The organism is Nocardia sp. GP40, assembly GCF_050434125.1.
GTDB lineage: Bacteria > Actinomycetota > Actinomycetes > Mycobacteriales > Mycobacteriaceae > Nocardia > Nocardia albiluteola.
On the sequence record NZ_JBNPVW010000003.1, the window covers coordinates 114,952 to 172,622 of the forward strand.

The following is a 57,671-nucleotide window of genomic DNA, read 5'->3' on the forward strand; positions in this document are numbered from 1 at the left end:
GAACGGCGAACTGCTCGCCGAGGGTGAGCGTTTCGCCGATCACCCGCAGCTGGTAACCGCCGACATCGACCTGCGCCGGTTGGCCGCGGACCGGCTGCGGATGACCAGCTTCGCCGACACCGTGCACGATCATCGCGAGCGGCTGGCGGGCATGCGGCGGATCGAGGCCGAGCTGCCGGTGCCCACCCGCCCGGTCGAATTGCGCAGGCACATCCCCCGATTCCCCTACGTGCCCGCGAATCCCGCGGTGCGCAACGAGCGCTGCGCCGAGGTGCACCACATTCAGGTTGCCGGCCTGACCACCCGGCTGGCGGCGATCGGATCCGAGCGGGTGGTGATCGGGGTCTCGGGCGGGCTCGACTCGACGCTGGCGCTGATCGTCGCGGTCAAGACGATGGACCGGCTGGGGCTGCCCCGGGCGAATGTGCTCGCCTACACGATGCCCGGATTCGCGACCGGCACACGAACATCGACCGATGCGCATCGGCTGATGCGGGCCCTGGGCGTCTCGGCGCACGAGATCGACATTCGCCCCTCGGCCACCCAGATGCTGCACGACCTCGAACACCCTGCCGCGCAGGGGATTCCGCAGTACGACGTCACCTACGAGAATGTGCAGGCCGGCGAGCGTACCTCGCATCTGTTCCGGCTGGCCAACCGGCACCGGGCGATCGTGCTGGGCACCGGCGATCTGAGCGAGCTCGCGCTGGGCTGGTGCACCTTCGGCGTGGGCGATCACATGTCGCACTACAGCGTCAACGCGTCGGTGCCCAAGACGCTCATCAAGTACCTCATCGCCTGGACCGTGGACACGGGTGATCTCGGCCCCGAGGCGGACGAGGTGCTGCGCTCGATCCTCGACACCGAGATCTCACCGGAGCTGGTTCCCTTCGATTTCGGTGACGCACAGGACGATTCGACTCAACCCGGGCAGAGCTCGGAGGCGGTCGTGGGTCCGTACGAGCTACAGGACTTCCACCTGTACTACCTGCTGCGCTTCGGCTATCTCCCCAGCCGCATCGCCTACCTGGCCCGGCACGCCTGGTCCGACCGCACCCGCGGGCCGTGGCCGGATCTGATCCCGGCCGCCGACCGCCACGAATACGACCTGCCCGCGATCAAGCACTGGCTCGCGGAATTCCTGCGCCGGTTCGTCCAGACGAGCCAGTTCAAGCGCTCGACCCTGCCCAACGCGCCGAAGGTGGGTTCGGGCGGTTCGCTCTCGCCGCGCGGCGACTGGCGCGCGCCCAGCGACGCCGTCGCCACGGCCTGGCTCGACGAACTCGAACGGAACGTGCCCTGAGCGTGACGAGCTATCCCGCCGCCCCGACGGCGGGCAGCTCGGGCAGCGGGCGCTCGTAGAGCCAGCGGTCCCACAGCGGCCGCAGCGAGACGGCGCTGTAATGTCCCGCCAGGTCGGCGAATTCCTCGGCGGTGACCGTCGAGTGCCGGTACCGCGAGGTCCAATCCCGCAGCAGCGCAAAGAAACCCGTGTCGCCCAGGGTCAGGCGCAGGCTGTGCAGGGTCAGCGCGCCGCGCTTGTAGACCCGGTCGTCGAACATGAGCGCCGGCCCGGGATCGCCCACCACGATGTCCTGGGGCGCCCGCGACAGGTTCTGCCGCGCGGCACGCGCGAGCTGATCCGCGCTGGGCCCGCCACCGGCCTGGGACCAGATCCATTCGGCGTAGCAGGCGAAACCCTCGTGCAGCCAGATGTCGCGCCACTGCTGCACGGTCAGGCTGTTGCCGAACCACTGGTGGGCCAGCTCGTGCGCGACCAGGCGTTCGGCACCCCGGCGCCCGTCGCAGTGATTCGCGCCGAAGATCGAGATGCCCTGCGCCTCGATCGGTATCTCGAGATCGTCGTCGGTGACAACCACCGTGTACGCCCCGAACGGATAGGGCCCGAAGCGATTCCGGAACTCCGCCATCATCTCCGGCTGGCGGGCGAAATCGTGGTCGAAATTCGCGCGCAGCCGCGACGGCAGGATCGCGTGCATCGGCACGTCCTCGTGCACCGAGCCGACCCGGTACTTGTGGTACGGACCGATCTGGATCGTCGCCAGATAGCTGGACATCGGCTCGGTCTGGTCGTACACCCAGGTCGTCTGACTGGCCTTGGTCTGCCTGCGCACCAGCGTGCCGTTGGCCACGGCATAGTACGGCGAGTCGGTGGTGATCGAAATCCGGTAGCTGGCCTTGGAACTGGGGTGATCGTCGCACGGGAACCAGGAGGCCGCGCCGTTGGGCTGACTGGCCACCAGCGCGCCCTCGGTCAGCTCCTCCCAGCCGACCTCGCCCCACGGGCCGCGCACCGGCAGCGGGGTGCCCGCATACTGCACGACGATCGACAGGACGCCCCCGACCGGAATCTTCTGCGCCGGTGTGACAGTGAGCTTGCCGCTCTGATGGGTGTACTTCGCGGCCTTGGCCCCGTTCACGAATACCTTGGACACGCCGAGGGCCTGGGACAGGTCCAGCGCGTAGCGGGGCTGCACGGCGGTCGTCACCGCGGTGATCGAGGCACGGCCGCTGAGCCGGTTACTGGCCACCTTGTAGACCAGTTCCAGCTCGTACCGGGAAATCCGGTAGCCACGATTTCCGTTCTGCGGCAGATACTCATCGATGGGTGGAAGGTAGAACTTGTCCGCCATCATCAGCGCCCTCGACGATCCTGCCACGGCGCGCCATCAGCACTGCCCCTGCCGGTCCTGCCCTCCCGACTCGTCCACGGCGCGCCATCAGCACTGCCCCTGCCGGTCCTGCCCTCCCGACTCGTCCACGGCGCGCCATCAGCACTGCCCCTGCCCGTCCTGCCCTCCCGACTCGTCCACGGCGCGCCATCAGCACCGCCCCTGCCGGTCCTGCCCTCCCGACTCGTCCACGGCGCGCCATCAGCACCGCCCCTGCCGGTCCTGCCCTCCCGACTCGTCCACGGCGCGCCATCAGCACTGCCCCTGCCGGTCCTGCGCTCCCGACTCGGCCACGGCGCGATCGGATTGCCCTGCCAGCGTGTCGAATCCGGCACCGTATCGCCGCGCATCACCAGCGAGGCCGGGCCGACCGTCGCGCCCGCACCGATCCGTGCGGCGGGCAGCGCGACGCAATGCGGGCCCAGCGTCGCGCCCGCCTCGAGTGTCACCGTGTCCATGGACATGATCCGATCATGAAACAGATGTGTTTGCACGACGCATCCACGTTCCACGGTCGCACCGTCGCCGAGCGTCACCAGATCGGCCTCGGGCAGCCAATACGATTCGCACCACACCCCGCGCCCGATCGAGGCGCCCAGCCCGCGCAGCCAGATGTTCATCACCGCGGTGCCGGTGGCCGCGCGCGCGAACCACGGCGCCGCAACGGTTTCCACGAAGGCGTCCGAGACCTCGTTGCGCCAGACGAACGAGCTCCACAGCGGGCGATCGACCGTCTCGATCCGGCCGACGATCACCCACTTCGCCGCCACCGCGAGCGCGCCCGCCAAGGCGCCGGCGGCCAGCAGCACCAGACCCGAAATCAGTGCGGCACACCAGTAGCCGATCCGGGACGCGGTCCAGGCCAGCGCGAACAGCACCCCGAGGCCGATCCCGAAGGTCACCATCACCGGAATCAGCCGGCATGTCTCGACGACGGCGCGGGCCACCTTCAGCCGCAGCGGCGGATCGAAGGTCCGCGTGGTGTCCGAGCCACCGGCCGTGCGCCGCAACCGCACCGGCGGGCTGCCCAGCCACGACGAACCCGCCTTGGCCTTCTCCGGGGCGGCCGAGAGCACCGCCACCAGGCCGTTCTTCGGCACGCGGCGGCCGGGCGCGGTCATGCCGGAGTTGCCCAGGAAGGCGCGCTTGCCGACCTTCGCCCGGCCGATGCGCATCCAGCCACCACCGAGTTCGTAACTGGCGATCATGGTGTCGTCGGCCAGGAACGCGCCATCGGCGACGGTGGTGAATTTCGGGATCAGCAGGACCGTCGACGCCTCCACGCCGCGCCCGATATCGGCGCCCAGCAGCCGCAGCCAGACCGGGGTCAGCAGGCTGGCATACAGCGGGAACAGGAAGGTTCGCGCGGAGTCCATCAGCCGTTCGGTGGCCCACACCTGCCAGCCGACCCGGCTGCGGACCGGATGATACCCCTCGGACAGGCCGATGCTCAGCAGCCGGACGGCCACGACCGTCACCACCGCGAACACTCCGAGGCTGACCAGCGTGGCGACCGGCAGCAGCGCGAACGCGTGGCCCAGGGCGCCCGCGGTGGTGCGATCATCGCGAATCCACCAGACCAGCAGGGCGCCGCCGGATGCCAGGCCCAGGATCGGCAGGGCGGCCAGCGCCATCGACGTCAGGCCGAACGCCACCACCCAGTGCGCGGCCCGGGCCGGCGTGCGCGGGGGCCACGGGTACTCGGCCTTGCCGACCTTGACCGCGGGCGAACCGGCCCACTCCTGCCCGGCCTTCACCCTGCCGAACACCGCGGAACCGGCCGCGACGACGGCGTTCTTGCCGACCACCGCGCCGGGCAGCAGCGTCGAGCGCGCGCCGATGACCGCTCCCGCACCCACGCGGATGGCACCGATGTGCACTAGGTCGCCGTCGATCCAGTGCCCGGCCAGATCCACCTCCGGCTCGATGCTGCAGCCGTCGCCCAGCTCCAGCATGCCGGTCACCGGCGGCAGCGTGTGCAGATCCACGCCCCGGCCGATCCGGGCACCCAGGGCGCGCGCGAACGGCACCATCCACGGCGCGCCGGACAGATTCTCCGCGCCGCTGGCCTCGGCCAGGCGCACCGCCGCCCACAGCCGCAGATGCACCGCGCCGCCGCGGGGATAGCTGCCGGGCCGCACGCCCCGCAACAGCACCCGCGCACCCGCGACACAGATCGCCATCCGGCCGATCGGCGTGATGAACAGGACGAATCCGGCCAGCAGCCACCACCAGGACAGCTCCGGCAGCCACCGCAGCGCGTGGGATCGGGCCGCGATGTTCGACACGATGCCCAGCCAGGTGAGCCACTGCAGGCCGGTCAGGGTGGTCAGCGGGACCCCGGCCAGTATCTGCGCCCACTGGGCCAGGCGCGGTGTGGGTTTCACGGTGCGGGTCTCCACGACGGCCGCCGGCGCCGCGGCGTCGAGCCACTCGGCCAGTGCGCCCAGACGCGGATGGTCGTAGAGGTCCGCGACTGTCACCTCAGGGAAGCGTTCGCGCAGCGCGGTCACCAGCTGCGCCGCGGACAGTGAGCCGCCGCCCAGATCGAAGAAGTCCGCGTCGAGTCCCGAGACCTCCGCGCCGAGGATCGAATTCCACAGTCCGGCGAGCCAGTACGCGGTGCCGTCGAGATCGGCGGCCGCATCCGTGTCCGGGGACCTGCCCGGCAGCGGCCAGGGCAGCGCGTTACGGTCCACCTTGCCCGAGGTCCGCGTGGGTAGCTCGTCCAGCACCGCCAGGCGCGGTACCAGCGCGGCGGGAAGCTGATCGGCCAGCAGGGCGCGCGCCTTGACCGGATCGAAGTCGGGGTCCGCGCTGGCGACGTAACCGACCAGAATCTTGTTGCCCGCCTGCGTGGTTCGCACCGCGACTGCGGCCCCGCTGACGCCGGGCAGATTCTGCAGCGCGGTATCGATCTCGCCGAGTTCGATGCGCCGACCGCCGATCTTGACCTGATCGTCGGCGCGGCCCAGGAAGATCAGCCCGGCGGCCTCGTTGCGGACCAGGTCGCCGCTGCGGTAGGCCCGCGCCCAGCCGAGAGTCGGCATGGGCGCATACTTTTCGGCATCCTTCGCCGCATCCAGGTAGCGGGCGAGGCCGACGCCGCCGATGACGAGCTCTCCGGATTCGCCCTCCCCCACCGGCTTTCCGGCCGGGTCGACGACGGCCAGATCCCAGCCGTCCAGGGGCAGCCCGATCCGCACCGGCCCCCGGCCGGTCAGCAGCGCGGCACAGGCCACGACGGTGGCCTCGGTGGGCCCGTAGGTGTTCCACACCTCCCTGCCCCCCGCACCCGCGAGCCGCTCGGCCAGGTCCGGCGGGACGGCCTCGCCCCCGAATATCAACAGCCGCACCGCATCCAGCGCCTCGGCGGGCCACATCGCGGCCAGGGTCGGCACGGTCGAGACGATGCTGATCTCGCGGCGCACCAGCCACGGTCCCAGGTCCATGCCGCTGCGCACCAGCGCCCGCGGCGCGGGAACCAGGCAGGCGCCGTGCCGCCACGCCAGCCACATCTCCTCGCACGAAGCATCGAAGGCCACCGACAGCCCGGCCAGCACCCGGTCGCCGGGGCCGATCGGATTGTTCCGCAGGAACATCCGCGCCTCGGCGTCGACGAAGGCGGCCGCGTTGCGATGGGTGACGGCAACCCCCTTCGGCGTGCCAGTCGAGCCGGAGGTGAAGATGATCCACGCATCGTCGGCGGGGGTGGGGGACGTTCCGTCGTCCGGGCGGGCGGCACTCGCGGCCGGTTCCGTGACGGGGTGCGCGGCCACCGGGTCTGCTCCGGTACCTGTTCCCGAGGCAGCACCGTCGGGGACGGCTTCCGCAGAGCCACGAGTGGGAGTAGTCGCGGCGAGACCGCGTATTCCGGCAACGGATTCGAGGCTCGCGGCAGCGGACTCAGGTCCCGCAGCGGCAGATTCGGGCCGCGCAACAGGGGATTCCGGCCCCGCAGCGGCGGACTCGAGCCGCGCGGCGGCGGACTCCAGCCGCGCAACAGCGGATTCGAGCCGCGCGACCGCCGAGTCGGAGCCCGCAGTGGCCGACTCGGACTTCCCGGTAATGGACTCCAACCGGGCAACGGCGGACGCGGATGTCACCGTGGCGGCGGTCGAGTTGGATGATCCGGCCGGGTTCGCGGCCTTGGCCGGGCCACGAGTGGTTGCGACGATTCCGGCGGCGGTCGCGATGGCGCCGACCCGTGCCTCGCCGAATACCAGCTGTGCGCGCTCGTCGGGGTCGTCGGCGTCCACCGGGACGTAGGCGGCACCGGCGAACAGCACGGCCAGGATCGTCACGTACAGCTCGGCGGTGCCGGACGGGATTCGCACGCCGACCCGGTCGCCGGGGCGCACGCCGGCCTCGCGCAGGCGGTCCACCGTGTCGTCGATCTCGGCGAGCAACTCGGCATAGGTCAGGACGTCGGAGCCGTCGTCGAGGGCGGGCGCATCGGGATGAGACCGCGCGGTCTCGGTCAGGATATCGACCAGCGTGCGCGCCGGGGCGGCATCGGCCGATCGCAGCAGCGGGGAGGCTTGCGGGTCACGCGCACGCGAGAACTCCGGCCCCGAGGCCGCCGACTGAAGCGTCACCAACCCTCCACCTTTCCGAATCGTCCCCCGCATGGCGCCATCCGTTGTCTCACGTCGGGGTTACCGGCGGGCAAACGCGACACTGCCGTTTGTCTCGCCCGCCGCCGGATCTCCGCCGCTCCGCGGAGGCGAACCGGGCGATCCGCCGACGCCATTCTCCCAGTTCCCTGCAACGACAGTGGCACAGGGGCGCCGGGGTGAGCGGGACCACTCGCCGCGGGGCGCGCCGCGCACCCCCGGGAACCGGACGTAGCAGTAGCTCCGCGATCACCCGCAAGACAGAGACGCACGGGTCCGCCGGGATGCCACCACGGCTCCACCACAACGGCTTGCGAAGTGCGGCCTGGACGTCACATCGACGCGGTGGCGGTGAGCCCCGACCGGGCAGCACGCACCGCCACGATTTACCGAGCCCCGCGCCTCGCCATCACGTCGGTACGAAGGTGCGACGCCACTACAGCGGTCTGCGTAGTGCGGCCTGGACGTCGCATCGACGCCGTAGCGGTGGGCCTCGGCCAGCCGGCACGCACCGCCACGATCTACCGAGTCGCGCGCCGCCCCATCGCGTCGGTACGAAGATGCGACGCCACTACAGCGGTTTGCGTAGTGCGGCCATGAACATGGCGTCCGTACCGTGCCGGTGCGGCCACAGCTGCGCGCCGGGACCCGCGCCGATGTCGGTGACGCCCGGAAGCAGCTCGCGGGTGTCGAGCTGCTCGGCCCCGGTGCGGCGGACCGCATCCGATACCACCGCAACGGTTTCCGGGAGATGCGGCGAGCAGGTCGAGTACAGGACGACGCCGCCCGGTCGCAGCAGATCCCATGCGGCGGTGAGCAATTCCCGCTGCAGCGTGGTCAGCTCACGCACATCGGCCGGGGTGCGCCGCCAGCGCGCCTCCGGGCGGCGGCGCAGCGCGCCCAGGCCCGTGCAGGGCGCGTCCACCAGGATGCGGTCGTAGCCGGGCGCGAGACCACTGTCGCGGCCGTCGGCGACATGCACGGTCACCGGCAGGTCGCGGGTCGCGGTACGCACCAGCTCCGCCCGGTGCTCGGCGGGTTCGACCGCGTCCACCCGGTATCCGTCGATGTCGGCCAGCGCGCCGAGCAGCGCGGCCTTACCGCCGGGGCCCGCGCACAGATCGAGCCAGCGACCGGCATCGGGACCGAGCAACTCCGCGCGGGTCAGCGCCAGCGCGACGAGCTGACTGCCCTCGTCCTGCACCCCCGCCAGCCCCTCGCGCACCGGTTCCAGGGCGCCCGGATCGCCGCCGTCCAGGTACACCGCGTAGGGCGACCAGCGGCCCTCCTCGCCGCCGGTGACCAGCGCCAGTTCCTCGGCGGTGATCGCGCCCGGCCGGGCCACCAGGTGCACCGCGGGCCGCTCGTCGTCGGCGGCCAGCAGCTCACGCAGCTCCCCGGCCTCGGCGCCCAGCGCATCGGCGAAGGCCTGCGCGATCCAGACCGGGTGCGCGAATTCGAAGGCCATGTGCCCCAAGGGATCCCGCGGTGCCAACTGCCGCACCCACTCGTCCGGTTCGCGCTCGGCCGCCCGGCGCAGCACCGCATTCACGAAACCGGCCCTGCCGGAACCGATTTCCGAGCGCGCCAGATCCACCGAGGTGTTCACCGCGGCGTGCGCCCCAACCCGGGTGCGCAGCAACTGGTACACCCCCAACCGCAGCACATCGAGCAGCGGCCCGTCGATCTCGTCGATCGACCGCCCCGCGCACGCCGCGATCACCGCGTCCAGCAGCCCCAGCGACCGGCATGCCCCATAGGCCAGTTCGGTCGCGAACGCCGCATCCCGCCCCGACACCTTCCGCTCCCGAAGCAGTGCGGGCAGAACCAGATTCGCATACGCATCGCGCTCCCGCACCGCCCGCAACACATCCCGCGCCACCTCCCGCGGCGCATCCACACTCGCGTTCCGCCCACCCCGCGCCCGGCCGCCCCGGCCAGTCTGCGACCGACCCGAATCGCCCTCGCGCACACCGCTTCGCGCGTCCCGCTGCCGTCCGGCGCCGCCGCGGTCACCCGAGGACCGGTTTCCGCTCGTCGTCCGGTCCGAATCGGCACGACGACCGGCGGCTCGGGCCCCACCACGCCCGGCGGACGAAGTCCGATCGCGATCCCCGCCGGCCGCATCACTGTTCCCGGACCCAGGCCTGCCGCCACGTCCGCGCGATCCGGGAGATCGCGCCGAATCATCCTGGCGCGCACCGCTATTACCTCGGCTCACGCGCGAGCCGCGACCGGTGCCACGGTCATCCGAACGGTCGTTGCCGGAGCCCGCTGGTCGTTCGCGACGCTGCCTGCGGTCCTCGCTGTTGGCTTGTTCCCGTGCCCAACCGCCGTCGACGTCCTTATCACGACGCCCACCGCCCGACGGACGGTCCGGGGCGCGACGCGCGCCCGCGGACGCGCCGGATCCGCCCTTGTGCGTTCGGCCCCGGTCGTCCGGGGCGTCGTCCGAATCCCGCCGCGAGCGGGTCATCCGAGCACCATGCCCGGTTCCAGGCGGGCGCCGCGGGCCCAGTCCAGGGCCGGCATCATGCGCTTACCCGGGGGCTGCACCTGGTCCAGGCGGACCGCGGTGGTGGTGGTGCCGACGTAGACGCCGGACTTGCGGACCTCGACGACGCGCGGGGGCAGCGCTTCCTCGACCAGCTCCACCGGGCCGAGCTTGAGGCGTTTGCCGTCGAGCTCGGTCCAGGCACCGGGGGCGGGGGTGACCGCGCGAATGCGGCGGCTCACCGCCAGCGCCGGCTGATCCCAGCGCACGTGACCGGCCTCCACGTCCACCTTCGGCGCGTACGAGGCACCCTCGGCCGACTGTGGCACGGCCTCCAGCACGCCGTCCTCGATGCCGTCCATGGTCGATTCCAGCAGGCGCGCACCGGATTCCGCGAGCCGCCCGAGCAGCTCGCCGGCGGTGTCGGTGACGGCGATCCGCTCGGTCACCACGCCGAACACCGGCCCGGTGTCCAAGCCCTTCTCGATCCGGAAGGTGGCCGCCCCGGTGATCTCGTCCCCGGACAGCACCGCGGCCTGCACGGGTGCGGCCCCGCGCCAGGCCGGGAGCAGCGAGAAGTGCAGGTTCACCCAGCCGTGCCGGGGAATGTCGAGCACCGCCTGCGGCAGCAGCGCACCGTAGGCGACCACCGGGCAGCAGTCCGGCGCCAGCTCGGTAAGAGCGGCAATGAATTCGGGCTCCGACGGCTTGCGCGGCGTGAGCACCGGGATGCCGTGCTCGTCGGCCAGCAGGCCGATCGGCGACCTGGTCACCTTGCGGCCGCGCCCGGCGACGGCGTCCGGACGGGTCACCACCGCGACCACCTCGTGGCGGGACGATTCGAGCAGCCGCCGCAGCGACGGCACGGCAGGCTCGGGGGTCCCGGCGAAGACGAGGCGCATCAGTCCTCCCATCCCACCGCTGCGCCCTCGCGGACCGGCGCCGCGCCGCGCGCGTTCACCACGTCCGCGGCGGACATGACGGTCCGGCCGGAGCGGAACCAATCCGATTCCCGCACCTCGCGCATGGCCTGCTTGCGGGTGGCGGAATCCAGCCGCTGCAGGTAGAGCACGCCGTCGAGATGATCGGTCTCGTGCTGCACGCACCGCGCCAGCAGCCCCTCGGCCTCGAATTCCACCGGCTTGCCGTCCAGGTCGACGCCCCGCGCCACCACGCGCTGCGCCCGCGTGACGTCGTAGCGCAGGCCGGGAATGGACAGGCAGCCCTCGACCCCCGTCTGCTCCTCCTCGCCGACGACCTCGTAGGACGGGTTGATCAGATGTCCGGCCCGCGCCGTGCCCGCGCGCGACGCCTCCACCGTGTCGTAGACGAAGACCCGCAGGCCGACCCCGATCTGCGGGCCCGCCATGCCCACGCCCCCGCTGGCCTTCATCGTGTCGGTCAGATCGGTCACCAGCTGACGTAGCTCACGGTCGAAGCTTCTGGCCTCATCCGCGCGCGCACGGAGTACGGGGTCGCCGAACAGGCGAACGGGCTGGACGGTCACGGCAAACTCCCCGGGGATTTCGGATACGGTCGCCCCATTTTACGGATCCCTCCGAATCGGACCGCGCGCAATCCCCGAGGCCCCTACCGGCGGGTGTCGATCAGGAGTGCGCCCCCAGCACGACGTCGGGGATCCCCTCGCCCAGCGGCACCTCTCGGCACTCGGCCGGGCGCGCGCCCCGGGGGTCGAGCACATTGCGCAGCAGCTGCTGCACATACGGGTCGTAGACCATGTGGAAATGCCCCGTCAGGTCGGCCGGGCACAAGTCCTGCAGGACCAGATTGCGCGCCCCGGGACCGCGCAGGGCGATATTGGAAAAAGGCTGGATCACCTCGTCGACGCGGCTGCCGATGGTGGTGTAGTCCACCCCGGACACGGTGTCGCCGCCGGCGTTGAGTTCGCGCATGAACGGCGCGCCCTGCGCCTGTTCGACCGCGGCCAGCGAGGTGAAGTCCCGGTAGAACGGCCACAGCCCGGGCAGTGTGTCGGCCAGCGGCACCAGCCCGAACATCACCCCGCCGTAGGTCGGTGAGGCCAGGCCCACCCAGTTGCGCACCTTCCGCGCACCGCCGAGCTTGTTGATGTAGTACCTGGTCACGTTGGCTCCCTGGGAGAATCCGACGAGATCCACCCGGCGGGCCCCGGTCGCGGCCAGCACCCGGCGGACGAAGACGCCGATCTGCCGCGAGGAGGTCCGCAGCTCCTCGGTGCCGAACGAGGTCGCACCCGGCTTTCCGCCGTAATTCAGCGCGAAGACGCAAAATCCGGCCCGCGCCAGCTGGGGGCCGATGGCCGACCAGTCCGAATAGGCCGTGGAGTCGGTTCCGTGCGCCAGAATCACCGGACGCGGATGCTCGGCACTCGGGCGGCACCCGAAGTCGTTGGCGCCGGCGGGGGCCGCGTTGGGATGAAGTTTCTGATATCGACTCGCCCCGAGATGTTCGGGCTGCGGCGGACCCGGTTGCGTGGGGATGACCGCGCTGGGATATCCGGACGGCTGGGCGGAGGCCGGGGCGCCGACGCCCAGCGTCAGCGTCCCGGCCAGCACCGCGGCCGCGACCCACGGCCGCGCGCACCACCGCCACCCCGCGCGAGGGTCGACCGATCCCCGCCGACCGGGCCGGGCCGGGCCCCACGCTCGGCTTCCCTGCTGTGAACGACCCCGAACCGCACGGGCCCCGCGTTGTCCCATTTCATGATCATTGCGTACCCGCTCGGGAAAACCGTGCCACGGCACCGCATCTCATGATCAGGAATCCGTTGTTCACTTCTCGCCGGACTCGTCATCGGCCAGGATGCGGTACAGCGACCGGCGTGCCTCGGTGAGCACCTCGGCAGCCTTCGCCGCCTGCTCGGCAGTGCCCGCACGGGCCACCTGTGCGACCGCACCCATCAGCTGACCGACCAGCTCACGCAGGTCCAGGGCCTGATCCCCGACGCCGTCACGAACCTCCTGCCAGGGATCGCCGAGCTCCTCTCGGTGCGCCTGCACGTATTCGACGCCCGCCTCGGCGAGCTTGGCGGTCTTGCGTCCGGACACCTTCTCGATGAGCACCAGCTCCTCGTCCTCGAGCTGCGACAGGGCCGGATAGATCGAGCCCGGGCTGGGCCGCCAGACGTCGCCGCTGCGCTCGCGGATCTGCTGAATCAGCTCGTAGCCGTGCATCGGCCGCTCCTGCAGCAGCAACAGGATCGCCGCGCGCACATCGCCGCGGCGACCGCGACCGCCCCGGCCGCGACCGCGGGCGAAACCGCGACCGAAGCCGGGACCGAATTCCCCGCCGAACGGCCCGAATTCGGGACCGAATCCGTGCCCGTGCGGGTGACGACGGAGCTGTTCGCGACCACCCGGGCCGAACGCCCGCCACTGATCGCCGTGTCGCGGGCCGCGACGGCGGCCCCGCATATCCATATTGTCCATGCTTTCCATGGTCGGCCTCCTCAGGCTTGTTCTTACGATTACGCTATCGACGATATATCGACAATCCATCGCAGACAAGTATGAAGTGGGCCACAAACCGACCGTTCGGCTCAGGCGGAGGGCACCCAGTTGCCGTGGAATCCGGTGGGCACACGATGCGGTAGCGCGATGCTCGCGACCGTCTCGAGGGTTCCGGCGTCGAGAATCGCCAGCTCGCTGCGATCGGTGGGTGCGTCGTAGACGAAGCCCATCAGGACGCCCTCGTCCTCGGCAGCATCCGGCGAGCTGGGCTCGAAGACGAACTCCCCCAGCTCTTTTCCCGCCCCGAACGAGCGCACGGCAGTGGTTCCCGCGTGCAGATCGTGCTTGAACAGCTGCGCCCTGCCCGCCAGATTGTCCGCCACCGCGGGCGCATAGCCGTAGCGATGCCGCCTGCCGACCAGCCGTTCGTCCACCCGCGGGAACTCCTGGGCGCGATCGTCGATGCGGGACTCGCGGACCTTGTCCGCGGCGAGGTCGACCTCCCAGCGATCCAGCGTGGCCGGGCCCGAGGGGCCGCGATGGCCGGGCTCGAACATCGTGGGGTACCGCACCACATCGAGCACGATGACGCCGTTGTCCTCGTAGGCGTTCATCGGATGGAAGACGTAGCAGGGTTCGATGTCGAACCAGCGCACGTCCGCATTGCCGCCCGCGCGGGGCATGACCCCGATCCGCGCGGGGTACTTCGGATTCCACGTGTAGGGCATCCGCCGGTCGCGGCTCGGCGTGGCGTCTGGGCGCACCGGCGGGCTGGGAATCTTGACGCGGCCGATCAACGCCGAAAGCATCAGCCGCGCGGGCAGCCGCAGGGCGCTCGGCACCGACCGCGGCACTGCCATCTCCGCGATCATGCCGCCGTCCAGCGTGACCGGCAGGTCGTAGAGCACCACATAGTTCTCGGTCAGCGAGAAGTCGTGCATCATCGGCGAGCCGGTGACCGCGATGTCGACGGTATGCCGGGCCCGGCCGTCGACGCCGATGACCGAGTACTGCACGCTGCGGGCGCGACCGAACGAATAGGACACCGCATGCAGCTCGCCGGTGACGGGATCGCGCTTGGGATGTGCGGTGTAGCCCCCGGTGAGGGTCCCGTCGAAATCGCAGACGTCGACGGTGTCGAGCTCGTCGGTTAGTTCGTAGGCCGGCCCGCCGCCCTCGACGATCGCCAGCGTGCGCCCGGCGTGGCCGATGACATTCGTGTTGGCGCCGGCGCCCATGCCCGCGGCCGCCCGGGCGGGAGGCTCCTCGCCGAGCGCGCGGGCCGTCCGCGGGCCGCGGACCCAGCGATTGCGGTACCACTCGGCCTTCCCGTCACGGATGCGCACGCCGTGCACCATGCCGTCGCCCAGGAACCAGTGGTAGAGCTCCGGATCCAGCGCACCGACCGGATTCGGGCCGTTGCGCAGATACCGGCCGTCGAGATGGTCCGGGATCGTGCCGGTCACCGCCAGATCGGTGAGTGTGTACTCCTGCTGGAGCGGTGCGAAGCCGCCCTCGAGATAGCGATTGCCCATTGGAGGCTCCCGTTGTGAAATAACGTGGTTATGGATGTAGCATAACCTCGTTATGGAGGTGAGGCAAGCGTGAGTTCTCGTTCCCGCCAATCGAATCGGCGGACCGGCGCCGAGATGCGCACCCAGCTGATCGAGGCGGGCATCCGGCTACTCGAGGAGGTCGGCCCCGAGGCGCTGCAGGCCCGGCGGGTCGCCGCGGAGGTCGGCGCCTCGAGCATGACCGTCTACACCCATTTCGAGGGCATGCCCGGACTACTCGCGGCGATCGTCAACGAGGCCTTCGTGCGCTTCGGCGCGGCCCTGGCCGGTGTCGCGCCGACCGAGGATCCCGTCGCCGACTTCCTCGCCATGGGCGCGGCCTACCGGAGCTATGCCCTGGCCAGCCCGCAGCGCTACCGGCTGATGTTCGGGCTCACCGCGCTGTACGCCGAGGCCGCCCATGACATCACCGCCGAATCGCTCGACGGCGGACCCGGACCAGGGGCATTCGCACAGCTCGTCGCCGTCGTACAGCGCATGATCGATGCCGGGTGCATCCGCGCGGATCCAGCACGCGCGGTGGCCGCGCGCATCTGGGGGCTCATCCACGGCGTCATCCTGCTCGAGCTCACCGGAAATCTGGGTGCGCAGGGCGAGGCCGTGAATACGGTGCTCGGGCCCGCCATCGTGGACCTCTTGGCCGGGATGGGGGCCACCCGCGAACAGCTCGACGCGGCCGTGGCGCGGGTGCAGGCCGACCTCGCGATCGAATCGGACTCGGCGGCAACCGGATCCGGCGCGGTGACCGAATCGAGCTAGCGCGATGAGATCAGGATCGATCCGAATTCGCCTCTGCCGCCAGTGAGTCGATCCAGCGCTCCAACCGGCGGCCCTCGGCGGCCATCAGCTCCGGATCCCGGAAAGTGTTGGTAAGCAAGGAGATTCCCTGGTACGCCGCAACCAGCGCGACGGCGAGCTCGGCGGCGTCGGCGCGGCCCATGGCGGTGAACTGCGTCTGCGCCCAATCGATCAGGCCGCGCATCACCTGCGCGAGTTCCCGGTCCAGCCCATCGGCGCGCTTGTCCAGTTCGGTGGCCAATGTGCCCGAGGGACAGCCGAATTGGGCCGCGACCTCGCGCTGGTCCACCCAGCCGCGCACCAGCGCCTTGAGCCGATCGGCCGGGTCCTCGTGCCGTTCCAGCTCGGCGATCATGTCTCGCAGGGTGCGCTCGTGCGACCCGATCGCGGCCTGGATCAGCTGGTCCTTGGTCTTGAAGTAGTAGTAGACATTCCCGACCGGCACCTCGGCCACCTTGGCGATATCGGCGAGGGTCGTCTTCTCCACGCCGCGCTCGTGGAACACCCGGGCCGCCGCCGCGGCCAGTCGCTCCCGCTTGCCCGGCGGCTTCTCCCGCACTGAGTTAGTCACACAACTAACCATAGACAAGATCGGCGACCATGATCTACAGTCGATTTAGTCAGTCAACTAACTTTGGAGAGAACATCATGATTGCAGTGACCGGAGCCACCGGAAACATCGGTAGCGCGCTCGTGCGGACCCTGAGCGAGGCGGACGAGAAGGTGGTGGCGATCTCCCGGGGCGAGCAGGAGATCCGGCTCCCTGCGGGCGTGGAGCATCGGCGCGCGGATATCGGCGACCCCGCCGCCCTGGCCGCCGCGGTGGCGGGTGCGCAGGCGCTGTTCCTGCTGCTGTCCGGTGAGCAGGGCATCGCGGGCCCCCCGCCCGCCGAGGTCCTGGACGCGGTCCGCGCCGCGGGGATCGGCCGGGTGGTGCTGGTGTCGTCGCTGTCGGTCGCCAGCCGACCACGGCCGACCGCCGCCCGCCTCCTCCAATTCGAGGCGCTGCTGCGGGAATCCGATCTCGAGTGGACGATCCTGCGCGCCGGCGGCTTCTTCACGAACAGTTTCGCGTGGGCCGAGTCGGTGCGAACCCAGCGCGCGGTGTACGCGCCCTTCGGCGACGTCGCCCTGCCCCATCTGGACCCGTCCGATATCGCCGAAGTCGCAGCGGCGGCGCTGATCTCGTCCGAACACGCCGGGCAGACCTACACCCTGACCGGCCCCGCACCGATCACGCCCCGCGAACAGGCCGCCATCATCGCCGACGCCCTGGGCGAGGCCGTAGCCTTCCACGACCTCACCCGCGCCCAGGCCCTGACCGCCATGACCCAGTTCATGCCCGAACCCATCGCCGACGAGACCCTCTCGATCCTCGGCGAACCCCTGCCGGCCGAACTCGCGGTCAGCGCGGACACGGAGAAGGTATTGGGCCGCAGCGCAACACCGTTCACCGAGTGGGCCTCGAGGAACGTCACTGCCTTTCTGTGATCCCGGACGGGGGTACTGTCTGCGGACCGCATATCCACGTCCCCACCGCCGCCGTCGCTGACCGCGTGCCGGGCCGCGACGAATCATCGGCCCACTACCGTGCATCGCGCGTCACAGAGATCGGGACCGGCCGTTCTCGACGGTCGCGGTGCGTCCCCGGCGAGTACCAAGGCGGTCCGGCCGGGCCCCCGCAGCCAGTTCGTCTGCGACGGACCACCAGCGAGTCTCAACGCGGCTCGACCGATATCGATCGGGTCGATCTACATGCGAAGCGGGCGTGGCAGCGGTGGGCGCTGCGGGACGGCCAGCGCGACAGACAGTGCCGAGGACCCCGCCGCGTCCTGGGCGCAGTCCGCACGCGAAATCATGCGTCGGCTGCCCAGGCGGCGATTCCGGTATCGAGTCTCGGTGTGGCTCAGCCGATGTCGATGGGGTCGATCTGGACTCGGAGGGGTGCGTCGGAGCGGTGGGTGCTGCGGACGGCGAGGGCGGCGGACAGGGCGCGGGACAACGCCGCGCCCTGCCCGCGGTCCGTGCGCAGGATCATGCGCTCGACCTCGGCGGGGGTGTCGCCGGCGGAGAACGGCTTGCGCGCGCCGGGCGGGAGCGGGACCGGGCCCAGGATCTCCACACCGGCGGGAAGTTGTGCCTCGCCGAGCAGTTCGGCGATCGAGTCGGTGGTGCCGTCCAGGGCAGCCAGGCGGACCGCGGGTGGGAAGCGGACCTCGGTGCGCGCGGCGAGCTCGAAGTCCGCGTGGGTCACCGGATCCCAGCGGACCAGGGCCTGCACGGTGGGCACCGCCGGGTCGGCCATGACGATCACCTGGCCGGAGGAACGGACCAGCGTGGCCGCGGACATCCAGCGGCGCAGGGTGTCCTCGGCCGCCCGCAGGTCCGCGCGCCCCAGCAGGGCCCAGCCGTCCAGCAGCAGCGCGACGGCGTAGCCACCCTCGACAACCGGTTCCGCGCCGATAGTCGACACCACCACCTGCGGGCCCGGCGCCACCGAATTCAGCACCGCCGCACCGCCGGAACCGCGGATGGGCACACCCGGAAACGCCCGTCCGAGCTCCTCGGCCGTGCGCGCCGCACCGATCACCACCGCCCGCAACGCCCGCGCCCCGCAGGTCGAGCAGCGGAACGCGGCATCGGTCTTACCGCACCACCGGCAGCTCGGGCTGTGCGCGATCTCACCGGATCCACTGCGCGACAATGCAACCCCCAGATCGCGGGCGGAGTTGCGCTGCGGCCCACCGAAACGGTCACCCCCGCCGCGCGCCCCCGTTCCGACGACGTCCGAACCCCCGGTCGCATCCATTCCGCCCCCACGCGCCGCTCCCGATCGCGGACCCCACTGCGCCGCAGATTCATTCCGATCCGTGGACCCGGGATACCGCTGCGCCGTCCCGCCGCCCTCGGGCCTCGCTCCGGCGGCGCGGTCACTGCCCGTCGCGGCCTGTGGTTCGCCCTGCACATCCGAGCGTCCTGCCCGTCCCCGGCGCGCCGCGGCCTCTGCCTCCTCGCGCGCAGCCGCGCGTCCGGCCCGTTCCCGGCGGGCGGCGGCGCTGTCCGGTCGCGGCCCGGCCGGCCGGCGCGCAGCCGCGCGATCACCGTGTTCGTCCGGCAGGGCCAGCGGGCCGTTGCAGTGCCGGCAGCGTGCGGGCGTGCGGCATTTCGCGCACGACAACGCCGGAACGTAACCGCGCCTGGGTACTTGGACCAACACCGGCTCCCCCGCGGCCAACGCCTTGCGTGCCGCGGTGAATGCCACCGCGGGAATGCGCACCGCCCGTGCGACCGGATCCCGTTCCAGCGCAACGTCGCTGTCGCCCGGGGCGCTGATGCGCGGCGCGCACTGCCGCACCGTGGCGCGGTCGGCGACCAGATCGTGGGCCCAGCCCGAGGCGACGATGGCCTGTACCTCCGCGGTGCGCGCGAAACCGCCCGCGACGAACGCGGCTCCGGACTCGTGCGCCCGCAGCATCGCGACCTCCCGCGCGTGCGGGTACGGCGCGCGCGGTTCGGCGAAGGTGTCGTCCCCGTCGTCCCAGATCGCGATCAGCCCCAGGTCTCGCACCGGCGCGAACACCGCGCTGCGCGTGCCGACAACAATCCGCGCGGACCCCCGCAGCGCCGCCAGCCACCGCCGGTACCGCGCCGCCGGTCCCAGCCCCGCGGCGAGCCCGACCGCGACATCCCCCACCAGCTCGGTACACGCCGCCAGCACCCGATCCAGATCCCGCTGATCGGGCACCATGATCACGGCCCCCCGCCCCGAATCGACCACCACCGCGGCCAATTCCGCCAACCGCTTCGCCCAGTCCTCCCCCGGCAACGCCTGCCACGCCGCCCGCGGCCCCTTCCCCTCCGCCAACGCTCCCACGAACGACCCACCATGCCGATACCGCCCCCACCCCGGAAACCGCTCGAGCACCGCCGCCGTCCGCGCCCCGGCGGAGTCGGCGGCACCGGACCCGTTCGTCTCGTCCAATGCCGAAACCTGCTCCCCCTCGGAACGGTTCGCTCCTGCCGCTCGTCCACGACCGGGCTCGAGCCCCTCAGCTTCTGAACCCCCGGCAGAATTCTCCCCTACCGCACCCGGTGCTGGGCCTTCAAGGGACCTGGCGGCATCGATGTCGGGATCACCGTCCGCACCCGGCGCGGCCGCACCGACCTCGGCCCCTGCCCCGGCCTCCTCCGCAGCGTCCGCGTACTCCTGCCGCCCCGACATGGAAACCGACTCAGCCTCTGAACGATTCGCTCCCTCCTCCCCAGCTCCGGCCATTCCGCCACATCCCGGCTCGAGCCCCTCAGCTTCCGAACCTCCGACAGAACCCCTCTCTACCGCACCCGTCGGGCCCTCATTCTCGCCCCCGGCAGCACTCGCACTGAAGTCGGCAGAATCCGGGCCGCCTTCGGCGACCCCCGCCCTCGTCAATGGTCCCCCCGACGAACCGCTCTCGCCTTCGACAGAGCTCACACCGGTTTCGGCCTCGCCGACGGCCACCCGCCGGTCCTGGTCCGCCTCTGCCTCGGCACGCGGATTACCTTGCGCGGCATCCAATCCCGACTCGTCGGCGATCGCACCGATCACCGTCTCGACAGTAGCGGCCACCGGGGCGTCGATCGCGGGCGGAGTGATGACGGGCGCATCAAGGTCGACCACCTCATCCCCGGACTTCGCCGCCGATTTCGGCTGTGCGGCTTCGGTTCGCGCGTGACGCGGTGGTATGGCCAACCGCAGTACGTCCGCGCGGGTTCCGGCGTAGCGGGCGGCGACGGCGGCAACCAGGCGCAGGATTTCGGGGGTCAGTACCCGTTCGCCGGAGACGACGCGCTCGAGGCGCATGAGTTTGCCGGTGTGGTCGGACGTTTCGAGGCGCTCGAGCAGGAAGCCGTCGATCAGGCGACCCGAGAACCGCACGCGCACACGAACGCCCGGCTGGGCGAGTTCGTCCATCTCGGGCGGCACCAGATAGTCGAAGTCGCGGTCCAGGTGCGCCGGTTCCAGCATGGGCAGGACCCGTGCAATCGGCAGAGCCAGCGCCGAATCGGTCACACGTACGGACGGCTTCTGGCCGCCCCTAGTCGAGTTCGGCACCTTTACCGCAGGCCTCGATGGACTGCCACCCGAAATTCTCGCCGGCTCCCCCGAGTCGCTCACCGTCCGAAGCGAGTCGCTCACCGAGCCAGCCGAATCGCCCAACGCATCAACCGAGTCGCCCACCGAACCAGCCGGACCGCTCACCGCCTCAGCCGTATCGCTCACCAAGCCAGCCAAATCGCCCATCGAGCCACCTGAGCTGCTCACCGTCCCAGCCGAATCACCCACCGTCCCAGCCGGACCACTCACCGCCTCAGCCGAATCACCCACCAAGCCAGCCAAATCGCTCAACATCTCAACCGAGCTAGCCGGGCCTCTACCGGACGAACCCGAATCGAGCTGGGCCGCAATCGGCACGACGGGCGCAGACGCGGCAGCCGCCGGGACCTCGGGGGTTCCGGCGGCTGCCGCTGGTGACGAAGCCTCGGCCAATTACAGCCCGGCAGCTGCGCGCAGCTTGCCGGCCCTGAATCCGATGCAGCCTCCCATGGCGATCAGAGTCCCGCCGCGGCGCGCAGCTTGCCGGCCCTGAATCCGATGCAGCCTCCCATGGCGATCAGAGTCCCGCCGCGGCGCGCAACTTGTCGGCCCTGAATCCGATGCAGCCTCCCATGGCGATCAGAGTCCCGCCGCGGCGCGCAGCTTGTCGGCCCTGTCGGTGTGCTCCCAGGGCAGATCCACGTCGGTGCGGCCGAAGTGACCGTAGGCGGCGGTCGGTGCGTAGATCGGACGCAGCAGGTCCAGATCGCGGATGATCGCGCCCGGGCGCAGGTCGAAGACCTCGCCGATGGCCTTGGAGATCACCGCCGGGTCGACCTTCTCCGAACCGAAGGTCTCCACGAACAGACCGACCGGGGCGGCCTTGCCGATCGCGTAGGCGACCTGCACCTCGACCCGATCGGCCAGATCCGCGGCAACGACGTTCTTCGCGACCCAGCGCATGGCGTACGCGGCCGAGCGGTCCACCTTCGACGGATCCTTGCCGGAGAACGCACCGCCGCCGTGGCGGGCCATGCCGCCGTAGGTGTCGACGATGATCTTGCGGCCGGTCAGGCCCGCATCGCCCATCGGGCCGCCCAGTACGAACTTGCCGGTCGGGTTCACCAGCAGCCGCACCGCAGAGGTATCCAGCGGGTTGGGCAGTTCCAGCTCGCTCAGCACCGCGTCGACGACCTTCTCGCGGATGTCGGGGGCCAGCAGATTGTCCAGGTCGATGTCGGCGGCGTGCTGGGTGGAGATGACCACCGTGTCCAGCCGGACCGGGATCGCACCGTCGTATTGGATGGTGACCTGGGTCTTGCCGTCCGGACGCAGGTACGGCAGCACGCCGGACTTGCGCACCTCGGTCAGGCGGCGGGAGAGCCGGTGCGCCAGCGCGATCGGCAGCGGCATCAGCTCGGGGGTCTCCTTGGTGGCGAACCCGAACATCAGACCCTGATCGCCGGCGCCCTGCCGCTCGATCTCGTCATCGGAACCGCCGACCCGGGCCTCGTGCGAGTGGTCCACGCCCTGCGCGATATCCGGCGACTGCGCGCCGATCGCGACGTTCACACCGCAGGACGCGCCGTCGAAACCCTTTGCCGACGAGTCGTATCCGATCTCGAGCACCTTCTCGCGCACGATGGTCGGGATGTCGGCGTAGGCCTCGGTGGTCACCTCACCGGCAACATGCACCTGGCCCGTGGTCACCAGGGTCTCGACCGCCACGCGGCTGCGCGGATCCTGCGCGAGCAGGGCATCGAGAACGGAATCGCTGATGGCGTCGCAGATCTTGTCCGGATGGCCCTCGGTCACGGACTCACTGGTGAATAGGCGGCTACCTGTCGGCACAGTTTTCCCTCTCCCTCAACGGGTTTCTCGTCCGGATTGCGACAGCGCCGCGAAAGACAGCCCTATTGCAATCCATAGTCCTAGACCCTTCGCCTGAAGACTATTCCAACACCGACGCAGTGGGGTCTCGAAGACGCCTCGAGGACGTCTCCACCAGCCACAACGCCTCCACAGGGCCCCGTTTCGGCGTTCGGTGAAACTCTGCACGCAATGCCACGAGGCATCGCGTGCCCTATTGCAGGATATGCCCGATTCGTGAACTGCTCAGCGCAGCAGCGGACCGAGTGCATCCAGCACCCTACTGGCCAGCAGCGCCTTCGATCCGTGATCGAGGGCTTGCTCGGTGCCGTCGGCCCCGAGCAGCCAGCCGTCGTTGTGGTCGACCTCGAAGGCCTTGCCCTCGCCGACCGCGTTCACCACCAACAGGTCGCACCCCTTGCGCTCGAGCTTCGCGCGCGCATAGGTGAGCACGTCACCGTGTTCGTCGCCCGTCTCGGCGGCGAATCCGACGATGGCGGTGCCGGTGAGGCGACCGTCGCGACGAGACTGCACCAGACCCGCGAGGATGTCCTCGGTTTTGGTCAGCTCGATCGAATTCGGTTCCCCGGCGCCCTTTTTGATCTTCGCGGTCGCGACCTGCGACGGTCGGAAGTCGGCCACCGCGGCGGCCATGACCACCGCATCCGCACCCGCGGCATATTTGTCGACCGCGACGCGCATCTGCTCGGCGGTGGTGACGTGCACCAGCTCCACGGCGGCCGGCGCGTCCAGGCCGATCGTATTGCCCGCGATCAGGGTCACCCGGGCACCGCGCTGGGCCGCCAGCCGGGCGACCGCGAAACCCTGTTTGCCCGAGCTGCGGTTGCCCAGGAAGCGCACCGGATCCAGCGGCTCGCGGGTTCCGCCCGCCGAGACGACGACGCGGCGGCCCTCCAGGTCGCGCGGAATGGCGTCCGAGCGCTCGAGCAGCAGCGAGGCCAGCGCGAAGATCTCCTCCGCCTCCGGCAACCGGCCGGGACCGGTGTCGGCGCCGGTGAGCCGCCCGGACGCGGGCTCGGCGACGATCGCGCCGTGCGAGCGCAGCGTGCGCACATTGGCGACGGTGGCCGGATGCAACCACATCTCGGTGTGCATCGCGGGGGCGAACAGCACCGGACATCGCGCCGTGAGCAGCGTCGCGGTGAGCAGGTCGTCGGCGCGGCCCATCGCCGCGCGCGCCATCAGGTCGGCCGTCGCCGGGGCGACGACCACCAAGTCGGCCTCCTGCCCCAGGCGCACGTGCGGGACCTCGGGCACGTCGGCGAACACGCCGGTGTGCACCGGATTACCCGACAGCGCCTCGAAGGTGGCCCTGCCGACGAACTGCAACGCCGACTCGGTGGGTATCACCCGGACGTCGTGACCGGTCTCGGTGAACTTTCGAACGAGCGAGCATGCCTTGTAGGCGGCAATTCCACCGCCCACACCGACAACGATCCGCATCTGGCCACGCCCTCTTCGATACCGGCGGTGTTACTCGCCCTCGGTGTGTTCGAGCAGGTCGGAGTGGATCTCACGCATCGCCACCGACAGCGGCTTCTCCTGCAGACCCGGCTCGACCAGCGGGCCTACGTACTCGAGGATGCCGTCGCCGAGCTGGTTGTAGTAGTCGTTGATCTGGCGCGCCCGCTTGGCCGCGTAGATGACCAGCGCGTACTTGGACGAGGTGCGCTCGAGCAGCTCGTCGATCGGCGGGTTGGTGAGGCCGACCGGGGTGTCGTACGCGGGCACGGTCTTAGTGTCGCTCACTAGTGAGGCTCCTGCGGGTCTATGGGATGGCAATGAGGTGCAGCGCGTGCGCTACATCGATTTCGTGCTAACGAACAACGATACCAACTGCTCACAGGCGGCATTCACCTCGTCGTTCACGATCACTGTGTCGAACTCGTCACACGCGGCCAGCTCGGTCCTCGCCGTGAGCAGCCGGCGCTCGATCACCTCGGGCGATTCGGTGCCGCGCGCGGTCAGCCGGGCGACCAGTTCGTCCCAGCTGGGCGGCGCCAGGAATACGAGCAGCGCCTCGGGCATGGTCTTGCGGATCGATCGCGCCCCCTCGAGATCCACCTCCACGAGAACCGGTCGTCCCGCGGCCAGCGCCGCGCGTACCGGTGCGGCCGGCGTACCGGACCGCTGCAGGCCGCCGTGGATATCGGCCCACTCGAGTAGTTCCCCCTGTTCGATCATGGCGTCGAACTCGGCCCTGGTGACGAAGCGGTAATCCCGTCCGTCGACCTCCCCGGGCCGCGGGGCCCGGGTGGTGGCCGACACACTGAACACCAATTTCGGTAGCCGCTCGCGAACACAGCGGACCACTGTGGATTTGCCAACGGCCGAGGGGCCGACCAGTACGACCAGCCGACCCGTCTTCGTGTGTTCGACCACCCTCGGATCAGGCTTCGAAGTCGAACTTCGCCAACAGCGCCTTGCGCTGACGGTCACCCAGGCCGCGCAGGCGGCGAGTCGGGGCGATCTCGAGTTCGGTCATGATCTCCGCCGCCTTGACCTTGCCAACCTTCGGCAGGGCCTCGAGCAGTGCGGACACCTTCATCTTGCCCAGGACCTCATTGGTCTCGGCATCCTTCAGGACCGTCTTCAGGTCGGTGCCGCCACGCTTCAGGCGCTCCTTGAGCTCTGCCCGAGCGCGGCGAGCGGCAGCCGCCTTCTCCAAAGCAGCGGCGCGCTGCTCGTCAGTCAGCTGGGGAAGGGCCACGGTTCCTCCGTCTCATCGTTCATTGCTTGATCTACCCCCGGTAACCCGGTGGTCTCAGCGACCGTACCCACGCGGCCTGCCGATTGCGAACCCACCCCCCAGGTCAGCGGGTGATTCGGGCACGGTCAGGCCGCCCGGGACGGGGTCCGCACCGACTCCGCCCCGCTTCGGCGCACCCCCTCGGCAAAACTGCGAAAACGCTCCCGACCAGGAGTTTTCCGGTTTCGAAGGGGGTGCCCGCGAACCGGGCGAGGCGGTCGAACAACTCGTAACCCACCCGTTATCGCGCGACCAGGAATTTTCTGGAATTTTTCGGCGTGTCGCCTATTTTTGCACCGCGTGTCGCGCCTCGGCCAGTGGCCGCCGGGCGCGCGGCGCGGCGGCCGGCTTCGCCCGGATGCCCCGGGAAACCCCCTGGAAGCATCGCTGACGACGGAAAACACATCCGTGTAGTTTCCGGACCGGCCACGACCTCCGAGGGCGCAGCGGGGCCGAAACAGAAAACGGACCGGTCGCCCTGTGTCGGTTCCCGGGGCGGGAATCGACGTGGGCGACCGGTCCGGCGCCGGGACTATCGGGCCTGCAGGAAGGCGAACTCGTCGGCCAGCTGGGTCATGCGGGTGCGCAGGGCCGCCACGGACGGGCCCTGGCCCAGCAGCTCGCGCGAGACGCTCGGCAGCACCGCAGGCAGGCTCGGCGCGGGCACCACGGCACGGATGGACTCCGGTCCCCCGCCCTGCGCGCCGACGCCCGGCATCAGGATGGGCCCGTTGAGTCGGCTCAGGTCCGGGGCCTCGTCGAGCGTGGACCCGACCACGACCCCGACCGACCCGAACTCCGCACCGTCGTTGTGTTCCGCCGCCGCGTCGACCATGGTCTGGGCGATGCTGCGCCCGTCGGTGGTCGCAGTCCGCTGCAGCGCCGCCGCCTCGGGATTCGAGGTGGCCGCGAGCACGAACACGCCGCGCCGATTCGCCGCCGCGAGCTCCAGGGCCGGTGCCAGGGAACCGAATCCGAGATACGGCGAGACCGTGAGCGCATCGCTGCCCAGCGGGCCGTCGGCGAGCCAGGCGCGCGCGTAGGCCGCCATGGTGGTCCCGATATCGCCGCGCTTGGCATCGGCGAGCACCAGCGTGCCCGCCTCGCGCAGCGCGGCGATGGTGTCCTCGAGCACCACCATGCCGCCCGAACCGTAGGTCTCGAAGAACGCGACCTGCGGCTTGACCAGCGCGACGCGGCCGGAGAACGCGTCCACGCAGGCGTCGGAGAACCGCTCGAGGCCCTCGACGTCCTCGGACAGGCCCCATGCGCGCAGCAGCTGCGGATGCGGATCGATGCCGACGCACAGCGGGCCGTATCGGCCCATCGCATCGCGCAGCAGGACGCCGAACGGCTTCATCGCGCCTCGGCGGCCGAACCGGCCGCGGCGGGCTCGCGGGCCACGACCGCCCGCTCCCCGGCCAGCTCGCGCTCGGCGGCGGCCAGCTCGCGGTCGATCGCCGCCAGTTCCCGCTCGAATTCGGACTGTTCGGCCGATTCGCCGGCCCGGGTGCGATCGATCGGCGGGTTGGTGCGGAAGCCGACCGTGCTGTAGCCGCCGACGTTGCGCATCACCCGGATATCACCACCCGGCACCGCCACCTCGCCGAGGCCGGTCCGCCGTCGGCGCGGCGTTCCCGGCCGCGCCCCCGCACCAAAACCCAAGGCTCCCACCGTCTTCGTTCCTTCCTTATGCCCGCAGTGCCGCGTGCAGTTCCTGGAGCGACCGCACACCGATACCGCCGTTGATTGTGGCTTCGATGCCCTGCACGGCCGCGGCCGCGCCCTGTACCGTCGTGATGCATGGGATATTCGCGCCCACCGCAGCGGTGCGGATCTCATAACCGTCGACACGTGGTCCCGAATTACCGTACGGGGTGTTGAACACGATATCGATCTCGCCATCCTTGATCTGATCCACGATCGAGGGTTCGGCGGGGTCCGTGGGGGTCTCGGCGATGCCGTCGGCAAGCTCCGGCGGCGTATGCTTGCGCACCCGCTCACACGGAATTCCGTTGCGCCGCAGCATTTCCGCGGTGCCGTCGGTGGCCAGGATGCGGAAGCCCAGGTCGTGCAGGCGCTTGACCGGGAACACCATCGCGCGCTTGTCACGGTTCGCGATCGACACGAACGCGGTGCCCGCGGTGGGCAGCGAGCCGTACGCCGCGCTCTGGGACTTGGCGAAGGCGGTGCCGAAATCGGCGTCGATGCCCATGACCTCGCCGGTGGACTTCATCTCCGGCGAGAGCAGCGAGTCGATGCCGCTGCCGTCCGGGCGGCGGAACCGGTGGAACGGCAGCACCGCCTCCTTCACCGCGACCGGGGCGTCGATCGGCGCGTGGCCGCCGTCACCCTCGGCGGGCAGCAGGCCCTCCTTGCGGAGCCCGGCGATGGTGGCGCCCAGGGCGATCCGCGCCGCGGCCTTGGCCAGCGGTACCGCGGTGGCCTTGGAGACGAACGGGACCGTGCGGCTGGCACGCGGATTGGCCTCGAGGACGTAGAGCACGTCGTCCTTGAGCGCGTACTGCACGTTCAGCAGGCCGCGCACGCCGATGCCCTTGGCCAGCGCGGCGGTCGAGCGGCGCACGGCCTCGATATCGCTGCGGCCCAGGGTGATCGGCGGCAGCGCACAGGCGGAGTCGCCGGAGTGGATGCCCGCCTCCTCGATGTGCTCCATCACGCCGCCCAGGTAGACCTCCTCGCCGTCGCACAGGGCGTCGACGTCGATCTCGATGGCGTCCTCCAGGAACCGGTCGACCAGGACCGGGTGATCCGGGGTGATCTCGGTGGCACGGGAGATGTAGTTCTCGAGCGACTTCTCGTCGTAGACGATCTCCATGCCCCGGCCGCCCAGCACGTACGACGGGCGCACCAGCACCGGATAGCCGATGTCGGCGGCGATCTTCTTGGCCTGCGGGAAGGTGGTGGCGGTACCGTACTTGGGCGCCGGCAGGCCCGCCGCGGTCAGCACGTCGCCGAATTCGCCACGATCCTCGGCCAGGTCGATGGCCGCGGCCGAGGTGCCGACCACGGGCACGCCCGCGTCGGTCAGCCGCTGTGCCAGGCTCAGCGGCGTCTGACCGCCCAGCTGGCAGATGACGCCCGCGACGGTGCCGGACTCGGTCTCGGCGTGATACACCTCGAGCACGTCCTCGAAGGTGAGCGGCTCGAAGTAGAGGCGATCGGCGGTGTCGTAGTCGGTCGAGACGGTCTCCGGATTGCAGTTGACCATGATGGTCTCGTATCCGGCGGCCGACAGCGTCTGCGCGGCATGCACACACGAGTAGTCGAACTCGATGCCCTGACCGATGCGGTTCGGGCCCGAGCCCAAAATGATGACCTTCTCGCGCTCACGCTGCGGCGCCACCTCGGATTCCGCGGCGGGATCCAGCTCGTAGGCCGAGTAGTGGTACGGCGTCTTGGCCTCGAATTCGGCGGCACAGGTGTCGACGGTCTTGAACACCGGGCGGATCCGCAGGCGGTGCCGCAGCTCGCGCACGCCGCCCTCGCCCGCAAGTTCCGGTCGCAGCGCGGCGATCTGGCGATCGGACAGGCCGTAGTGCTTGGCGGTGCGCAGCAGCGGCTCGTCCAGCACGGGCGCGTCGATGACCTCCTGCCGCAGCTCGACCAGCCCGGCCACCTCGGCCACGAACCACGGGTCGATGCCGGACGCGGCGGCGACGTCCTCGATGCTCGCACCGAGGCGCAGCGCGCGCTCCACCTGGTAGATGCGACCCTCGATGGGAACGCGCAGATCGTCCAGAATCGCGGCGACATCGGTCCATTCGCCGTCGGGCTGGGTCCAGAAGCCCGCGGCCTTGGTCTCGAGCGAGCGCAGCACCTTGCCGAGGGCCTCGGAGAAGTTGCGGCCCAGCGACATCGCCTCGCCGACCGACTTCATGGTGGTGGTCAGCGTCGGGTCGGCGCCCGGGAACTTCTCGAACGCGAAGCGGGGCGCCTTGACCACGACGTAGTCGAGCGTGGGCTCGAAGCAGGCCGGGGTCTCCTTGGTGATGTCGTTGACAATCTCGTCGAGGGTGTAGCCGATGGCCAGCTTCGCGGCGATCTTCGCGATCGGGAAACCCGTTGCCTTGGAAGCCAATGCGGACGAACGCGAGACGCGCGGGTTCATCTCGATGACGATCAGGCGACCGTCACGCGGATCCACCGCGAACTGGATGTTGCAGCCGCCGGTGTCGACGCCGACCTCGCGCAGGATCGCGATGCCAAGATCGCGCATCTTCTGATATTCGCGGTCGGTCAGGGTCATGGCCGGGGCGACGGTCATCGAGTCGCCCGTGTGCACGCCCATCGGGTCCACGTTCTCGATCGAGCAGACGATCACCACATTGTCGCGGCGGTCGCGCATCAGCTCGAGCTCGAATTCCTTCCAGCCCAGGATGGATTCCTCGATGAGCACGTTCGCGGTCGGCGAGGCCGCCAGGCCGCCGCCCGCGATGCGGTCGAGATCGTCGTGGTTGTAGGCCATGCCCGAACCCAGGCCGCCCATGGTGAACGACGGGCGTACCACGACCGGGAAGCCAAGTTCGGCAACGGTTTCGCGGACCTCGTCCATGGTGTAGCAGACCTTGGACCGCGCGCTCTCGCCGCCGACCTTGGCGACGATGTCCTTGAACTTCTGCCGGTCCTCACCGCGCTGGATGGCGTCGAAGTCGGCGCCGATCATCTCGACCTTGTACTTCTCCAGCACACCCCGCTCGTGCAGGGCCACGGCGGTATTGAGCGCGGTCTGCCCGCCCAGGGTCGCGAGAATCGCGTCGGGGCGCTCCTTCTCGATGACCTTCTCGACGAATTCGGGGGTGATCGGTTCCACGTAGGTGGAATCGGCGAACTCCGGGTCGGTCATGATCGTGGCCGGGTTCGAATTGACCAGGGACACACGGAGTCCCTCGGCGCGCAGCACGCGGCACGCCTGGGTGCCGGAGTAATCGAACTCGCAGGCCTGGCCGATCACGATCGGGCCGGAGCCGATCACCAGGATGTGGCGTAGATCCTCGCGGCGAGGCATCAGGCTCCTTCCATCAGACCGGCGAAACGGTCGAAGAGATATGCGGCGTCGTGCGGCCCGGCGGCGGCCTCGGGGTGGTACTGCACCGAGAAGGCGCGCCCGTCCACCAGGCGCACGCCCTCCACCGTGCCGTCGTTGGCGCAGGTGTGGCTTACCTCGGCGGCGCCGAACGGGGTGTCGAAGCGCTGCCCGGCCTCGCCCTCGAGCGCGAAGCCGTGGTTCTGCGCGGTGATCGAGATCCGGCCCGTCGCGTGGTCGATGATCGGCACGTTGATGCCGCGGTGGCCGAACTTCATCTTGTAGGTCTGCAAACCCAGTGCGCGGCCCAGGATCTGGTTGCCGAAGCAGATGCCGAAGAGCGGAATCCCTTCTCCGAGAACGCCCTCGGTGAGCGCGACGGCGTCATCCTGGGTGGCCGGGTCGCCGGGACCGTTGGACAGGAAGACACCGTCCGGGTTCAGCGCCTTGATCTCGTCGAGCGTGACGCCCGAGGGCACCACGTGCACCCGCATGCCGCGCTCGGCGAACATGCGCGGGGTGTTGGTCTTGATGCCCAGATCCACCGCGACGACGGTGAATCGACGCTCGCCGGTCGGCTCGATCGTGTAGAGCTGGTCGGTGCTGACCTCGTCGGCCAGGTCCGCGCCCAGCATCGAGGGCTGGCCGCTCACGCGCGCCAGCAGCTCCTCGGCCGGGGCCTGCGCGGCCTCGCCGGAGAAGATTCCGGCCTTCATCGAACCGCGAGTGCGCAGGTGGCGCACCAGGGCCCGGGTGTCGATGCCCGCGATGCCGACCACGTCCTGCCGGACCAGCTCGTCCTGCAGGGTCGTCGTCGCGCGCCAGTTCGAGGCCCGTCGCGCGGGGTCGCGCACCGCGTACCCGGCCACCCAGATCCGCTTCGACTCGTCGTCCTCGTCGTTCCAGCCGGTGTTGCCGATCTGCGGCGCGGTGGCCACCACGATCTGGCGGTGGTAGCTCGGGTCGGTCAGGGTCTCCTGATAGCCCGTCATCGCGGTGCAGAACACCGCCTCGCCCAGCGTCTGTCCCTCGGCGCCGAAGGGCGAGCCGCGGAACACCCGGCCGTCCTCGAGCACCATCATCGCGAAGTTCACGCCGTCTCATCTCCCGTCTCGGTACCGGTCGGCTCGTGTGTGTCCGCGCCGACCGGTTCGGTTGTCGTCGCGCCGGTGGGCGCGGCGGTCCAGGCCGGATACACCGTCTTGTCGTCGCCGCGGAAACCGGTGTCCACCTCGGTTCCGGTCGGCAACTTCCAGCGAATCACCAGCACGCCGTCTTGTGTCATCACCTTGCCCGCATGCCCGCGCTCGGTGCGCACCGCGGTGATCGACTCCTGCGGAATCCAAATCACCGCCGCGCCGCTGCGCTCGAGTAGGATGCCGTGCTCGAAGCGGGTCAGCTCCGCGGTGGCGCGGAATCCCAAGTCGCCCACGGCAACCCGGTTCTGCCAGCTGGGCGCCATCGTGGTGCCCGTGTACAGGCCGGTGGCGGGTTCGAGCAGTTGCGCGCCCAGTTCGGCGGGCACGACGGGCAGTTCACCGATCGCGTCCGCCTGCTTGCGGGCCTTTTTCTGCCACGCCCGGTACATCACCCACAGGCACAGGCAGAACAGCGCCAGTAGCAGCAGGACCTGCAGTGTTCTTTCCATCAGAACGCTCCGGAGGGTTTGCCGTCGCGGGCGGTGATCCGGCCGCGCAGGAACGTCGCCGTCACCCGCGCGGGCAGGGTCATCGCCTCGAACGGCGTGTTCGTCGAGATGCTGGCCAGTTCGGCCGAGCGCACCGTCCACGTCGCGTCCGGGTCGATCAGCACCAGATTCGCGGGCTCGCCGACGGCCAGCGGGCGGCCCTGATCGTCCAGGCCCGCGATCCGCGCCGGATTCTCGCTCATCACGCGGGCCACGCCGCGCCAGTTGAGCAGCCCGGCCGCGACCATGGTCTCGGCGATGACCGACAGCGCGGTCTCCAGCCCCAGCATGCCGGGGCGGGCGGCGGCGAACTCGCAGCACTTGTCCTGCTCGGCGTGCGGCGCGTGATCGGTTGCCACGCAGTCGATCACGCCCTCGGCCAGGGCCGTGCGCAGCGCGGCGACGTCGGAGGCCTCGCGCAGCGGCGGATTCACCTTGTTCACCGCGTCGTAGGTCTCCAGCCGCGAGTCGTCCAGCAGCAGATGATGCGGGGTGACCTCGGCGGTGATCGAAATCCCCTGCCCCTTGGCCCATTTCAGCAGTTCGACGGTGCCCGCGGTGGAGGCGTGGCAGATGTGCACGCGCGCACCGGCATCGCGGGCCAGCAGCGCGTCGCGGGCCACGATCGACTCCTCCGCGGCGCGCGGCCAGCCGGCCAGCCCCAGGCGCGCCGCGTTCGGACCCTCGTGCGCCACCGCGCCCTTCGTCAGCCGCGGTTCCTCGGCGTGCTGCGCGACGAGCACGCCCAGCGAGTGGGCGTACTCCAGCGCGCGGCGCATGATCAGCGGATCGTGCACGCAGTGCCCGTCGTCGGAGAACATCCGCACGCCCGCCACACTCGTTGCCATGGTGCCCATCTCGGCGAGCTGCTTGCCCTCGAGACCCACCGTGACCGCGCCGACGGGATGCACGTCGACCAGCCCGACCTCCTGACCGCGCCGCCACACGTGGTCGGTGATCACCGCCGTATCGGCGACCGGGCTGGTGTTGGCCATCGCGAAGACCGCGGTGTACCCGCCCAGAGCCGCTGCGGCGGAACCGGATTCGATGGTCTCGGTGTCCTCGCGGCCGGGTTCGCGCAGGTGGGTATGCAGATCCACGAAGCCGGGCAGCAGGATCTGGCCCGCGCCCTCGACGACCTCGGCGTCACCGGCATCGAGAGTCGTTCCGATCTCGCGGATTTCGCCCTCGTCGAGCCGCACGTCGACGGGCTCGCCCTCGCCGTACAGCCGCACATTCCTGATGAGGGAACTCACGAAATCGCCTCCCCGGTTCCGATCAAGAGGCGGAACAGCACCGCCATTCGCATATGCACTCCGTTGGTGACCTGTTGCAGCACGGCCGCCTTCGGCGAATCCGCCACCTGCGGCGCGATTTCCATGCCGCGCAGCATCGGGCCCGGGTGCAGCACCACCGCGTCCTCGGGCAGCAGTTTCATGCGCCGCTCGTTCAGCCCGTAGTGGATGGAATATTCACGCGCGGAGGGGAAGAAGCCGCCATTCATGCGCTCGGCTTGGACCCGCAGCATCATCACAGCGTCCGCGCCGGGCAGTTCGGCGTCCAGGTTGTGCGACACGTGCACCGGCCACTGCTCCACGCCCACCGGCAGCAGGGTGCGCGGTGCGACGAGGACGACCTCGGCGCCGAGAATGTTCAGCAGCAGCGCATTCGAGCGCGCCACGCGGCTGTGCAGGATGTCGCCGACGATCACCACGCGCTTGCCCACCAGCGAGCCGAGGCGCTGACGCAGCGTCAGCGCGTCCAGCAGCGCCTGGGTGGGATGTTCGTGCATGCCGTCGCCCGCGTTGATCACCGCCGGGCCCGGGCCCGCGAATCCCGAGGCGCCGTTGCTCATTTCGCCGAACCAGCGCGCGATCTGATGTGCCGCTCCGGAGGCCGGATGCCGCACGATCAGCGCGTCCGCGCCCGCGGCGTGCAGGGTCAGCGCGGTATCACGCAGCGATTCTCCCTTGGACACCGAGGAACTCGACGCGCTGACGTTGATCACGTCGGCGCTCATCCACTTCCCGGCCACCTCGAAGGACACCCTGGTGCGGGTGGAGTTCTCGAAGAACACCGTCATCACCGTGCGGCCGCGCAGCGTCGGCAGCTTGCGCACCTCGCGCCCGAGCAGGGCCTGCTCGAAGCGCTGGGCCTCGTCCAGGAGCTCGGTGGCCGTGGTGCGGTCCAGATCCGTCACCGAAAGCAGATGCTTCACGACTCCACCTCGCTGGCGCTCGGCTCCGTCGCGAACCATCGGATGGCTGTGTTCATGGCTCGGTCGCTTCGCTCCCTCACGGTTGGTCGTCCCCCTGGTGCAGATACACCCCGTCGCGCCCGTCGTGCTCGGTCAGCAGGACGGAAATGTCCTCGCTGCGCGAGGTCGGCACGTTCTTGCCGACGTAGTCGGCACGGATCGGCAACTCGCGATGGCCGCGGTCGATGAGCACGGCCAGCTGCACCGCGCGGGGGCGGCCCAGATCGCGCAGGCCGTCCAGGGCCGAGCGCACACTGCGACCGGAGAACAGCACGTCGTCCACGAGGACCACCAGCGCATCCTCGATCCCGCCCTCGGGCACCGAGGTGCGCTCGAGCGGGCGGTGCGGGCGGTTGCGGAGGTCGTCCCGGTAGAGGGTGATGTCCAGGGAGCCGACCGGCGGACGCGTCCCGGCGAACTCCTCGATCCTGGTCGCGAGGCGTTCGGCAAGGGTGGTACCGCGGGTGGGAATGCCGATCAGCACCACGCGCGGCACGGCCGGATCGGCCGAATCCAGGGTGGTCTTCTCGATGATCTGGTGCGCCATGCGCGCGACGGTCCGGCCTACATCCTGGGCGGACAGCAATTCACGCCCGGCCTGAACCCACTGGGGGTCGTGCCGCTGCGAATATTCGGCAGCGCTCGACCTGGCCGACCCGTCTTGGGGCGCAGCCATGCCGACCTCCTTCCCCGCCTCACGGGACGGTCCGTTAAAGGATGTCTTTCGGAGCAGAAGCCTAACAGGGTGGTGATTTCGCGACCGCACCGGATCCCGCCACACCTCGCCATTGGGCAAGTGTGCAGTTATCGCCACGCGCGGATGTGAGGAATCCATCATTCGTACGGTGTATATCCGAGCTGAAACGTATGTCATGCTCGGACGGTGAGCAACGACGCCGACTTCTCCGATCCCCGCCGCGTGAGTTTCCGCGGCCATGGTGGCATCACCCTCGCCGGGGAGAGCTGGGGGCCGCAGGACGGCCCTCTCGCGGTCTTCCTGCACGGAGGCGGCCAGACCAGGCACTCCTGGAAGGATTCGGGAGCGGCGCTGGCCAAGGTCGGGTTGCATGCGCTGCTGCTGGACGCGCGCGGGCACGGCGAGAGCGACTGGGCCCCCGACGGCGACTACAGCCGCGAGGCGATGACCGCCGACCTGCTGGGCATCCTCGCCGAGCTGGACCGGCCCGCGATCGTGGTCGGGGCGAGCATGGGCGGGCTGACCGGCCTGCTGGCCACCGATCGCCCGGGCAGCGAGCGCATCGCCGGACTCGTCATGGTCGATGTGGTGCCGCGCCCCGAGCATCGCGGCGTGGAGCGGGTGGCGAGCTTCCTGGGTGGACACCTGGACGGTTTCGCCTCCCTCGACGAGGCGGCCGACGCCATCGCGGAGTATCTGCCGCATCGCACCCGCCCGCGCAGCACCGACGGGCTGCGCCGCAACTTGCGCCTGCGCGAGGACGGGCGCTGGTACTGGCATTGGGACCCGGCAATGATCTCGGGCAACACCGAGGTCATCGAACTGCACACCACCGCGCTGGAAGCGGCCGCCCGCAAGCTCACCATGCCGGTGCTGCTGGTGCGCGGCCGCCTGTCCGACGTCGTCAGCGAGCAGGGCGTCGAGGACTTCCGCGCGCTGGTGCCGCAGCTGGAATACGTCGAGATCCGCGGCGCCGCACATACCGCCGCGAGCGACGTCAACGACGAATTCTCCGACGCCGTGGTCGATTTCGTGCGCGCCCACCTGGACTCGCCGGAGCACTGAGGCTCGCAGCATGGTGCGTGCGGCGAAGACCTCCTCGCCTGTTGGTCGATCCGACCGCATCGGCAGGCGGATCGGCCCTGACACAGAACCGCTTGCTCGGGATACGGCGATCCCGCGGTTCGGACGCCGGTCCGGTTAGACTTTGATTCGGAGCGCCGCTCCGAATCTGCGCGGTGAAGGTCATTCCGGGCGGGTGCGGCCCGGGACGTCCGACCAAGGTGCCGCCGACGATATCCGAGCGGCGCCGACGGCGACGTCCGGCCGGGCACCCACGAACACGTGGGTGGGCGCCGCCGAACGAAGGGAGTGCCGCATGACGACGTCCGACGAGTCGACCTCGACCGTCGCGACCCCCGCGAAGCGCGCCGACGCCCGCCGGAACGAGAAGACGCTGCTCGATGCCGCGGCTGCGGTATTCGTCACCGACGGGGTGGACGCACCCGTGCGTCGCATCGCCGCCGCCGCCGGCGTCGGCATGGGCACGATCTATCGACACTTCCCCACCCGGGCGGACCTGGTGGTGGCCGTCTACCGCCATCAGATCGACGCCTGCGCCGAGGCCGGGCCGACTCTCCTTGCGACCGAACCCTCCCCGTTCGACGCGCTGCGCCGGTGGGTGGATCTGTTCGTCGACTTCCTGGTCACCAAGCACGGGCTCGGCGCCGCGATGCGCGGCGACCCCGACGGCTTCACCTCGTTGCACGCACTCTTCATCGAACGACTCGGCCCGGTGTTCGAGGACCTCCTCGCCGCCGCCCGGGCCGCGGGCGCGGTGACCCCGGACGTGGGCGCATATCAGCTGATGCGCGCGATCGGCGACATCTGCGCGGGCGCGCGCCGGACGGATCCGGACTACGACGCGCGCCTCACCGTGCGGCTATTGCTGGACGGATGCCGGCGATAGCGTCGTCGAGAATCGGCGGATAGTGGCGATACAGATCAGCACGAGTGTGCCCGCGAGGCACAGCCAGGCGAAGGCGTCGCCGGTGAGCCGGTAGATCGTCGGGCGGCGGACCAGCCGTTGAAGTCCTGCCGGACCAGCGAGTAGCCGATTTCGATCGCGCGCAGGCTCGACATCTGGGTGTGCAGGCGGCCGAACTGGGGCCAGTCGCCTCCCGGTACCAGCACCATGTCGGCGTCGGCGTGCAGAGGTCCACACCACGGTTCCGTCCCGGGAACAGCAGCAGACTGCCGGCCGTGCCCAGCCGCGGCGCGAGCAGGCGGTCGGCCAGGTAGGGCAACGTGAGCACGGTGCCGAAGGCCACATCACCCAGCGCGGTCATGCCCGTCAACGGAACGGCCACGTGCCACAGAAAGAACATCGAGGCCCCCACACCGGCCAGCCAGACCAGCCCGACCCCGGCGGCCACCCAGCTGGTTCGGGAAAAGCGCAGCAACACCGTTGCCGAGCAGACCGACGCGCTACTGGCCGACACCGTCGGGAAGTTGGGGCTGACCGCCGTCATGGCCAAGACCCTGTGGGCGATCGAGCCGTCGGCGACCCCGTCGATGCGCCAGCTCGCCGCCGACCTGAGCTGCGACCCGTCCACGGTGACCTTCCTGGCGGACCGCCTCCAGGAAAAGGGCCTGATCACCCGAGAGATCGATCCGGCGAACCGGCGGGCCAAGATCGTCTCCCTGACCGAACGCGGCCTCGAAATCCGGCGGCAACTCGGCATCGCAATGCTCACCCGCTCACCGGTCGCCCACCTCAGCACAGCGGAGCAGCGCCAGCTCAACCGCCTACTGACCAAAGGCCGCGCGAGCGAAACCCACAGGGGTCGAGGCCGTTACCGATCCCACCTGACACCCTCGAGACCCGGCTTCCCCATCCGCCCGCGACGACCAGCGGACCCACGAGGAGCAGCAACTATTCGACGATCTACCGGATGCCGTCAAGAATTTGGCAGGATCTGGATGACCGTAAGGTTAAGCTCACGTCTGCCGCTCGACCGCCCCATATCTCGTGTTCGTTCGCACCTCCGGTAAGCACTCACCGCGTCAGCGCACCGACAAAAGAAGGAGTATGGGGGAACGGCGGTCCCGCGCGCCGCGAACCCGACCGCCGATGGTCGAAATACCTGTACCCCAGCACATGACCGCCGAAGAGTTTCGCCGCCACGGGAGGGCCGTGGTGGATTGGATCGCGGACTACTGGGAACGGGTGGAATCGCTGCCGGTGCGGTCCCGGGTGCAGCCGGGAGAGGTACGCGGGCAGCTGCCGTCGACACCGCCGCAGGTGGGCGAGCCTTTCGACGCGGTGCTGGCGGATCTCGACACGATTGTGGTTCCGGGACTGACGCATTGGCAGCATCCCGGATTCTTCGCCTATTTCCCGACCAGCACCTCGGGTCCGGCGGTACTCGCGGAGCTGCTCACCTCCGGGCTGGGCGTGCAGGGGATGCTGTGGCAGACCAGTCCGGCGTGCACCGAATTGGAGCAGCATGTCCTCGACTGGCTGGCCGAGATGCTGGCGCTGCCCGAGAAGTTCACCTTCGCGGGCACCGGAGGTGGTGTCATCCAGGACACGGCATCCAGCGCGATACTCGTGGCGCTGGTCGCCGCGTTGCATCGAGTCTCCGGCGGACAGGTAGCCCGCGACGGTGTCGCGCGCGGTCGCTATGCCGTGTACACCTCGACACAGGCCCACTCCGCGCTGGAGAAAGGCGTACGTATCAGCGGTCTCGGCACGTCATCGATACGGTTGATCGAAACGCGCCCGGACCTGTCGATGGATCCGGACGCACTACGGGAAGCGATGAAAACCGATGCGGTGCAAGGCATTATCCCGGTCATGGTGATGGCCACGGCGGGTACCACCTCGACCGGTGCCCTCGATCCGGTCGAGCCGATCGGCCGGATCTGCCGGGAATACGGCGTCTGGCTGCATGTGGACGCGGCCTACGCCGGGGTCGCCGCGGTGTGCCCGGAGTTGCGATGGATTCATCAGGGGGTGGCCGCGTATGCCGACTCCTACGCGACCAACCCGCACAAGTGGATGCTCACCGCATTCGACTGCGACGCTTGCTATGTCGCCGACCGCAAGGCGCTGGTCGGCGCGCTGTCGGTGCTGCCGGAATATCTGCGTAATACCGCGACGGACTCGGGCGCGGTGGTCGACTATCGGGATTGGCAGGTGCCCTTGGGGCGTCGCTTCCGGGCACTCAAGCTTTGGGCGGTCATCCGCTGCTACGGGGTCGAGGGTTTGCGGACGCATGTACGGCACAGTGTCGCGCTGGCGCAGCAATTCGCCGCATGGGTGGCTGCGGACGAGCGCTTCGAGCTGATGGCCCCGCATCCGCTGTCACTGGTCTGCTTCCGGCTTCGAGGACCCGATGAACCCAATCAGCGGTTGCTCGAGGCGCTCAATGCATCCGGCCGGATCTACCTGTCCCACACCGTGGTTCGCGGCGCGTTCACGCTTCGCCTGGCGATCGGTGGTACGGCCACCAGGTACGAGCACGTCTCCGGCGCCTGGGATCACATCAGCCGGATCGCCGCCGAGGGATGAGCGCGCACCCGGATCGATCAACCCGGTCCGCCGCTCTCCGAGTTCATGCAACACGATCACGGCGGAGGATCGGCGCGGGCTCGCCGCCGTGCGGAGGCTGGGCGCGGTGTCACCGACGAAGCGTTCGCAGACGCCCTCGTGTGCCATGTACACAGTAGTGAGCGCGGCATGCAGGCGTTCGATCCCAGGGCGCACCGCCGGACTGTCCATACCGTGCCGGCATTGGCGGAGCGCGGTGACCAACATCCGATGATCCACCGAGAGCAACCCGCTGAACCCCGCCGAGACATACGGTGGCGCCATCAGCGGTCGTACCTGTTCCCGGTATTCCCCGGCGCTGAAGCTCGCGGTGATGCGCAGGGCCGCGGCGCTGGAAAGGAACAGAGCCGCCGCGGCATCCAGGCCCGCGGTGGCCGCCCCCGGGATGCCCAGCCGCATGTGCCGGCGGGCGTCGCGCAGGGCCACCGTCGCCGCTTGGGTCAACACCAGGAAGAGGCGGTGCCCCTCCACCCACCAGTCGAGTGGCGCCCAGGCGGTGTCGTCCTGTGCGGCCGGAACCTGCGACAGTGATCGGAAGACCTCCGGGGGCAGCGCGACAGACAGCCCGGCGAGCAGGTCCGGTTCCTGCTGCGGCGGGATCTGCGCAGCCAGCCGGCCGGTGAACTCCCGCAGGCTCCTGGCCAAGGCCGTTCGCCACAGGGAGGCGGGATCCCGTGCGACCCGTTGGATGCCGAAGAACCGGTCGTGCTCGGCCTCGCCCACGGTCGTGGCCTGGATATCGACGCCCGCGAGCGATGCGCCGCCGGGGAACCACATTGCCGCCATGGCCTCCGGCAGCGTCGCGGGGTGAGCGAGCAGCATCGGCTCACGGATCGGTGTCCCCGAATTGTTGCTCACGGCGAGTGCGTGCTGTCTGCGGGCGGGCCGATCAGAATATGGACAGCGTGCCGGTGAGCGCGGCTTCGGTCAGACCCGGGCAGGATTGACCGGATGCGGCGGCCACCGTGTCGTCGTCCGTGGCCGTATGGTTGGCATAGTTCCCCGTGCGAATGGTGATCGGAAAGGCGCCGTGCCCCCGGCCGGCGGATTTGCTCTGCACGTTCACGCCAGCGGAAACCTCGCTGGTTGAACGATCCGACCAGGTGACTTTACCCGCGCCAGTGTGCACGGAAACATCACCATCGCAGGACACGAATTCGGTTCCACTTTCACTCACGTGAACCGGGGTCGGACGTTTTTCATCGACGGCTGGTCCGGTGCAGCCGGTGAAGTCGATCTCGGCGTTCCATTTGACGGTCGCCGGCTCATTGCCGATTCCGGGAGCCGCCCAGGACACGGTGCCCGACTCCCGGCAGGTCATTATCGCCTTCGGAGTTGGCAGTGCCACACTGTGCGTAATCAGCGGCGGTGTGACGAGCAGCGCGCCGAAAACAGCGACGGTACCGGCCAAGCGGTGACTTGTAGACAAAGCATGTCCTTCCATTGGGAATGCGTTCGACGTGATGCACTGCTTGGGCGCCGATCTATGCCGGTGTATACGCAAAACATTCCACGTACGCGTCGGCATACCGAGAATCGTCGTTGGCGACTGCGCCGAGGATGACGGTCAAGACATTAACGCGCCATCCACCTTGTGACGGGTAATGACGCGAGCTGATCCAGTGCGGCCCCTGTTTCCCACCACTGTGCCCGCCAAGCCCGACTTCGATTGGATGGAGGAGCAATGATCACACGCTCGGAGATTCGCCGCGCGATCGCGACCGATGCCGGCAGGATCGCCGAATTGATCGCCGCGGCCTTCCACTCCTTGGAGGTCGCCGCCTGGCTGGTGCCAGACCCCGGCGAACGCACAGGCGTCCTCCCTGCCAACTTCAGCATCGGCGTTGACCAAGCGCTCGCAGACGGCGAGATCCACCTCCTCGAGGACGAGTCCGGCGAACTCGTGGCGACCGCCGTGTGGTTGCCCCAAGCGGCCGGACCAACGTCACCGCCGGGTGAGTACGACAGTCGGCTCGCCGCGGCCTGCGGTCCTTACACCAGGCGATTCCAAGTGCTGGACCAGCGGTTCGCCGACAGCCACCCGCACGCCGTCCCGCACCACTACCTCGTATACCTCGCGACCCGGCCCGACCGACAGGGACGCGGGCTGGGCACCGCACTGCTCCGATATCACCACAGCTACCTCGACAGCCATCGCCTGCCCGCATTCCTGGATGCCAGCGATCCGATGTCTCGCACCCTCTACGAGCGGCACGGTTACCGGTGCCTCGGCGCCCCTTTTCGCCTACCGGACGGTCCGCCGATGTGGCCGATGTGGCGGGAGCCGAAGAGCATCGGTTCAGGGCCGTAGGAGAACCGGCAGTTCGCTCAGTTCGTTTTGTGTCACCGTCGGGTTGTGGCGCAACTCCTCGGCAGGCACCGCGAGTATCAAGTCCGGGAACCTCTCATACAGCGCGGAAAGGGCCACGTGTCCCTCCAGCCGGGCCAGGCTCGCACCCACGCAGAAATGCGGGCCGTGACCGAAGGAGATGTGGCGATTCGGGGACCGGGTGACGTCGAAGTCCCCGGCGCTACCGCCGTGTCGACACTCGTCGCGGCCGATCGCACCGTAGCAGACGATAAGGGCCTCGCCGCGCTTGATCACTTCGTCGCCGACGGGTATGTCCTGGGTGGCGAACCGAATGAGGAAGTTCGAGTTCGGCGCGGAGTAACGCAGGGTCTCCTCGACCACGGCGTCCCAGCCCACGACGCCGCGGCGGACCAGCGCCAGTTGGCCGGGATTGGTACAGAGGTTGACCACCGCGTTGACGATCAGGGAGACCGTGGTCAGGTAGCCCGAACCGATCAACAGTTGCAGGGTGCTGACGATCTCCTCGTCGGTGAACCTGTCGCCGACCAGCAGGCTGGTCAGGTCATCGGTAGGGGATGCCCGGCGCGCGGCGGCCAGGGACCACATCATCGCCGTCAACTCGGCCTGATTCGATGCCACCTCCGCGGGCGGCGTCTGGGTCGAGAGAAACGCGTCGAACAGGACCGAAAGCCGGGGCTGGTCCACCGGATCGACACCCATCACCTCGCTGATGACCCGTATCGGCAGCCGCTGCGCGAAGGCGGCTTTGAGGTCGACGGGTTGCCCGTCGTCCGGCAGCGCATCCAGCAGTTCCCGCGCCATTTCGCCGATGCGTTCGCGCATGCCCTCCACTTCCCCAGCGGTGAACGCCTCCGCGGCCGGCCGGCGCAGCCGTCGATGGTCCGCACCATCCACGGTGAACATGGAACGGCCGTGATTCACCACGCCGATCAGCGGCCACTCGGACGAAATCTGCCCGCGCTGCCACAGAGCCCACACATTGACGTCCTTCACCAGGCGCGAATCGGTGAGCAAGCGTCTTGCCTCGGCGTCGCGGGTGACCGCCCATGCGGGAATTCCGCCGGGCAGTTCCACCGCGACGAGCGGACCAGCAGCTCGTAGCCGACCGTTTTCGGCCTCGAAGTCGCCGACAAGCGGATCGAGGACAAGGCGACCCGTGCGAGTCGCCAACCGCCGTGACCACGCCACAGACCGGCTCCCTTCCTGGCCCGATGTGCTGCGAGCGTAAACCGAGCAACCCTGCCGGAAAGCTTGACGCGCTGAAGTCGAGTCTCGAGTCAACATCTTGGCAGGATTTCGCTGGTCAGATGGTTGACGCCACGGCTGGTGACGTCCGAGCAGCCAGAGCCGTCGATGGACGAAGCTGTGCGGCTCGCGGGTTCACCCGTGAGCTGATTATGCGGATCGGCGAGCACGCTGGGCCGCCACCCCGGCGGGGCCGAGGCCGAGAATGGGACCGGTCGGCGAGTGTGGATTCAGGAGGTGATGCCGGTCTGCTGCGCGAGTGTGGCGAATCCATTTGCGATCACCTGCTGGCGCCTGCCGTGCCAACATCGAGGTATGACGCAAATCCCGGGAGGCAGAACACCTTTCGACGACATCTATGACCAGCCGGACCCGCGGGGGTTCTTCGGCGGTCTCGGCCGGTTCGACTACCAGACCCCGCAGCATGCCCAACCAGTATTCCGCCGTCTGGCCGCGGCACGCGCACGATGGGGACCGGTAACGGTGCTGGACCTGTGCTGCTCGTACGGCATCAATGCGGCGTTGCTCAACCACCACCTGACCCTCGCCGACCTGTACGCCCGCTATACCTCCCCGGGGGTGGCCGCGCTGGACACGGCCGAACTGATCGAGTCCGACAGAGACTTCTACGCCGCTCGTCGCCGTGACGATGCCGTGCCGGTGGTCGGGCTGGATATCGCCGCCCCGGCGATCGACTACGCGCTGGCCGTGGGTCTGCTCGACGCCGGCTTCTCCGAGAATCTGGAGACCGACACCGCTTCCGCGGCCCTGCTGCGCGCGGCCGGAGCCGCCGGTCTGATCACCGTGACCGGTGGCGCGAGCTTCCTGACCGCCCGCACCATCCATCAGTTGCTGTACGCCGCAAAGGAACCGGTGTGGGTCGCCGCGTTCGTGCTGCGCACCGGCTCCTACCAGCCCATCGCCGACGCTCTGGCCGAGCATGGGTTGGTCACCGAGGTCGATTCGGAGCGCACGGTCGTTCAACGTCGATTCACCGATCCCGACGAACAGCGCTACGCCGTCGCGGCCGTCGCCGCGACCGGCAACGACCCCACGGGAAAGGAGACCGAGGGCTCCTACCATGCCGCATTGCATCTGTCCCGGCCTCGGGACCGGACCGTGCCCTACGCCAGCCTCGCCGGACCCGAAACCAGCTGAGCGATGCCTGGATACCACGCGAGACTCACAGAACCCGCGGCATCCGCTCACGCCGCTGGCGCGCGCCGATGCCCGGCTACGGCCTGCGCTCGGGTCGACTCACCAGCGAACGCACACACATGCCGAATTGCGTGTGTTCGGCTGGCCCGTCGACGGTAGCGACCTGTCCTGCGTTGTACGTAGTGCGCGGTGGCCCGGTCGCCGTTGACGGGCTATGGGCGCTCGGTGTCTTGCACCCTGCCCTGCGCTGCTGTGACGTCTTGGGTGACGTTCTGGAGAACCGAGATAGTGCTTGTCAACTTGGGTTGATCCCGCTCGACCACCGCATCTTCTCGCTAGAGTTCGAAGAGCTTGAACATATGTTCGATCGCACGTAGATTCGAGCGCATGCCGACACCGCTGCAGGGTTCGTTGCTGGACGGGTTCGAGGTTATCGCGCTCGGCCCGCTCAATGGGGTGCGCCGGACGAAGCTCACCGCGGGCGCGTGGGTGGATGTACTGCCGGGCTGGCTGCGGGGCGCCGATCAGCTGTTCGATCGGCTCGTCGACGGCGTGCCGTGGCGGGCGGACCGGCGCCAGATGTACGACCGGATGGTCGACGTGCCGCGGCTGCTGCGGTTCTACGAGGAGGGCGAGCGGATGCCCGATCCGGTGCTCGACCAGGCGCGAAACGCGTTGAGCGAGTACTACTTCCGCGAGCTGAACGAGCCGTTTCGCACCGCGGGCCTGTGCTTCTACCGCGACGGGGCCGACAGCGTCGCCTGGCACGGCGACACCATCGGCCGCGGCGCCACCGACGACACCATGGTCGCGATCATCTCGGTCGGCGCGCCGCGCGCACTGCTGCTGCGCCCACGCGGCGGCGGGGAGAGCCTGCGGTATCAGCTGGGCCACGGCGACCTGATCGTCATGGGCGGCTCGTGCCAGCGAACGTGGGAGCACGCGATACCCAAGACGCGCCGCCCGGTCGGGCCCCGGATCAGCATCCAGTTCCGCCCGCGCGGGGTGCGATAGCGGCGAACCCGCCCCGGACGGCACAAGCGCTTGAAACCAACCGACGACTGCGACTGCCCAGCACGCGGGCGGGGGCAAGACCGACGCGCGCAGCCGAGATTTAAGAATCCGTTTAGGCATCCTGTCGGACCGTCCCACTAGATTGAGGTCATGAATGCGACCGGGGCGGGAATTCTGGCGGTGATGCCGCTGCACACGATCAGCGATGTGCACGGCGAGGAGGGGTTGCGACGGCGGCTCGAACTGGAGTCTGCGAAGCTGGCCGCGCCCGAGCGGGTGAACGAGGCGCTCGCCCTCGCCGCCGACCTGCACCGCGACGACCGGTACGGCCGCGAGCCGTACCTGAATCACCTGCTGCGCGTGGCGATCCGCATTGTGAGCCACTACGAGGTCCACGAGACCGACCTGGTGGTCGCCGGTCTGCTGCACGACGCAGTGGAGGATCACACGGCCGAACTCGCCACCGCCGTGAACGGCGCCGGTACCCAGTCCGAGGCGGCCCTCGCCACGCTGCGCGAGCGTTTCGGCGGGCGGGTCGCCGATATCGTCGCCACCGTCACCAACCCACCGCGCGAACCGGGTGTCGACTGGAACGCGCAGTATCGCACCCACATCGCCTCGAGCCTGGACCGCGATCCCTGGGCACGGGTGGTGAAATTATCCGACTTCACCGACAACGGCGTCGGCATCCTGTACGCCACCGCCCCCGCCATGCAGCGCCTCGCCATCAAATACCGCCCGCTCACCGCCGTCTACCGCGACCTCGTCACCCGCGCCGACACCCCCCTCGCACCCCACGTCAAGCAGCACATCCTCGAGCAACTCGATCTCGCCGACGAGCGCTTCGCAGCGATCCTGCGAGAGAACTGAAGCTCCCCCGATGCGCGCGAGTTATCCACTCCCACTCGCGAATTCGTCCTGGCGCAATTGCGCGTAGTGGCACAATTGAGTCTCGCACCCCATCCCGAGCATTCGTGCCCGTAGCCGGACAGCATTCGAGGTACCGGAACCGTGAGCACCTACATCATGCCGACCTCCTCGGATGTCGTCCGACTGCTGAACGACATTCGCGACGAGATGGTCGCGCTCTTCGGTATTTCCGAGGCTGAGGCGGTCGCCCGGATCAACCGGAAATGGCGGGGGCACGACCTGTCCTCCGAGACCGAGATCATCCTGCACGAGGACGGATACTTCTGGGCGCTGGTCATCTATTTCGGCGGCACGGTGCCCGACTGGCATCGCGACGCCGACCGCTCCTCGTGGGCGCCCACCGCACCTCCCTCGCCCGATTCACCCTGCTGGACATAGGCAAACAAACCTCCGCGCCTCGAATCCCCCTCAGCGGCATGGCCGAAGCCCCGGTAAACTCACTGCCCTTGCGTCGGTTCGGGATGCGAGGTGCGCGAGAACGCGAGACCATCACCCGGCCCGGCGATTGCGGCAGGAAGGATCTCGCGAGGTGGGCAACGGCATCGATCGGTTCGCGGCGACCCTGCAGGCACATCTCGCGACGACGGTCCTGGCCGCCCTGGGGGCGCTGGTGGTGGTGTGCGGCGTGGTCTGGGTGGTGCGGTCTGCCCGGCGCCGCGGGGTCACCGGGGAGCAGGCGGGCACGCTGGTGGCCGCCGCGATCGCCACCGGGGTCAGCGCCCAGGGCATGTGGGTGTTCTTCGACAGGTCGCTGCATCTGACGTTGTCGCTGCGCATCATGTTCTTCGCGTTCCTCGAGATCATGGTGCTCACCTCGGCGCTGCGGGCCCGCAGCGCCCAGCAGGTCAGCGGCAGCGCGGGCATCGACGGCGTCGCGATGTGGGTCCTGACGTGCCTCTCGGCCGTGTTGGCCGCGACCGATGCCGACAATTTGGGCACGGTGCTCATCCGTCTGTCAGCGCCGCTGGTCGCGGCGTGGGGCTGGGAACGCAGCATGGCCCTCGAGCGCCGCCGCAGCGGCATGGGCGGCATCAACTGGCGAATCACCCCGGAGCGCATGCTCATTCGGCTCGGGTTCGCCGATCCCACGGACCGCACCGCCGGGGAGGCCGCGCAGCAGCGCCGCCTCATCGACGTCGCCCTCGCCGCCGACCGCGCCCGCACCCTGCGGGACACCGGCGCCGGCGTGCGGCGGGTCAATCGGGCCCGGCGCCGCCTGCAGAAGGCGATGCGCCGCGCGGTCGACGACGGCGGGCTGGTCGACAACAGCCGCACGCCCCGCGCGGTCCTGATGGACAACCTGCGCATCCTGTCGAGCACCGGGACCCTGCTCGAGCTGGAGCTGCCCAACCCGTGGACCTCGGACGAGGAGCTGCAGGGGCCGCCGTCCCAGGCGCCCACGGCGACTCGGGCGGCGGCATCCGCACCGGACGCGCATCCGGCGTACGCGACACCCAGCGGTGCGCATGCTGCGCAGGCAACGCCCAACGGTGCGCATCCTGCGCAGGCAACGCCCAACGGTGCGGCGATCACAGCGGACCGGTCCGAACAGTCCTGGGAGTCACCGGAATTGCAGGCGATGGCGCCGATGGCACCCGCGTCGCTGCCGGCGACGATGCCGCTGCCGATACTCACCGCCCCGGCCACGACCGCCGCATCAGCCGCCTCTTCGGCGACCCCGGGGCCGTCGATGTCGACACACGAGACCTCGGCAACGCCCGACTCGGCACCAACGACGCCCCCGGACCACCCCACATCACCGGAACCGGCCCCGGCGCGCCTCTCGGAGCAGGATGCCACCGAAACCCCCTCCGGCGATTCCACCGCAACGCAATCCGGCCCTCCACGGCAATACCGACGGGACCCGGCCGTCCGGGACCGGGTCCGGGACATGCGCGCGGCGAACATCTCCATCACCGATATCGCCGCCGAACTGGGTACCAGCACCCGCACGATCAGCCGCATCCTCGGCGATCTGGACGCCGAATCCCCCGAAACCCAGGAGACCCCGGCTCGCTCGCCCCTCCGGAACCCCGCACAGGCAGCGGTCTCGAACTGGCACAACGGTTTCCGAGTACTACCGGGCGGCAACGCCGCGGCCGGATCGAACGGCAATACCGCCGCCGTGCCCGGATCGAACGGGACCGCCGCAGCCACCGAGGAACGCCCCGACCGTTCGATCGAGAACTAGCGCGACACGAACAAGGGCCCGGTCGGTCGTGATCGCGGCGCAGGATGAAAAGAACTGCGAGGCGTCACCCGAAGGGAAACAGGGGGCTCAGTTCGGTATCGTCATTGTCGAATCGGAGATCGATTCCCAGAAGCTTGCGAAACCTCTACTGAATCTCGGGAAAGCCGTTGGATCAGAAACAGGAGGCATTCGAATGAGCACATACCAGGCCGCGCAGGTGGCCGCCGCCAACAGCCCCTTTCAGCTTGTCCAACGCGAGATGTCCAGGCCGGGTCCCGGCCACGTCCGCATCGCCGTGGAGGCCTGCGGGATCTGCCACAGCGACGCCTACTTCGCCAGCGGCGGTTTGCCAGGACTCCGGTTCCCCGTGGTCCCCGGACACGAGATCGCGGGCCGCGTCGAGGAGCTCGGCGAGGGAACGGACACTGCCTGGCAGGTGGGCGACCGGGTTGCCGTGGGATGGTTCGGCGGTAGCTGTGGCCACTGCACGCCCTGTCGGCAGGGTGACTTCATCGTTTGCGTAAATCTCCAGGTCCCCGGATGGGCGTACGACGGGGGTTACGCCGAGACCGTGATCGCACCGGCAGACGCTCTGGCCCGGATCCCCGATGCACTGTCGGCCACCGACGCGGCACCTTTGGGCTGCGCGGGTGTCACCATGTTCAACGGGCTGCGCCGCAGCTCCGCGCGCCCCGGTGACCTGGTCGCCGTGCTTGGAATCGGCGGGCTCGGCCATCTGGGAGTTCAGTACGCGGTCGCTATGGGCTTCGAGACCGTGGCGATTGCCCGCGGGGCCGGCAAAGCCGACTTCGCCAAGCAGCTCGGCGCGCACCACTATGTGGACAGTACCGCGGATACCTCCGTTGCTGACGCCCTGCAGTCCCTCGGCGGCGCCAAGGTCGTCATTGCGACCGCCGCGAACTCCGCCGCCGTCGCCGCAACCATGGACGGGCTCTCACCCCGCGGCGAACTCACCGTGATCGGCCTGGACACCGAACCCCTGCGGATCGACCCCACCGGACTGCTCATGGCCGGCAAGGTCGTCCGTGGACACCCCTCCGGCACGGCGCAGGACGTTCAAGACACGATGGCGTTCAGTGCCCTGCACAACATCCGCCCCATGAACGAGGTCATGCCGCTGGCCGAGGTCACCCAGGCGTTCGACAAGATGCTGTCCGGCGCGGCCCGCTTCCGAATGGTGCTCACCACCCGCTGACTCATCGAACAGTCCATGCCTGCCGCGGGGTTGCAGGCCCGGCCCTGCAGTTCGTGCAGCCGCGTCGCGGGTGTACCGATATCTGCAAGCCTCCTGGAAATCGAGCGAAGAGTGCGCCGCTCACGATATCGCGACGATGCGCACCGGCCCCGGCCGCGTCTTCGGCGAATGCCCGATTTGACCTCGAGTGCGCTCGAGGTATCAGGATGGTCCGCGACCCCGGTACCGCGGACCCGCCCGATGCGGCCGCGGCACGCCCCCGCCGTCCCAGTACACCCGTCGGCGAGGGTTCCGGGGCCACCATCTCCCACGACCACGGCCCCACCCGCGGCCGATCATTAGGCTGAACGTTGTGCAGCCGAGCCTTCTCTCGCATGTCGCCGCGGCCAACGACCTGACGGGCCGCTGGTGTCGCCGGCTCGCCGCCTCCGGCGATTTCGTGCTGTCCGGCTGCGGCGTGTGGCCGCTGCTGGGCATCCTGGCTGACGCGGCGAACGACCCCGCGCGCTCCGAACTCGCCGCCGCGACCGGGATCGACGCCGCGCACGCCCGGGCCGCGGCGCTGGCACTGCTCGCCGAACTCGCCGGGGCGCAGTCGATCTCGGCCGCGCTCGGCGCGTGGGTCTCCGACGAGATCGACCTGCGCGAGGACTGGGTCCGCTCGCTACCGGAGGGCACCGTCGGGCGGCTGACGGGACAGGCCGCGCTGGACGCCTGGGCCGACCGGTACACCGGCGGCCTGATCGAGCGATTCCCGATCACCATCGACGAGGACACCCTGCTGGTGCTGGCAACGGCCATCGTCGCCAAGACCGCGTGGCACACGCCGTTCGACGACGACGTGCTCGAACCCGTGTCGGGCCCGTGGGCGGGACATCGCGGGCCGGGTTTGGCGCGCTACTCGGAAGATCTCGCCGACGCCTCGGTGCTGATCGCGCCGGATCCGGTGACCCGCGTTGCGGTGCGCGGCATCGGCGATCTCGATGTGCATCTGCTGCTCGGCGACGGCTCGCCCGCGCAGACGCTCGCGGCCGGCCTCGGCGCCCTGGACGGCTCGATCGAGGCGCGCCCCGCACTCGCGGTTCGCACCGCGGATTCCGACCCCGCAGCGGCCCCCGGAGTGGCGCTGCGGCACTCTCGGGCCATTTCCGACGACCTGCACATCCGGCTGCCGCCCTTCGAGATTCGCTCGTCGCACAGTCTGCTCGACGACCCGGACCTGTTCGGACTGCGGACCGCCACCGACCCGCGCAGCGGCCACTTCCCGGCGATGTCCGCCACTCCCCTGCGCGTCGACCAGGCCGCACAGCATGCCCGGGCCCGGTTCACCAGGGAGGGTTTCGAGGCCGCCGCGGTCACGGCGGTCGGCATGGTCCTCGCCGCCGCGGTGCGGCGCCCGCACGACACCGTGGAGCTCGCGGTCACCTTCGACCGCCCTTTCGGTTTTCTGGCCGTGCACCGGCCCACCGGTCTGGTCGTCGTCGCGGGCTGGGTCGCCGAGCCGGTCGCCTGAGTACACCGCCGTGCGGGCCGCCGGCCGCTTCGGGAGCCGGCCCCCGACATTCTGCTCACCCAGGCCACGGACGGCATCGGCATCCAGCGAACGAGCACCGCGTCGGGCGATCAAGTTCGTCGGTGCGGCATCGGCCGTGCTGGGCGAGTGCCCGGCGTCCACGTCGAGACCGCGATCGGGCAGTTCGGCGGGGTTGCGGCGTTGATCCGCGACCAGGCGCCCGCGCCGGCCGCACAGGTGCCGGGCGCACGGATCGCCGAGGTTTCGCCGCCAGCCGTGACGTGATGGCCGACGGGGCTCGATGCGAAGATGGCCTGGTGCCCAGGAAGCTCGACTCCGATGTCCGTACCCCACCGGAGACTGTCGCGCGCGCACGGGCGTGGCGAAGGCTGCGCGGGCTGAGCGTCCTCGACCGTGTCCGGTTGGCGCTGCTGCTGGCCGGATTGCTATGTGTGGCAACGGGTTTGCTGCCGCGGGCGCAGGCTGCGGCGAACATGCGCCGCATCGGGCCGCTGCTGCTGTTCCTGGGCAGCGTGATCGTGCTGGCACAGCTGGCCCGGCGCGCGCAGGTCTTCGATGTGATCGCACACCGCCTCGCCATCATCGGGCGCGGCTACTATCCGGCCCTGTTCGGTCTGTGCGTGCTGTTCGCCTCCGCGACGACGATGCTGCTGAACCTGGATACCACCGCCGTGCTGCTGACCCCGGTGATGTTGGCGCTGGCCGGACCGGCCCGCATCACCCCGCTGCCGCTGGCCATGACCACCCTGTGGCTGGCCAACACCGCGAGCCTGCTGCTACCGGTCTCGAATCTCACCAACCTGCTGGCGGCCGATCGGGTGGCGCTCGATGCGACCGGCTTCGCGGCCAGAATGTGGCTGCCGCAGCTGCTGTCGATCGCCGCGACGATGGCGTGCCTGTGGGTGTTCTACTGGCGGCGCGGGCGGCGCGACGCGGACCGGTATCTGCCGCCCGAACCCGTCCGGCCCGCCGACCGGCGCGGGCGCATTCTGCTGTACGCGACGTCGGGGGCGTGCACCCTGTTCATCGTCGCGATCCCGTTCGTGGGCGACCGGATCGGCCTGGCCGCGCTCGCGGCGTCGGCCCTGGCGGTGCTCGCCTTCGCGGTCCTGGATCGGTCCGCCCTGCGGCCCTCGCTGATCCCCTGGCAACTGCTGGTCTTCGTGGTCGGGTTGTTCCTGGTGGTGCCGACGCTCAGCCGGTTCGGGCTCTCGGATCTGATGCGCGGGCTGATCGGGACGAATCCCGGTGCGGCAGGCGCATTCCGGACCGCGGGCGCCGGGGCCGGGCTGTCCAATGTCGCGAACAATCTGCCCGCGTACACCGCGGGCGAGGCCGTCGTTCCGGCGGCCGACCACAACCAGCTGCTCGCGCTGCTGCTCGGGACCAACATCGGATCCGTCGTGACGCCGTGGGCCTCGCTCGCGACCCTGTTGTGCCTGGAGTTCTGCCGCACCCACGGAGTGCGGGTACCGCCGCTTCGGTTCGTTCTCACCGGGCTGCTGCTGGCCGTCGTCGCCACAACAGCGGCAGTTGGCGGACTACTGCTGGTCACGTAACCGGAGCCGGGCCCACCCCACACCGGGCCCGCCCGGCACTCGGGCACACCTGGCACTCGGGCCCGAAACGGCTTGTCCGGCGGCGCGATCGCATGGCATGCTCGACGACAATTACGTATTGCATCACCAGGGGGTTCATTGTGAAGAAATTCGGTATTGCCGCGGCCGCGGTTTTCGCGTGCCTGATCGGCATCTCCGCGCCGATCGCCTCGGCGGACGCGTGGACCGAGGGCCAGGTCCAGTGGGAGAACTGCAAGGACTCGGGCCATTCGGACGGTTACTGCCGCCAGCTGCTCAACGGCCACGGTCCGCATGCGCCCGCCCCGGCCCCGGCACCGACCGGTTCCGCGGGCTGAGGACCACCGCGGTCACATCCATCACGGCTGCTCGAGCTCGACCTGCATGAGGCGTCACCGGGAAGCGCGCCGCAACCCGTCACCGCGAACGCAGCGAACGTGCCGACAAACCGGTTTGATGTTGTGCAGCAACAGATTTCGTGTCAGTGGGTTGTACCACACTCGCGGTTATCCGTGACGGATGAGGGATGACCTCCTGTGTTTCAGCCTGGTTCCAGAGAGGGATCTGCCGACACCGACTCAGCCAAGCGCCGTTCGAGCCAGGTCGGCTATGCCGAGTCGGCTGCTATGTGTTCAACGGCGGCAGGACTGTTGCTCTCCTCGGCTTTTCTGTGCGGCACAGTGAATGTGGCGATCATGCAGAGTATTGCGACAGTGAAGCAGGCAAGTGTGTACCAGAGATTCCCCACGGGGTCTCCCTTGTGTGTCACACCGTGGACGGCGCCGAAGAAGTCGGGCAACGCGGTGACCCAGAGCAACGCCATAACGCACAGGTACACCACGCTGTAGGAGCGGATGGGGCCGCTGGTGTACCGGGGAACATCGGATGCTTCCCGGCGCAGCCGCGACCATTGCCGGACCAGAATCGTAATCGCGACAAGCGTGAGGACGACCAGTTCCACCGCGTAGAGGAATCCCCTGACCGTGGTGCTTTCCATACCGAAAACTGTGGCCGGGAGCGGGAGGATGAACGTGCCCAGCGATGCCAGGACACCGATCACCATTGTGCGCCACACCAACTGGAGACCGGAGAAGTGCCGGCCTCCGTCGACAGCGCGACCTACGAACCACTGGACGCAGAATGCCAGCGACATCGGCCACAATGCGGCGAATACGACCACGCTCGGCAGCGGAACCGAATCGAACATGGGTTGGTTGAGTGGGTTCGCGGTCGACCACTCCCACCATCGCAACTGTGGTCCGAGTTGGTCGAAGATCTCGTAGAAGGCGTGGTGAACGAAGCCGACGCAGACAGCGCCCACGAGGATGCCGTATTGGCGGAAAACACCGAGCATTCTGACGATTTCGTATGCCACTGTGGCCATGAACGGATAGATCGCGACGATGTACAGCGGAAGCCGGCCCCACAGGAAGTCCACCGTGAACACGTTGTGTGCGAACATCGTGTCGACGTGTTTTCCGATACCGAAGGCTGCCGGAAAATACAGCGGCGGTTCGATGATGAACAGGTACGCGGTGGCACCGAACCACAGCACCAGGTTCGTGGGATCGCCGTGTCGGCGCAGGCGAACGATTGCGAGCACGAGGGCGAGCACCGCGCCCAGAACAACGGTGAACTCGAGCACCGGCAGGGTCCAGTTCTCCAACGCCAGCGGGTTACGGACCTCGACGGGTCCACCGGCGCGCTGACATGAGAACCCCAGCGCCGTCGCCAGGTGGTCGAAGGTGGGTGGGCAATGATCGGTCATCAGTTCATCTCCGGAGATGCGACAGTCTCGGCGGTGTACCAGTGCGAGACGTCGTAGCCGGCGTCGTAGCGCTCGAACCACACGTCGGCGAGTGCGGGAAGTTTCTCGCGGGCCGGGTTGTGCTTAGGCAATTGGCTACGCACAATGCCCCGCAACGCGGTGAGTTGTTCGCCGAGCGGTAGATGATCGAACGCGCGCGTCATCGGCCCGTTGTTCTGTGCGCTGAGCCGTGGTAGCCACTTTCGCAGGTGCTGCTGGTAGCGGTAGGAGGCGAACATCGCCATCGCATCGGTCTTGCGGTCCGCTACCGGGACATGCTCGTTGAAACCTTCGCAAGCCAACCTGACGACTTTCATCACGTGCCGGAAGATCGACGGTGCCATCCGCATCCGGTAGATGTCGCTACCCACCACGGAATCGAAGATGATGAGAGCCGAACTTCGATGCTCGACTTCCTCGACGAAGTGCCAGATGAACAGTGACGCGACCCGGTCGTCTCCGGACCGGAACAGGGTCGAGTCGTTGTCGAGCATCAGCTTGAACACCGAGGTGAAGGTCGCTTCCAGGTCGGCGGTGTAGGCCAGTCGGTAGTTCAGCGAGGTCTCCGCGGTGAGCCGGTCGAATGCCCCGACCACGTCGTCGAAGGTCTCCTGAAGTCCCGGGTACCGCCTGATCAGGGCCTTGACATGTTGGCGATGAGCGGCCGAGTGTTGGCCTTCCTGACGCATGAACGCGTCGGCCTCCTCCGCGACTGCGGGATCGGTGATCAGCGGCTTGGTCTGCAGAATCATCTTCACGATCATCTTTTCGAAGCCGATCGCCAGGAACGAGACAGCGTTGGCCATGCTCGAGAAGGCCGGATTTTCTTCGTTCCACAGGAAGGGAACGTCGTAGTCCTCGAACGCGAAACTCATCCTTCGCACATGCAGATCCGTCATTTTGGCGATACCTCGTCTTTCGGGAGTGGGCTGCTCCGGTGGCCTCGCACGGATGCTCCGAAGCCACAGTGAACATACACCAACTCGTCCATATGTATGATAGGTATCGGCGCTGCCGTTTCGGATCCCACCGAAGAGGCGACCGGGCGTCACTGTGGTAGCCTCGGCCGTTAATCCGGATAGTCGGTCGACTGTGGACGCGGGAGTTTCGTGCGCGACCGACATGGTTCGAGCCGAGGTGACAGGCAGTGGCACGCAGGCGCGGGTGGGGTGGGAGTCCGCCGGGCAGCGATGAAGAAGCATCCAGCCGGATTGTCGCTGCCGCAGTCGATCTGATCGGGCGAACGGGGTCGGAGATCAGCATCGCCGACGTCGCGGAGTCGCTGGGTGTCATCCGTCAGACGGTGTACCGATACTTCCCCAGTGCGGATGCTCTGATGAGGGCTGCGGCGATCGCCTCGGTTGACGGATTTCTCGATCGACTGACACAGCAGGTAAGCGGCATCGAAGACCCGGTCGAGGCGATGACCGAGGGAGTGGTGTACACGCTGGCCGAGGTTCGCCGAATTCCGCACCTCGGCATTCTGCTCACCGCCACCTACTCGAACGTCGACCACGAGGCACTCACATCCCACGAGGCACGCGCCTTCGGAATGACGATGATCAAACGCTTCGACGTTGATTGGGAGCGCTACGGGTACGACGAAGCATCTCTTCACGAGCTCGTCGAATATCTCCTGCGAACGATGCAGTCGTTCTTCGTTTCCCCCGGCAATCCACCACGCAGCGACGATGACCTCCGGCGATATCTGCGACGCTGGATGGGCGCTGCCATCATCGCCCAAATGGAACCTGGCCGTGACGTGAAAGTCGGCCAGACGGGCACCTTCGACACCGTCGGGAACTGACTGCAGGGTGAATCCCGATCCCGCCCAGGGATGTTCGATCCCGGGCCCGATCGGCACCAGGCCCGATAGAGGCACCCGTTGCTGAAGACCCGGTCCGGCGCCGAAGTCGGTCCGGGTCCGACACACGAAATCGGCCCCGACAGTTTCCTGGAGCAGATCTCGCTCAGCCGGGGCATCGAGTGTGGTATCGGCGGGCGAGGTCAAAGGCCTTTGACGGTGTGCAGAACCTGCAGACCGTGTGGCGTTGTTTCGGTGTGGCGCACGATCAGGCCGGCAGTGTGGCACTGATCGGTCAGCCATTGATGCGGCAGCCGAAGCTTCGGGTAGCTACCGGTCTTCAATTGCCACGTGCGGTCGTGGCGGGTGTACAAGAGGTCGTAGACCATCACGGTGGTCTCGTCGACGTCGTCCAGGAAACAGGCGCGGATCTGATCGGCAGTGTGGCGGACCGGGATGAAGCGGTCGGTGCCGCGATGTTCGCCGGTCAGGTGTCTCGGTAGGTGACGACGAAGCTTCCGCCCGGGGGCAGCGCCTCGGCGACGTCGGTGACCAGTTGCTGCACGTCGGTGGCGCGCAACGACATCAGTTGTGGAGCAGCGAACTCGGCACCGGACCGACGACTCCGATCCGGTCTCCGAGACCGCCGCAACGGCGGGAGCACCGCGAGTGCAATGCGCATGAGCGCACACTGCTGGATGACGGCTGCTGCCCACGGGACGAAACCCCTGGTGTCAGCGCGCGATTGCGCCGACCTGGATGCGGGCCGCCGGTGTGAGGTGGCGGCGACGGGTCGGTTGCAGGACGGTCGGGGTGAGACACGCTCCAGGCCGCGCCCGCACAGATGAACTCCTGGCGAAGCCGCAGGTCATCGAACTGCGCCTTCGCTGCGGTTGCGTCCCGCGCCATAGGTCACTGTGCAACTATCGGCCGGTTGTCCAGTACTCCGATAACCAGTTCGCGCATGCCCGCACGCAGCCGTTCCCGGCCGCCTTCCTGCACGATCCGCCGGGATGCCTCGCTGCCGAGCGAGGCCATCAGGAGCGCGCCCACCGTGTGTTCGTCCAGATCGGGCCGCACCTCACGCAGCAGCGCCGAGATGTGCGCATCCCAAAACGCGTGCATCTCGTTGCGTTCCGGGTGCGCCGGCATCGCCTCGTAGGCCAACACCAGTTCGACATTGTCCGCGATCAGCAGGGTCATCGCGTCGAAGTAGGCCAGCA

Annotated in this window: 48 protein-coding genes and 1 pseudogene (2 of these 49 only partly in view); 19 read left to right on the forward strand and 30 right to left on the reverse strand. The window is 69.1% G+C overall.

The annotated features are described in order from the left end of the window. Positions 1 to 1,303 carry the 3' portion of an NAD(+) synthase gene (locus tag ABH933_RS09665; RefSeq protein ID WP_429416080.1) on the forward strand. Its footprint begins 764 nt before the window's first position, so only the last 1,303 of its 2,067 coding nucleotides appear in the window; the start codon falls outside the window, past its left edge; it ends in the stop codon at positions 1,301 to 1,303. Positions 1,304 to 1,313: 10 nt separating this feature from the next. Here ABH933_RS09665 and ABH933_RS09670 read toward each other — a convergent pair whose 3' ends face one another. The 8 genes and pseudogenes from ABH933_RS09670 to ABH933_RS09705 all read right to left on the reverse strand — a co-directional run bounded on the left by ABH933_RS09670 (position 1,314) and on the right by ABH933_RS09705 (position 14,787). Next, entirely contained in the window at positions 1,314 to 2,657 is a 1,344-nt protein-coding gene (locus ABH933_RS09670) for a M1 family metallopeptidase (protein ID WP_429417753.1), read from the reverse strand. A 326-nt stretch (positions 2,658 to 2,983) separates the two neighbouring features. Continuing rightward, positions 2,984 to 7,225, reverse strand: a pseudogene (locus tag ABH933_RS09675) (Pls/PosA family non-ribosomal peptide synthetase); the annotation flags it as partial. Between the two features lie 655 nt (positions 7,226 to 7,880). Further along, positions 7,881 to 9,209: an RsmB/NOP family class I SAM-dependent RNA methyltransferase gene (locus tag ABH933_RS09680; RefSeq protein ID WP_429416083.1), complete on the reverse strand. Its 1,329-nt coding sequence runs from the start codon at positions 9,207 to 9,209 to the stop codon at positions 7,881 to 7,883. Between the two features lie 572 nt (positions 9,210 to 9,781). Then, positions 9,782 to 10,705 (reverse strand): methionyl-tRNA formyltransferase, encoded by a 924-nt coding sequence (gene fmt, locus ABH933_RS09685; protein ID WP_215921019.1) that lies wholly within the window; start codon positions 10,703 to 10,705, stop codon positions 9,782 to 9,784. Continuing rightward, entirely contained in the window at positions 10,705 to 11,310 is a 606-nt protein-coding gene (def, locus tag ABH933_RS09690; protein ID WP_215921018.1) for a peptide deformylase, read from the reverse strand. The genes fmt and def overlap by 1 nt, the downstream gene beginning before the upstream one ends. Positions 11,311 to 11,410: 100 nt before the next feature. After that, complete coding sequence (locus tag ABH933_RS09695; RefSeq protein WP_429416088.1) at positions 11,411 to 12,502, reverse strand: esterase/lipase family protein; 1,092 nt, start codon at positions 12,500 to 12,502, stop codon at positions 11,411 to 11,413. A gap of 72 nt (positions 12,503 to 12,574) precedes the next feature. After that, positions 12,575 to 13,231, reverse strand: a complete 657-nt coding sequence (locus tag ABH933_RS09700) for a PadR family transcriptional regulator (RefSeq protein WP_429417755.1) — start codon at positions 13,229 to 13,231, stop codon at positions 12,575 to 12,577. A gap of 110 nt (positions 13,232 to 13,341) precedes the next feature. Next, positions 13,342 to 14,787 (reverse strand): carotenoid oxygenase family protein, encoded by a 1,446-nt coding sequence (locus tag ABH933_RS09705; RefSeq protein ID WP_429416091.1) that lies wholly within the window; start codon positions 14,785 to 14,787, stop codon positions 13,342 to 13,344. A gap of 69 nt (positions 14,788 to 14,856) precedes the next feature. Between ABH933_RS09705 and ABH933_RS09710 the strand changes: the two genes are divergently transcribed. After that, positions 14,857 to 15,585: a TetR/AcrR family transcriptional regulator gene (locus ABH933_RS09710; protein ID WP_429416094.1), complete on the forward strand. Its 729-nt coding sequence runs from the start codon at positions 14,857 to 14,859 to the stop codon at positions 15,583 to 15,585. A 10-nt stretch (positions 15,586 to 15,595) separates the two neighbouring features. Here the strand turns inward: ABH933_RS09710 and ABH933_RS09715 are convergent, their stop codons facing one another. Continuing rightward, complete coding sequence (locus tag ABH933_RS09715) at positions 15,596 to 16,195, reverse strand: TetR/AcrR family transcriptional regulator (RefSeq protein ID WP_429416097.1); 600 nt, start codon at positions 16,193 to 16,195, stop codon at positions 15,596 to 15,598. 77 nt (positions 16,196 to 16,272) lie between these two features. Here ABH933_RS09715 and ABH933_RS09720 point away from each other — a divergent pair, with 77 nt between their 5' ends. Then, positions 16,273 to 17,115 (forward strand): NAD(P)H-binding protein, encoded by an 843-nt coding sequence (locus ABH933_RS09720; RefSeq protein ID WP_429416100.1) that lies wholly within the window; start codon positions 16,273 to 16,275, stop codon positions 17,113 to 17,115. A 415-nt stretch (positions 17,116 to 17,530) separates the two neighbouring features. Here ABH933_RS09720 and ABH933_RS09725 read toward each other — a convergent pair whose 3' ends face one another. The 14 genes from ABH933_RS09725 to pyrR all read right to left on the reverse strand — a co-directional run bounded on the left by ABH933_RS09725 (position 17,531) and on the right by pyrR (position 35,004). Next, positions 17,531 to 20,629 carry a hypothetical protein gene (locus ABH933_RS09725; protein ID WP_429417756.1) on the reverse strand — a complete coding sequence of 1,033 codons (3,099 nt, stop codon included), beginning with the start codon at positions 20,627 to 20,629 and terminating at the stop codon, positions 17,531 to 17,533. 708 nt (positions 20,630 to 21,337) lie between these two features. Continuing rightward, positions 21,338 to 22,549, reverse strand: a complete 1,212-nt coding sequence (gene metK, locus ABH933_RS09730; RefSeq protein WP_429416103.1) for a methionine adenosyltransferase — start codon at positions 22,547 to 22,549, stop codon at positions 21,338 to 21,340. Between the two features lie 264 nt (positions 22,550 to 22,813). Then, positions 22,814 to 24,031 carry a bifunctional phosphopantothenoylcysteine decarboxylase/phosphopantothenate--cysteine ligase CoaBC gene (gene coaBC, locus ABH933_RS09735; protein WP_215921004.1) on the reverse strand — a complete coding sequence of 406 codons (1,218 nt, stop codon included), beginning with the start codon at positions 24,029 to 24,031 and terminating at the stop codon, positions 22,814 to 22,816. A gap of 30 nt (positions 24,032 to 24,061) precedes the next feature. After that, positions 24,062 to 24,337 carry a DNA-directed RNA polymerase subunit omega gene (gene rpoZ, locus ABH933_RS09740; RefSeq protein ID WP_025350704.1) on the reverse strand — a complete coding sequence of 92 codons (276 nt, stop codon included), beginning with the start codon at positions 24,335 to 24,337 and terminating at the stop codon, positions 24,062 to 24,064. A gap of 51 nt (positions 24,338 to 24,388) precedes the next feature. Next, complete coding sequence (gmk, locus tag ABH933_RS09745; RefSeq protein ID WP_215921003.1) at positions 24,389 to 24,970, reverse strand: guanylate kinase; 582 nt, start codon at positions 24,968 to 24,970, stop codon at positions 24,389 to 24,391. A 7-nt stretch (positions 24,971 to 24,977) separates the two neighbouring features. Beyond that, complete coding sequence (gene mihF / locus ABH933_RS09750) at positions 24,978 to 25,298, reverse strand: integration host factor, actinobacterial type (protein WP_215921002.1); 321 nt, start codon at positions 25,296 to 25,298, stop codon at positions 24,978 to 24,980. A 571-nt stretch (positions 25,299 to 25,869) separates the two neighbouring features. Next, positions 25,870 to 26,697, reverse strand: coding sequence for an orotidine-5'-phosphate decarboxylase (gene pyrF / locus ABH933_RS09755; protein ID WP_429416110.1), 828 nt, complete (start codon positions 26,695 to 26,697; stop codon positions 25,870 to 25,872). After that, positions 26,694 to 27,011, reverse strand: coding sequence for a hypothetical protein (locus ABH933_RS09760; RefSeq protein ID WP_429416113.1), 318 nt, complete (start codon positions 27,009 to 27,011; stop codon positions 26,694 to 26,696). Before ABH933_RS09760 ends, pyrF begins: the two co-directional genes overlap by 4 nt. A gap of 16 nt (positions 27,012 to 27,027) precedes the next feature. Next, positions 27,028 to 30,366: a carbamoyl-phosphate synthase large subunit gene (gene carB, locus ABH933_RS09765; RefSeq protein WP_429416115.1), complete on the reverse strand. Its 3,339-nt coding sequence runs from the start codon at positions 30,364 to 30,366 to the stop codon at positions 27,028 to 27,030. Further along, positions 30,366 to 31,466, reverse strand: a complete 1,101-nt coding sequence (carA, locus tag ABH933_RS09770; protein WP_215921095.1) for a glutamine-hydrolyzing carbamoyl-phosphate synthase small subunit — start codon at positions 31,464 to 31,466, stop codon at positions 30,366 to 30,368. The genes carB and carA overlap by 1 nt, the downstream gene beginning before the upstream one ends. An 8-nt stretch (positions 31,467 to 31,474) precedes the next feature. Next, on the reverse strand, positions 31,475 to 32,032 hold the full coding sequence (locus ABH933_RS09775; RefSeq protein ID WP_429416118.1) for a transporter: 558 nt from the start codon (positions 32,030 to 32,032) through the stop codon (positions 31,475 to 31,477). Continuing rightward, on the reverse strand, positions 32,032 to 33,327 hold the full coding sequence (locus ABH933_RS09780) for a dihydroorotase (protein ID WP_429416121.1): 1,296 nt from the start codon (positions 33,325 to 33,327) through the stop codon (positions 32,032 to 32,034). The genes ABH933_RS09775 and ABH933_RS09780 overlap by 1 nt, the downstream gene beginning before the upstream one ends. Continuing rightward, positions 33,324 to 34,289 (reverse strand): aspartate carbamoyltransferase catalytic subunit, encoded by a 966-nt coding sequence (locus tag ABH933_RS09785; protein ID WP_429416123.1) that lies wholly within the window; start codon positions 34,287 to 34,289, stop codon positions 33,324 to 33,326. Before ABH933_RS09785 ends, ABH933_RS09780 begins: the two co-directional genes overlap by 4 nt. Before the next feature lie 76 nt (positions 34,290 to 34,365). Continuing rightward, on the reverse strand, positions 34,366 to 35,004 hold the full coding sequence (gene pyrR / locus ABH933_RS09790) for a bifunctional pyr operon transcriptional regulator/uracil phosphoribosyltransferase PyrR (RefSeq protein WP_429416126.1): 639 nt from the start codon (positions 35,002 to 35,004) through the stop codon (positions 34,366 to 34,368). 207 nt (positions 35,005 to 35,211) lie between these two features. On the opposite strand from pyrR, the gene ABH933_RS09795 reads away from it, so the two are divergent. From ABH933_RS09795 to ABH933_RS09810, 4 genes are all read left to right on the forward strand, one after another. After that, a complete protein-coding gene (locus ABH933_RS09795; protein ID WP_429416129.1) occupies positions 35,212 to 36,090 on the forward strand; it encodes an alpha/beta fold hydrolase in 879 nt (292 codons plus the stop codon). Positions 36,091 to 36,403: 313 nt separating this feature from the next. Next, positions 36,404 to 36,994: a TetR/AcrR family transcriptional regulator gene (locus ABH933_RS09800; protein ID WP_215920980.1), complete on the forward strand. Its 591-nt coding sequence runs from the start codon at positions 36,404 to 36,406 to the stop codon at positions 36,992 to 36,994. Positions 36,995 to 37,332: 338 nt separating this feature from the next. Further along, entirely contained in the window at positions 37,333 to 38,079 is a 747-nt protein-coding gene (locus tag ABH933_RS09805; RefSeq protein ID WP_429416133.1) for a MarR family winged helix-turn-helix transcriptional regulator, read from the forward strand. A 106-nt stretch (positions 38,080 to 38,185) separates the two neighbouring features. After that, complete coding sequence (locus tag ABH933_RS09810) at positions 38,186 to 39,601, forward strand: aminotransferase class V-fold PLP-dependent enzyme (protein ID WP_429416136.1); 1,416 nt, start codon at positions 38,186 to 38,188, stop codon at positions 39,599 to 39,601. Between the two features lie 928 nt (positions 39,602 to 40,529). Here ABH933_RS09810 and ABH933_RS09815 read toward each other — a convergent pair. Continuing rightward, positions 40,530 to 41,051: a hypothetical protein gene (locus tag ABH933_RS09815; RefSeq protein ID WP_429416139.1), complete on the reverse strand. Its 522-nt coding sequence runs from the start codon at positions 41,049 to 41,051 to the stop codon at positions 40,530 to 40,532. A 273-nt stretch (positions 41,052 to 41,324) separates the two neighbouring features. Between ABH933_RS09815 and ABH933_RS09820 the strand changes: the two genes are divergently transcribed. Next, complete coding sequence (locus ABH933_RS09820; protein ID WP_429416141.1) at positions 41,325 to 41,951, forward strand: GNAT family N-acetyltransferase; 627 nt, start codon at positions 41,325 to 41,327, stop codon at positions 41,949 to 41,951. Here the strand turns inward: ABH933_RS09820 and ABH933_RS09825 are convergent. Then, a complete protein-coding gene (locus tag ABH933_RS09825) occupies positions 41,940 to 43,160 on the reverse strand; it encodes a cytochrome P450 family protein (protein ID WP_429416144.1) in 1,221 nt (406 codons plus the stop codon). The genes ABH933_RS09820 and ABH933_RS09825 overlap by 12 nt on opposite strands. Positions 43,161 to 43,532: 372 nt before the next feature. Between ABH933_RS09825 and ABH933_RS09830 the strand changes: the two genes are divergently transcribed. The 10 genes from ABH933_RS09830 to ABH933_RS09875 all read left to right on the forward strand — a co-directional run bounded on the left by ABH933_RS09830 (position 43,533) and on the right by ABH933_RS09875 (position 53,175). Beyond that, positions 43,533 to 44,375 (forward strand): hypothetical protein, encoded by an 843-nt coding sequence (locus tag ABH933_RS09830; RefSeq protein ID WP_429416147.1) that lies wholly within the window; start codon positions 43,533 to 43,535, stop codon positions 44,373 to 44,375. Between the two features lie 387 nt (positions 44,376 to 44,762). Then, positions 44,763 to 45,389 (forward strand): alpha-ketoglutarate-dependent dioxygenase AlkB, encoded by a 627-nt coding sequence (locus ABH933_RS09835; protein ID WP_429416150.1) that lies wholly within the window; start codon positions 44,763 to 44,765, stop codon positions 45,387 to 45,389. 150 nt (positions 45,390 to 45,539) lie between these two features. Then, positions 45,540 to 46,259: an HD domain-containing protein gene (locus ABH933_RS09840; protein WP_429416152.1), complete on the forward strand. Its 720-nt coding sequence runs from the start codon at positions 45,540 to 45,542 to the stop codon at positions 46,257 to 46,259. Positions 46,260 to 46,400: 141 nt separating this feature from the next. Further along, on the forward strand, positions 46,401 to 46,697 hold the full coding sequence (locus tag ABH933_RS09845) for a hypothetical protein (RefSeq protein WP_429416155.1): 297 nt from the start codon (positions 46,401 to 46,403) through the stop codon (positions 46,695 to 46,697). A gap of 151 nt (positions 46,698 to 46,848) precedes the next feature. Then, complete coding sequence (locus ABH933_RS09850; protein WP_429416158.1) at positions 46,849 to 48,510, forward strand: hypothetical protein; 1,662 nt, start codon at positions 46,849 to 46,851, stop codon at positions 48,508 to 48,510. Positions 48,511 to 48,703: 193 nt separating this feature from the next. After that, positions 48,704 to 49,726, forward strand: a complete 1,023-nt coding sequence (locus ABH933_RS09855) for an alcohol dehydrogenase (protein ID WP_429416160.1) — start codon at positions 48,704 to 48,706, stop codon at positions 49,724 to 49,726. 352 nt (positions 49,727 to 50,078) lie between these two features. Then, positions 50,079 to 51,239, forward strand: a complete 1,161-nt coding sequence (locus ABH933_RS09860) for a serpin family protein (RefSeq protein WP_429416162.1) — start codon at positions 50,079 to 50,081, stop codon at positions 51,237 to 51,239. 147 nt (positions 51,240 to 51,386) lie between these two features. After that, positions 51,387 to 51,524, forward strand: a complete 138-nt coding sequence (locus ABH933_RS09865) for a hypothetical protein (RefSeq protein ID WP_429416165.1) — start codon at positions 51,387 to 51,389, stop codon at positions 51,522 to 51,524. A gap of 32 nt (positions 51,525 to 51,556) precedes the next feature. Further along, entirely contained in the window at positions 51,557 to 52,819 is a 1,263-nt protein-coding gene (locus ABH933_RS09870) for an SLC13 family permease (RefSeq protein ID WP_429416168.1), read from the forward strand. Positions 52,820 to 52,959: 140 nt separating this feature from the next. After that, a complete protein-coding gene (locus ABH933_RS09875; protein ID WP_429416171.1) occupies positions 52,960 to 53,175 on the forward strand; it encodes a hypothetical protein in 216 nt (71 codons plus the stop codon). A gap of 269 nt (positions 53,176 to 53,444) precedes the next feature. Here ABH933_RS09875 and ABH933_RS09880 read toward each other — a convergent pair whose 3' ends face one another. Both ABH933_RS09880 and ABH933_RS09885 read right to left on the reverse strand, forming a co-directional pair. Continuing rightward, complete coding sequence (locus tag ABH933_RS09880) at positions 53,445 to 54,605, reverse strand: hypothetical protein (RefSeq protein ID WP_429416174.1); 1,161 nt, start codon at positions 54,603 to 54,605, stop codon at positions 53,445 to 53,447. Beyond that, a complete protein-coding gene (locus tag ABH933_RS09885; RefSeq protein WP_429417759.1) occupies positions 54,605 to 55,543 on the reverse strand; it encodes a metal-dependent hydrolase in 939 nt (312 codons plus the stop codon). The genes ABH933_RS09880 and ABH933_RS09885 overlap by 1 nt, the downstream gene beginning before the upstream one ends. A 248-nt stretch (positions 55,544 to 55,791) precedes the next feature. Between ABH933_RS09885 and ABH933_RS09890 the strand changes: the two genes are divergently transcribed. Continuing rightward, positions 55,792 to 56,451, forward strand: coding sequence for a TetR/AcrR family transcriptional regulator (locus ABH933_RS09890; RefSeq protein ID WP_429416176.1), 660 nt, complete (start codon positions 55,792 to 55,794; stop codon positions 56,449 to 56,451). A 200-nt stretch (positions 56,452 to 56,651) separates the two neighbouring features. Here ABH933_RS09890 and ABH933_RS09895 read toward each other — a convergent pair whose 3' ends face one another. From ABH933_RS09895 to ABH933_RS09905, 3 genes are all read right to left on the reverse strand, one after another. After that, on the reverse strand, positions 56,652 to 56,840 hold the full coding sequence (locus ABH933_RS09895) for a hypothetical protein (RefSeq protein WP_429416179.1): 189 nt from the start codon (positions 56,838 to 56,840) through the stop codon (positions 56,652 to 56,654). A gap of 95 nt (positions 56,841 to 56,935) precedes the next feature. Further along, on the reverse strand, positions 56,936 to 57,130 hold the full coding sequence (locus ABH933_RS09900) for a hypothetical protein (RefSeq protein ID WP_429416181.1): 195 nt from the start codon (positions 57,128 to 57,130) through the stop codon (positions 56,936 to 56,938). A gap of 230 nt (positions 57,131 to 57,360) precedes the next feature. After that, a protein-coding gene (locus tag ABH933_RS09905) for a TetR/AcrR family transcriptional regulator (RefSeq protein ID WP_429416184.1) crosses the window boundary here: on the reverse strand, positions 57,361 to 57,671 show its 3' portion. It continues 280 nt past the right edge of the window; the window shows 311 of its 591 coding nt (coding positions 281-591); the start codon falls outside the window, past its right edge; the stop codon is at positions 57,361 to 57,363.

Coding starts and splice junctions, on each gene's coding strand:
- ABH933_RS09725 (WP_429417756.1), bottom strand. CDS start 20,629: ATGCTGGAACCGGCGCACCTGGACCGCGACTTCGACTATCTGGTGCCG.
- ABH933_RS09840 (WP_429416152.1), top strand. CDS start 45,540: ATGAATGCGACCGGGGCGGGAATTCTGGCGGTGATGCCGCTGCACACG.
- ABH933_RS09775 (WP_429416118.1), bottom strand. CDS start 32,032: ATGGAAAGAACACTGCAGGTCCTGCTGCTACTGGCGCTGTTCTGCCTG.
- ABH933_RS09800 (WP_215920980.1), top strand. CDS start 36,404: ATGACGACGTCCGACGAGTCGACCTCGACCGTCGCGACCCCCGCGAAG.
- carB (WP_429416115.1), bottom strand. CDS start 30,366: ATGCCTCGCCGCGAGGATCTACGCCACATCCTGGTGATCGGCTCCGGC.
- ABH933_RS09700 (WP_429417755.1), bottom strand. CDS start 13,231: ATGGACAATATGGATATGCGGGGCCGCCGTCGCGGCCCGCGACACGGC.
- coaBC (WP_215921004.1), bottom strand. CDS start 24,031: ATGCGGATCGTTGTCGGTGTGGGCGGTGGAATTGCCGCCTACAAGGCA.
- ABH933_RS09820 (WP_429416141.1), top strand. CDS start 41,325: ATGATCACACGCTCGGAGATTCGCCGCGCGATCGCGACCGATGCCGGC.
- ABH933_RS09830 (WP_429416147.1), top strand. CDS start 43,533: ATGACGCAAATCCCGGGAGGCAGAACACCTTTCGACGACATCTATGAC.
- ABH933_RS09855 (WP_429416160.1), top strand. CDS start 48,704: ATGAGCACATACCAGGCCGCGCAGGTGGCCGCCGCCAACAGCCCCTTT.
- ABH933_RS09880 (WP_429416174.1), bottom strand. CDS start 54,605: ATGACCGATCATTGCCCACCCACCTTCGACCACCTGGCGACGGCGCTG.
- ABH933_RS09705 (WP_429416091.1), bottom strand. CDS start 14,787: ATGGGCAATCGCTATCTCGAGGGCGGCTTCGCACCGCTCCAGCAGGAG.
- ABH933_RS09670 (WP_429417753.1), bottom strand. CDS start 2,657: ATGATGGCGGACAAGTTCTACCTTCCACCCATCGATGAGTATCTGCCG.
- ABH933_RS09720 (WP_429416100.1), top strand. CDS start 16,273: ATGATTGCAGTGACCGGAGCCACCGGAAACATCGGTAGCGCGCTCGTG.
- ABH933_RS09835 (WP_429416150.1), top strand. CDS start 44,763: ATGCCGACACCGCTGCAGGGTTCGTTGCTGGACGGGTTCGAGGTTATC.
- pyrR (WP_429416126.1), bottom strand. CDS start 35,004: ATGGCTGCGCCCCAAGACGGGTCGGCCAGGTCGAGCGCTGCCGAATAT.
- carA (WP_215921095.1), bottom strand. CDS start 31,466: ATGATGGTGCTCGAGGACGGCCGGGTGTTCCGCGGCTCGCCCTTCGGC.
- fmt (WP_215921019.1), bottom strand. CDS start 10,705: ATGCGCCTCGTCTTCGCCGGGACCCCCGAGCCTGCCGTGCCGTCGCTG.
- ABH933_RS09810 (WP_429416136.1), top strand. CDS start 38,186: ATGACCGCCGAAGAGTTTCGCCGCCACGGGAGGGCCGTGGTGGATTGG.
- ABH933_RS09695 (WP_429416088.1), bottom strand. CDS start 12,502: ATGGGACAACGCGGGGCCCGTGCGGTTCGGGGTCGTTCACAGCAGGGA.
- ABH933_RS09885 (WP_429417759.1), bottom strand. CDS start 55,543: ATGACGGATCTGCATGTGCGAAGGATGAGTTTCGCGTTCGAGGACTAC.
- pyrF (WP_429416110.1), bottom strand. CDS start 26,697: ATGAAGCCGTTCGGCGTCCTGCTGCGCGATGCGATGGGCCGATACGGC.
- ABH933_RS09900 (WP_429416181.1), bottom strand. CDS start 57,130: ATGCGCATTGCACTCGCGGTGCTCCCGCCGTTGCGGCGGTCTCGGAGA.